General features: G+C 29.7%; 52 protein-coding genes and 1 pseudogene (2 of these 53 only partly in view). 35 read left to right on the forward strand and 18 right to left on the reverse strand.

Going from position 1 to position 57,671, the window contains the following annotated elements; genetic code table 11:
• Nucleotides 1-1,898 carry the 3' portion of a TonB-dependent receptor gene (locus tag H518_RS0113185; protein ID WP_028889500.1) on the forward strand. The gene continues 547 nt to the left of window position 1, outside the view, so only the last 1,898 of its 2,445 coding nucleotides appear in the window; its start codon lies off the left edge, out of view; the stop codon is at nucleotides 1,896-1,898.
• A 53-nt stretch (nucleotides 1,899-1,951) separates the two neighbouring features.
• Here H518_RS0113185 and H518_RS0113190 read toward each other — a convergent pair whose 3' ends face one another.
• Nucleotides 1,952-2,218, reverse strand: coding sequence for a hypothetical protein (locus tag H518_RS0113190; protein WP_237275262.1), 267 nt, complete (start codon nucleotides 2,216-2,218; stop codon nucleotides 1,952-1,954).
• A 267-nt stretch (nucleotides 2,219-2,485) separates the two neighbouring features.
• Here H518_RS0113190 and H518_RS21525 point away from each other — a divergent pair, with 267 nt between their 5' ends.
• From H518_RS21525 to H518_RS0113205, 4 genes are all read left to right on the forward strand, one after another.
• Entirely contained in the window at nucleotides 2,486-3,055 is a 570-nt protein-coding gene (locus tag H518_RS21525; protein ID WP_205618014.1) for a phage integrase N-terminal SAM-like domain-containing protein, read from the forward strand.
• 44 nt (nucleotides 3,056-3,099) lie between these two features.
• Nucleotides 3,100-3,543 (forward strand): tyrosine-type recombinase/integrase, encoded by a 444-nt coding sequence (locus H518_RS21530; protein ID WP_205618015.1) that lies wholly within the window; start codon nucleotides 3,100-3,102, stop codon nucleotides 3,541-3,543.
• Nucleotides 3,544-3,664: 121 nt separating this feature from the next.
• The gene (locus H518_RS0113200; protein WP_028889502.1) at nucleotides 3,665-4,504 is read left to right on the forward strand and encodes a tetratricopeptide repeat protein; all 840 of its coding nucleotides are present in this window, start codon (nucleotides 3,665-3,667) and stop codon (nucleotides 4,502-4,504) included.
• A 145-nt stretch (nucleotides 4,505-4,649) separates the two neighbouring features.
• Nucleotides 4,650-5,234, forward strand: coding sequence for a hypothetical protein (locus H518_RS0113205; protein WP_162143112.1), 585 nt, complete (start codon nucleotides 4,650-4,652; stop codon nucleotides 5,232-5,234).
• Between the two features lie 2 nt (nucleotides 5,235-5,236).
• Here H518_RS0113205 and H518_RS0113210 read toward each other — a convergent pair whose 3' ends face one another.
• Nucleotides 5,237-5,452: a helix-turn-helix domain-containing protein gene (locus H518_RS0113210; protein WP_028889504.1), complete on the reverse strand. Its 216-nt coding sequence runs from the start codon at nucleotides 5,450-5,452 to the stop codon at nucleotides 5,237-5,239.
• 95 nt (nucleotides 5,453-5,547) lie between these two features.
• Between H518_RS0113210 and H518_RS0113215 the strand changes: the two genes are divergently transcribed.
• From H518_RS0113215 to H518_RS0113225, 3 genes are all read left to right on the forward strand, one after another.
• Entirely contained in the window at nucleotides 5,548-5,742 is a 195-nt protein-coding gene (locus tag H518_RS0113215; RefSeq protein ID WP_028889505.1) for a SymE family type I addiction module toxin, read from the forward strand.
• Nucleotides 5,743-6,028: 286 nt separating this feature from the next.
• Nucleotides 6,029-6,637, forward strand: a complete 609-nt coding sequence (locus tag H518_RS0113220) for a hypothetical protein (protein ID WP_028889506.1) — start codon at nucleotides 6,029-6,031, stop codon at nucleotides 6,635-6,637.
• Nucleotides 6,638-6,796: 159 nt separating this feature from the next.
• On the forward strand, nucleotides 6,797-7,393 hold the full coding sequence (locus H518_RS0113225; RefSeq protein WP_028889507.1) for a hypothetical protein: 597 nt from the start codon (nucleotides 6,797-6,799) through the stop codon (nucleotides 7,391-7,393).
• Between the two features lie 283 nt (nucleotides 7,394-7,676).
• Here the strand turns inward: H518_RS0113225 and H518_RS0113230 are convergent, their stop codons facing one another.
• Nucleotides 7,677-7,880 carry a hypothetical protein gene (locus H518_RS0113230; protein WP_028889508.1) on the reverse strand — a complete coding sequence of 68 codons (204 nt, stop codon included), beginning with the start codon at nucleotides 7,878-7,880 and terminating at the stop codon, nucleotides 7,677-7,679.
• 173 nt (nucleotides 7,881-8,053) lie between these two features.
• Here H518_RS0113230 and H518_RS0113235 point away from each other — a divergent pair, with 173 nt between their 5' ends.
• The 8 genes from H518_RS0113235 (at nucleotide 8,054) to H518_RS0113270 (ending at nucleotide 16,730) form a co-directional block, all read left to right on the forward strand.
• Nucleotides 8,054-8,266 (forward strand): helix-turn-helix transcriptional regulator, encoded by a 213-nt coding sequence (locus tag H518_RS0113235; protein ID WP_043706919.1) that lies wholly within the window; start codon nucleotides 8,054-8,056, stop codon nucleotides 8,264-8,266.
• Nucleotides 8,259-9,491 carry a DNA cytosine methyltransferase gene (locus H518_RS0113240; protein WP_028889510.1) on the forward strand — a complete coding sequence of 411 codons (1,233 nt, stop codon included), beginning with the start codon at nucleotides 8,259-8,261 and terminating at the stop codon, nucleotides 9,489-9,491. The genes H518_RS0113235 and H518_RS0113240 overlap by 8 nt, the downstream gene beginning before the upstream one ends.
• Nucleotides 9,488-12,088 (forward strand): sensor histidine kinase, encoded by a 2,601-nt coding sequence (locus H518_RS0113245; RefSeq protein ID WP_028889511.1) that lies wholly within the window; start codon nucleotides 9,488-9,490, stop codon nucleotides 12,086-12,088. Before H518_RS0113240 ends, H518_RS0113245 begins: the two co-directional genes overlap by 4 nt.
• The gene (locus H518_RS0113250; RefSeq protein ID WP_028889512.1) at nucleotides 12,085-12,783 is read left to right on the forward strand and encodes a hypothetical protein; all 699 of its coding nucleotides are present in this window, start codon (nucleotides 12,085-12,087) and stop codon (nucleotides 12,781-12,783) included. The genes H518_RS0113245 and H518_RS0113250 overlap by 4 nt, the downstream gene beginning before the upstream one ends.
• Nucleotides 12,783-13,430 (forward strand): hypothetical protein, encoded by a 648-nt coding sequence (locus H518_RS0113255; RefSeq protein WP_028889513.1) that lies wholly within the window; start codon nucleotides 12,783-12,785, stop codon nucleotides 13,428-13,430. Before H518_RS0113250 ends, H518_RS0113255 begins: the two co-directional genes overlap by 1 nt.
• Nucleotides 13,431-13,888: 458 nt before the next feature.
• Nucleotides 13,889-14,992, forward strand: coding sequence for an SEC-C metal-binding domain-containing protein (locus H518_RS0113260; RefSeq protein ID WP_028889514.1), 1,104 nt, complete (start codon nucleotides 13,889-13,891; stop codon nucleotides 14,990-14,992).
• A 209-nt stretch (nucleotides 14,993-15,201) separates the two neighbouring features.
• A complete protein-coding gene (locus H518_RS0113265; RefSeq protein ID WP_028889515.1) occupies nucleotides 15,202-15,894 on the forward strand; it encodes a hypothetical protein in 693 nt (230 codons plus the stop codon).
• Between the two features lie 161 nt (nucleotides 15,895-16,055).
• Nucleotides 16,056-16,730 (forward strand): hypothetical protein, encoded by a 675-nt coding sequence (locus H518_RS0113270; RefSeq protein ID WP_155995228.1) that lies wholly within the window; start codon nucleotides 16,056-16,058, stop codon nucleotides 16,728-16,730.
• Nucleotides 16,731-16,866: 136 nt separating this feature from the next.
• Here the strand turns inward: H518_RS0113270 and H518_RS19865 are convergent.
• Nucleotides 16,867-17,343: pseudogene (locus H518_RS19865) on the reverse strand (transposase); the annotation flags it as partial.
• A 221-nt stretch (nucleotides 17,344-17,564) separates the two neighbouring features.
• Between H518_RS19865 and H518_RS0113280 the strand changes: the two are divergent.
• Entirely contained in the window at nucleotides 17,565-17,816 is a 252-nt protein-coding gene (locus H518_RS0113280; RefSeq protein ID WP_028889517.1) for a type II toxin-antitoxin system ParD family antitoxin, read from the forward strand.
• On the forward strand, nucleotides 17,809-18,108 hold the full coding sequence (locus H518_RS0113285; RefSeq protein ID WP_028889518.1) for a type II toxin-antitoxin system RelE/ParE family toxin: 300 nt from the start codon (nucleotides 17,809-17,811) through the stop codon (nucleotides 18,106-18,108). The genes H518_RS0113280 and H518_RS0113285 overlap by 8 nt, the downstream gene beginning before the upstream one ends.
• A gap of 185 nt (nucleotides 18,109-18,293) precedes the next feature.
• Here H518_RS0113285 and H518_RS0113290 read toward each other — a convergent pair whose 3' ends face one another.
• A complete protein-coding gene (locus H518_RS0113290) occupies nucleotides 18,294-18,668 on the reverse strand; it encodes a hypothetical protein (protein ID WP_028889519.1) in 375 nt (124 codons plus the stop codon).
• Nucleotides 18,669-19,025: 357 nt separating this feature from the next.
• Here H518_RS0113290 and H518_RS0113295 point away from each other — a divergent pair, with 357 nt between their 5' ends.
• Together H518_RS0113295 and H518_RS0113300 are read left to right on the forward strand one after the other, a co-directional pair.
• The gene (locus H518_RS0113295; RefSeq protein WP_028889520.1) at nucleotides 19,026-19,661 is read left to right on the forward strand and encodes a SanA/YdcF family protein; all 636 of its coding nucleotides are present in this window, start codon (nucleotides 19,026-19,028) and stop codon (nucleotides 19,659-19,661) included.
• A 458-nt stretch (nucleotides 19,662-20,119) separates the two neighbouring features.
• Entirely contained in the window at nucleotides 20,120-20,743 is a 624-nt protein-coding gene (locus H518_RS0113300; RefSeq protein ID WP_028889521.1) for a JAB domain-containing protein, read from the forward strand.
• A gap of 152 nt (nucleotides 20,744-20,895) precedes the next feature.
• On the opposite strand, the gene H518_RS0113305 is transcribed toward H518_RS0113300, so the two are convergent.
• Entirely contained in the window at nucleotides 20,896-21,120 is a 225-nt protein-coding gene (locus H518_RS0113305; protein WP_028889522.1) for a hypothetical protein, read from the reverse strand.
• Nucleotides 21,121-21,140: 20 nt separating this feature from the next.
• The gene (locus H518_RS0113310; RefSeq protein ID WP_028889523.1) at nucleotides 21,141-22,535 is read right to left on the reverse strand and encodes an MATE family efflux transporter; all 1,395 of its coding nucleotides are present in this window, start codon (nucleotides 22,533-22,535) and stop codon (nucleotides 21,141-21,143) included.
• A 112-nt stretch (nucleotides 22,536-22,647) separates the two neighbouring features.
• Between H518_RS0113310 and tpx the strand changes: the two genes are divergently transcribed.
• The 6 genes from tpx to ribB all read left to right on the forward strand — a co-directional run bounded on the left by tpx (nucleotide 22,648) and on the right by ribB (nucleotide 29,376).
• The gene (gene tpx / locus H518_RS0113315) at nucleotides 22,648-23,145 is read left to right on the forward strand and encodes a thiol peroxidase (protein WP_028889524.1); all 498 of its coding nucleotides are present in this window, start codon (nucleotides 22,648-22,650) and stop codon (nucleotides 23,143-23,145) included.
• Nucleotides 23,146-23,151: 6 nt separating this feature from the next.
• Nucleotides 23,152-23,532 (forward strand): diacylglycerol kinase family protein, encoded by a 381-nt coding sequence (locus H518_RS0113320; RefSeq protein WP_028889525.1) that lies wholly within the window; start codon nucleotides 23,152-23,154, stop codon nucleotides 23,530-23,532.
• A gap of 27 nt (nucleotides 23,533-23,559) precedes the next feature.
• Nucleotides 23,560-26,004 carry an FtsK/SpoIIIE family DNA translocase gene (locus H518_RS0113325; RefSeq protein ID WP_028889526.1) on the forward strand — a complete coding sequence of 815 codons (2,445 nt, stop codon included), beginning with the start codon at nucleotides 23,560-23,562 and terminating at the stop codon, nucleotides 26,002-26,004.
• 35 nt (nucleotides 26,005-26,039) lie between these two features.
• Nucleotides 26,040-26,693, forward strand: coding sequence for a LolA family protein (locus tag H518_RS0113330; RefSeq protein ID WP_028889527.1), 654 nt, complete (start codon nucleotides 26,040-26,042; stop codon nucleotides 26,691-26,693).
• An 89-nt stretch (nucleotides 26,694-26,782) separates the two neighbouring features.
• Nucleotides 26,783-28,234 (forward strand): LptF/LptG family permease, encoded by a 1,452-nt coding sequence (locus H518_RS0113335; RefSeq protein ID WP_028889528.1) that lies wholly within the window; start codon nucleotides 26,783-26,785, stop codon nucleotides 28,232-28,234.
• On the forward strand, nucleotides 28,234-29,376 hold the full coding sequence (gene ribB / locus H518_RS0113340) for a 3,4-dihydroxy-2-butanone-4-phosphate synthase (protein ID WP_028889529.1): 1,143 nt from the start codon (nucleotides 28,234-28,236) through the stop codon (nucleotides 29,374-29,376). The genes H518_RS0113335 and ribB overlap by 1 nt, the downstream gene beginning before the upstream one ends.
• Nucleotides 29,377-29,472: 96 nt before the next feature.
• On the opposite strand, the gene H518_RS0113345 is transcribed toward ribB, so the two are convergent.
• The 4 genes from H518_RS0113345 to H518_RS0113360 all read right to left on the reverse strand — a co-directional run bounded on the left by H518_RS0113345 (nucleotide 29,473) and on the right by H518_RS0113360 (nucleotide 33,210).
• A complete protein-coding gene (locus tag H518_RS0113345; protein WP_028889530.1) occupies nucleotides 29,473-30,414 on the reverse strand; it encodes an NAD(P)H-dependent flavin oxidoreductase in 942 nt (313 codons plus the stop codon).
• Nucleotides 30,414-31,214: a toxin-antitoxin system YwqK family antitoxin gene (locus H518_RS0113350; protein ID WP_028889531.1), complete on the reverse strand. Its 801-nt coding sequence runs from the start codon at nucleotides 31,212-31,214 to the stop codon at nucleotides 30,414-30,416. The genes H518_RS0113345 and H518_RS0113350 overlap by 1 nt, the downstream gene beginning before the upstream one ends.
• A gap of 20 nt (nucleotides 31,215-31,234) precedes the next feature.
• On the reverse strand, nucleotides 31,235-32,422 hold the full coding sequence (gene mnmA, locus H518_RS0113355) for a tRNA 2-thiouridine(34) synthase MnmA (protein WP_028889532.1): 1,188 nt from the start codon (nucleotides 32,420-32,422) through the stop codon (nucleotides 31,235-31,237).
• Nucleotides 32,423-32,511: 89 nt separating this feature from the next.
• A complete protein-coding gene (locus H518_RS0113360) occupies nucleotides 32,512-33,210 on the reverse strand; it encodes a toxin-antitoxin system YwqK family antitoxin (protein ID WP_028889533.1) in 699 nt (232 codons plus the stop codon).
• 64 nt (nucleotides 33,211-33,274) lie between these two features.
• On the opposite strand from H518_RS0113360, the gene H518_RS0113365 reads away from it, so the two are divergent.
• Nucleotides 33,275-33,850, forward strand: a complete 576-nt coding sequence (locus H518_RS0113365) for a hypothetical protein (RefSeq protein WP_028889534.1) — start codon at nucleotides 33,275-33,277, stop codon at nucleotides 33,848-33,850.
• A gap of 105 nt (nucleotides 33,851-33,955) precedes the next feature.
• Nucleotides 33,956-34,159, forward strand: a complete 204-nt coding sequence (locus H518_RS0113370; protein ID WP_028889535.1) for a hypothetical protein — start codon at nucleotides 33,956-33,958, stop codon at nucleotides 34,157-34,159.
• Nucleotides 34,160-34,235: 76 nt separating this feature from the next.
• Here H518_RS0113370 and H518_RS0113375 read toward each other — a convergent pair whose 3' ends face one another.
• Nucleotides 34,236-35,075 (reverse strand): sterol desaturase family protein, encoded by an 840-nt coding sequence (locus H518_RS0113375; protein WP_028889536.1) that lies wholly within the window; start codon nucleotides 35,073-35,075, stop codon nucleotides 34,236-34,238.
• A 34-nt stretch (nucleotides 35,076-35,109) separates the two neighbouring features.
• Nucleotides 35,110-35,637, reverse strand: coding sequence for a YkgJ family cysteine cluster protein (locus H518_RS0113380; protein WP_028889537.1), 528 nt, complete (start codon nucleotides 35,635-35,637; stop codon nucleotides 35,110-35,112).
• Between the two features lie 453 nt (nucleotides 35,638-36,090).
• Here H518_RS0113380 and H518_RS0113385 point away from each other — a divergent pair, with 453 nt between their 5' ends.
• From H518_RS0113385 to H518_RS0113405, 5 genes are all read left to right on the forward strand, one after another.
• Nucleotides 36,091-41,751 (forward strand): T9SS type B sorting domain-containing protein, encoded by a 5,661-nt coding sequence (locus H518_RS0113385; protein WP_028889538.1) that lies wholly within the window; start codon nucleotides 36,091-36,093, stop codon nucleotides 41,749-41,751.
• A gap of 174 nt (nucleotides 41,752-41,925) precedes the next feature.
• The gene (gene argS, locus H518_RS0113390) at nucleotides 41,926-43,701 is read left to right on the forward strand and encodes an arginine--tRNA ligase (RefSeq protein WP_028889539.1); all 1,776 of its coding nucleotides are present in this window, start codon (nucleotides 41,926-41,928) and stop codon (nucleotides 43,699-43,701) included.
• A gap of 231 nt (nucleotides 43,702-43,932) precedes the next feature.
• On the forward strand, nucleotides 43,933-45,321 hold the full coding sequence (gene lpdA, locus H518_RS0113395; protein WP_043706928.1) for a dihydrolipoyl dehydrogenase: 1,389 nt from the start codon (nucleotides 43,933-43,935) through the stop codon (nucleotides 45,319-45,321).
• Nucleotides 45,322-45,509: 188 nt separating this feature from the next.
• Entirely contained in the window at nucleotides 45,510-46,106 is a 597-nt protein-coding gene (locus tag H518_RS0113400; RefSeq protein ID WP_028889541.1) for a hypothetical protein, read from the forward strand.
• A gap of 301 nt (nucleotides 46,107-46,407) precedes the next feature.
• Entirely contained in the window at nucleotides 46,408-48,717 is a 2,310-nt protein-coding gene (locus H518_RS0113405; protein ID WP_028889542.1) for a DNA topoisomerase 3, read from the forward strand.
• Nucleotides 48,718-48,827: 110 nt separating this feature from the next.
• Here H518_RS0113405 and H518_RS0113410 read toward each other — a convergent pair whose 3' ends face one another.
• Nucleotides 48,828-49,502: a TrmH family RNA methyltransferase gene (locus tag H518_RS0113410; protein WP_028889543.1), complete on the reverse strand. Its 675-nt coding sequence runs from the start codon at nucleotides 49,500-49,502 to the stop codon at nucleotides 48,828-48,830.
• A gap of 188 nt (nucleotides 49,503-49,690) precedes the next feature.
• Here H518_RS0113410 and H518_RS20575 point away from each other — a divergent pair, with 188 nt between their 5' ends.
• Both H518_RS20575 and H518_RS0113420 read left to right on the forward strand, forming a co-directional pair.
• Entirely contained in the window at nucleotides 49,691-50,740 is a 1,050-nt protein-coding gene (locus H518_RS20575) for a sensor histidine kinase (RefSeq protein WP_051263774.1), read from the forward strand.
• Nucleotides 50,740-51,507: a LytR/AlgR family response regulator transcription factor gene (locus H518_RS0113420; protein WP_028889544.1), complete on the forward strand. Its 768-nt coding sequence runs from the start codon at nucleotides 50,740-50,742 to the stop codon at nucleotides 51,505-51,507. Before H518_RS20575 ends, H518_RS0113420 begins: the two co-directional genes overlap by 1 nt.
• Nucleotides 51,508-51,536: 29 nt before the next feature.
• On the opposite strand, the gene H518_RS20580 is transcribed toward H518_RS0113420, so the two are convergent.
• The 4 genes in view from H518_RS20580 to H518_RS0113440 are tightly spaced (at most 21 nt apart) and all read right to left on the reverse strand, a layout consistent with a single transcriptional unit that may run on beyond the window.
• A complete protein-coding gene (locus H518_RS20580; protein WP_028889545.1) occupies nucleotides 51,537-52,211 on the reverse strand; it encodes an ion channel in 675 nt (224 codons plus the stop codon).
• Nucleotide 52,212: 1 nt separating this feature from the next.
• On the reverse strand, nucleotides 52,213-55,323 hold the full coding sequence (locus H518_RS0113430; RefSeq protein WP_028889546.1) for an efflux RND transporter permease subunit: 3,111 nt from the start codon (nucleotides 55,321-55,323) through the stop codon (nucleotides 52,213-52,215).
• A 21-nt stretch (nucleotides 55,324-55,344) separates the two neighbouring features.
• A complete protein-coding gene (locus H518_RS0113435; protein ID WP_043706930.1) occupies nucleotides 55,345-56,436 on the reverse strand; it encodes an efflux RND transporter periplasmic adaptor subunit in 1,092 nt (363 codons plus the stop codon).
• 11 nt (nucleotides 56,437-56,447) lie between these two features.
• Nucleotides 56,448-57,671: the 3' portion of a TolC family protein gene (locus H518_RS0113440; protein ID WP_028889548.1), read on the reverse strand. It continues 1,113 nt past the right edge of the window; only the last 1,224 of its 2,337 coding nucleotides appear in the window; the start codon falls outside the window, past its right edge; the stop codon is at nucleotides 56,448-56,450.

The following is a 57,671-nucleotide window of genomic DNA, read 5'->3' on the forward strand; positions in this document are numbered from 1 at the left end:
AACAAGAAGGCTTGAGTTTTATTAATCCACACATGGTTCAAAATATTAATTTTTCTGCTGGTGGTTTTCAAGCAAAATATGGCGATAAACTTTCTTCGGTACTAGATATTACTTATAGAAAACCTACTAAATTCGGAGCTAAAATAGATTTAAGCTTACTAGGCGGAAGTTTTGCTATTGAAGATACTTTTTTTAAGAACAAACTAAATGCTATTGTAGGTGTTCGTTACAGAGATAATAGTTTGTTTGTAAATAGTAAACAGGTAGAAGTAAATTTTAGACCAACTTTTACTGATGTACAGAGTTTCTTATCTTATAAAGTAAACGATAAACTTACTTTTAATTTTTTAAGTAATTTTTCTTTAAATAATTACAATTACAAACCATTAACTCGAAAAACTCGCTTCGGTACACTTGCAAATCCATTAGAATTAATTGTTTATTATCAAGGACAAGAGCAAGATAAATTTAAAACACTCTTTGGTGCTTTCTCAACCGATTATAAAGTAAATGATAATTTAAAAATAACAGGAACTGTATCTTCTTTTAATACACAAGAAGAAGAATATTTTGACATTGCCGCATCGTATCACCTAGGTGAAGTTGATAGTAATATTGGTTCTGAAAACTTTGGTGAGGTTGCTTTTTCACAAGGTATTGGTTCGCAAATTAACCATGCCCGTAACGATTTAGATGCCTTAATTAATAACATTCAAGTTAAAGCTACTTTAAAGGATGGTGATAATGAATGGAAAATTGGTGCGAAATATCAGACTGAAAACATTAAAGATCGCATACGTGAATGGGAAGTTATTGACTCTTTAGGGTTTTCTGTCCGCCCGCCACATCATACAGGTAACAATCAACCATACGAACCTTTTACCGGGCCAATCGAACCATTTAAAAATGTTAGGGCTGAAAATGAGGTAGACATAAATCGTTTTTCTAGTTTTTTACAATTCAGTAGAAAAACAGCATGGAACAACCATGAAATATGGATGAATATTGGAGTACGTGCTCATAATTGGAAAGTTACAACTGGACTAGAAAATTCTAAAAATCAATTTACTTTTAGCCCGAGAGCTCAATTTGCAATTAAACCTGACTGGAATAAAGACATGCTTTTTAGAATTTCTGGTGGTTGGTATTCTCAGCCTCCTTTTTATAAAGAGCTACGTGATTTTAACGGACAAGTACATCCGAATGTAAAAGCGCAAAAATCTATTCATTTAGTTGCTGGTAATGATTATAGTTTTACAATATGGGAACGTCCATTTAAACTAACTACCGAGTTATATTATAAAGATTTAACTGATGTAAATTCTTATTCGGTAGATAATGTGCGTGTTCGTTATCGTGCTGATAATGTAACAAATGCTTATGCCTATGGTTTGGATGTTCGCTTAAATGGTGAATTTGTTCCTGGTAACGATAGTTGGGTAAGTTTTGGTTATTTAAAAACTGAAGAAAACATTAATAATCAAGGCTATATCGCAAGACCAACTGATCAACGTTTAAAGTTTGGAGTTTTGTTTCAAGACTATGTTCCGAACATACCCGATTTAAAGGCCTATTTAAATATTGTTTACAATACGGGGCTTCCTGGTGGTGCACCTGCATATTCTGATGTGTATGAATATCAAAGTAGACTAAACGATTATAAACGTGCTGATGTTGGAATATCTTATATTTTTAAAGATGCTAGTAAAAAACATTCAACTGGTTTTTTGCGAAATTTTAAAGAATTAACTGCTGGTTTAGAATTGTTCAACCTTTTTGATATTCGTAACTCGATAACAAATACTTGGGTTCGTGACGCATATAGTAAAAGACAATACGGTATACCAAATTACATGACTGGAAGAGTATTAAACTTTAAAATTAATATGGAATTTTAGGTTTTATATTATTATTTTTAAACACTAAAAAACATAGCATAACCTATATTTCGCTATACTTTGTTTCTTTTTCTAACGATTAATATTTCATCATTTGAAAACATCATCCAACCAAGATCGTATAAATAATAATATGTTTTTCCTTTACTATTCTTATTGGAATGTGTGTGATATTTAAAATTAAATTTTTTCTTTTCCAATTCAATACTATTTACAGTAATTTGAGTTTTATATTTACCCATTAATTCTAATAGAATAGAACGATTTCTATGTAAAATCACATCAATTTCTTTAACAGCAGTTCTTGTAGCGCTTCTCAACTTTAGATGATATGTATTTTTACATTTAATAGAACAAAATATTTTTCCCTTTCTTCCAATAATATTCCCCTTACATATTTTACAAACGACCATACTGTAAATATAACAAAATAAACTACTTACACAATTATTCGTTACTAACGGTTGAGAAACAATTACATAGATTTAACCATTTTTAGTATCCTTTTTTATAATTACATTTACTTAAATGAATAAAAAAACACTAAAATAATTACATTAAAGCATCTTCTCATTCAAAACAAAAAGATGATTGGAGTTCAATTTTATCCTGATAAAATTGTACAATTGGCTGTCAAAAATTTAAATGGAATAAAGTGGAGCGAAAAAGATGGGCTTGCTTATTTAGTAAACAATAAAGATAATATTAATCAGATATTCAATATTTTTAAAGGAATTGCATGGGTTGACACTAACAAATTTCACTTAAACCAACCCTTAAAAAAGGAAAATGAAAATCTATGTTTAGATTGGTACAGAAACAAACCTAATTCTTTAAATAAATTGAAATGCCCTGAAAATTTTCTTCAGAAATTAGAACTAAAACAATACGCTTATAATACCGCTAAAGTTTACATATATATGTTTGAGAAATTTATTAATTTTCATTCAAACACCAATTTGATGGAAATTAACGAAATAAACATTAGAAACTACATATCAATACTATCAAAAGAGAACAAATCGAAATCTTTTCTAAATCAAATGATAAATAGCATTAAATTTTATTATGAAATTGTAGAAAGTATGCCTAATCGATTTTATGAAATAGAAAGACCTATTAAAAAAAATATATTACCTAAAATCATTAGCTTATAAGAAGTTAAAGCCATAATATAAAACACAAATGTATTGTTAGTTTAATGTACTCAGCAGGTTTTAGACGAAGTGAATTATTAAACCTTAAAATAACGGATATAGATAGTAAACGAATGGTTATTAATGTTAAAGACACAAAAGGAAACAAGGAAAGATTAACAATTCTTAGTAAAACTATTTTAACCGATTTACGAGTTTATTTTATCAAATGGAAACCTAAAAAATATCTTTTTGAAGGTACTAATTACACTAAGTACAGTGCTTCAAGTGTTTTGAAAACAGTGAAAAGTGCAGCTTTAAAAGCAAATATAAGAAAAACTGTAACTCCACATATGCTGAGGCATTCTTTTGCCACTCATTTGCTTGAAAACGGAACAGATCTAAGATATATTCAGGTATTATTAGGACACTCTAGCAGTAAAACTACAGAAATTTATACGCATGTTGCAATTAACAATTTGAAAACAATTAAAAGTCCTTTAGATTAAATATATTAGTACCCATAAAACAGAAATAAGAGCACCTTTTACAAGAAAAGGTACACTTATCCAATTGTTGTGCATAATGCAACAAAAAAGACTAACCATAAAATAATTTAATATGAAATCAATGAAGTCAATTTTAATTACATCACTTTTTGTTCTATTTATATACTCTTGCGCAGGAAATCGAGGAACAATTAAATACGGAGAGAATGGAATTGTAGTCGGTGGAACTGGTAAAGCAAGATGTGAAAAACCAAAGAAACCATACACCAAAACAATGGATGCGTCTGTTAAAGCTGAAGTGGAAGAATTAAGTTCAGTACCATCCGCAGAATTAGATGCAAAACTAAAAACGACAGTTGTAAAATTAACTGATTATACATCTCAAGGTTTAGACAGGGATTTATTGCTTTACAGAATTTGTGAAATGAGTATCAATCGTGGTTTTACAAATGAGCAAACTGTTTCATTAATTGAAAAAACTATGGGTATTTGGGATGAAGAATTAAAAAAAAAAGAATTAATCGGAAATCTTCTAATTCAAGCAAATACAGAATTTGACAAGAAAAATTATCCATCAGCAAAAACATATTTCGATCAACTAATCAGTCTTGAAAAGAACAATGTTGATTTTTATGAACGCCGAGGGTTTTGTAATCAGGCAATAGGGAAGTCACAAGATGCAATAATAGATTTTTCTATTGGAATTAAGATAGATAAGAAGAGACCATCTCTATATTTATTTAGAGGAAATAATTACGCAAAATTAGGAGAATTTGAAAAATCAATTTCTGATTATTTAACCACTATTGAATTAAGACCTCAATTAAAAGCTGTTTATAAAAATCTTGGATTAAGTTATTTGAGAGTAAACAAAACAGATAAGGCTTGTGAATCTTTTAAAAAGGCTATAAATATTGGAGATAAAACTGCTGAAAAGCACTATGCACAACATTGTATATAAAAAATAGCGATTTTAGTACTTAAAAAAGGGAAAGATAATAAAATATAAGTCAGTGATAAGCCGAAAAATCGTATCTAACAACTCGCTACTTTTCATATACTAGATCGTTATGCTCAATTAATGTTAACTCGAAATAAAAATGTGCTTGAATAATATAGACTTAACATTGATAAAGGATATAATTTTAATTATTGGTTCTCTGACTGCGACCATCTTCACTTTTAGGAGTTTTAGCAAATGGAAAAAAGAGCACAAAGGAAAATTAAAATATGAATTATCAAGAAATCTTTTAAAATCAATTTATGATTTAAGGGATGACTTTAAAGGAGTTAGAAGCCCAATGATATTAGCCTCTGAATTTTCTTCAGAGCATCATATTTCTAAAACAAAAGAATCAGAAAAATACCAATACATATTTAATAATAGACTAAAATATCTTCAAACGAGCTACAATACGTTTCTTAGTTTCTTACCAGAAGTTGAAATTGATTACGGTTCGGAAATGAATACACTTTGTAAAGAACTTATAAGTCATATAACCAACTATCATTTTAAAATGAATGAATTTATTCAACTTGTTGATAATTGGGATTTACACAAAAACCCTTATCATAAGGAATTAAACAGGGTAATATTTAATAATGGGGAGAATAATCCAACTACTATTTCTTTTAACGAAACCGTTGACAAATTGAAAACACAATTGATGAAAGAAATAAAGAGATATTAAGATTAGAAAGAAACCAAATCTTTTAATTCAACTTCTAAAGCTTTAGCAATTTCCAAAAGTGAATAAATAGTCGGATTGACTTTTCCATTCTCCAACTTTTCAAGTGCTTGTCTATCTTTATTGCAAGCACGAGCCAAATCTGACTGACTCCAGCCCTTCTGACTTCTTAACTCAACAATACGCTGACCGACTTTCTTTTTAAGTTGTTCTTTATCCACAAAACAAATGTCAATTAATTATACGACAATTTTGTCATACAAAAGTTTGACAAGTCAATTTGAATTACTATGTTTGTCATATAAATAGTTGACAATTGAGAAAATTCAGGATTTTAAAAATATACAGTAAGTTCCGTTATCGTAGATGGGGAAACAACTATACTGTACCTGAAATTCGACTCGAAGGAAAATGGCTTGAGCAACTAGGGTTTGAACAAGGAAACGAAGTATTAATCGAACAGAAAAAAAACAAGCTGACAATAACCGTGAAGAAAGAAAAAAGAGCATAACATTATATATAGCAAATAAGGCATTCCGTGATTGCCGAAAGTTTTGTATTTTTAAGCAATCACGCCAAAACAAACGTTTTGACGTTTAACAAAATATAAAAGTAAAAACGTTTGTTTTGGCTTAGTGCATTTCGAAAGTTCATAGCTTTTAACCTGCCTTACTTGCCATATATTTAGCGTTACCCAACATTACCAACATGAGAATATAATTAATTCCTCGAGCTAACGGAAAGAGTTATGAAAATTATTTAAGAATAAAATTTACCGTTAGTAGAGATAAAAAAATATGAAAGAAATAACAATTGAGTTGAATTATTATGACATAGAAAAGTTGGAAAAACTAATTGGACATGATTTTCGTGCAATACGAAGCCCTAGTGTTAATTGGGAACCCTATAAAAACAGATATACTTCAACTTCATTTGAAATTGAAATTGATTTAAGTCCTCCTATTAATCATGACGATTCTTGGGACCATCTAGATCCAGATGATGGAATTCGTAATTTTTTTGAATTTAGTTCATCTCAATATAGTAAACATCTTGTTGATTTTTATTCAATAGAAATTGATATAGAAAGAAAAAAGCACTTGAATTATGGTTATTGGAAACATGAATCTAACCCAAGAATAAATGGATTTATAAATTTTGACGAGGATTTTGTGATTTCTGAAATTAGTGTTTTTTCTCATAAAGAAACTCGTGCTAATTTTGAAGAACTAATTCATATAAATTATGATGCAGGTATATTATTTACTGGTAAAGAAAAAAAAGAATGTTTATTTTTATTATCAGATACAATCATTGGAGATTGTGAAATTATATTTGATAGCAAAAAAATTGAAATTGAAATTAGCAGACTAAAATTAAGAAAAACGTTGGGTAACAAAACCTAAAAAACATTGCTAATGGATTTTTCTACTTGGAAAAATCACGCAGACGACCTAAAGTCTGTCTTTTTCATTAATTTAACGCAAAAAAACACAACGTTTCTTAGCTAAATCGTTGCTAGTAATGGTGGAAACCACTCAAACTTATAAGAAACTTAACAAATTATGAATAGAATTGAGAAAACAGGAATCATTACTCTTCTTTTTTTATTGTTAAATTCTTGTTCTTCTTTTTATGGTAAACGAGATAAATCTGGTAGGTTAAGAGTTAAAGAAAAACATTGGACTTTAAAAGGTATCCCTAATCAAGGATTAAAAAGAATTCTGGATACAAAAGTCTGGTATCGTTCTCAATATTACTTTAGGAATAATGATTTTAGTTTTACAATTCAGAGAGAAAACCTGCACGAAAATAACGATAGTATGTTATGGTTTTTTGATTCTGGTCACGCTTTAAGGTTTATTTCTTATTCTATGAATGAAGAAAAAGTAAAAGAAATTATAAGCGGGAATGATAATTTAGATTTTGGAAATCAAGGTTTTTATACAGTTGGTTCTAAAGAATTTGAAATTGAATTTTTTCAAAAACAACCTACTTCACTATTCGGAAGTATGGATCGTTATTATTCTCAAGCATTAATAAAAGGAAATACATTACATTTAGTGAGAGAAAATAAATTTAAAAAAGGATTATACATTCATTACATCTATAAAAAAGTTGAAATGCCAGAATCTTTAAAAAATCAAATTGCTGATTGGTAGTCTAAAAAACAATTATAAAATTAGTTGAGTGAATGAAAATTGAAAAAATCACTACTAGCAACACCATGTATAATTAATTGCTGGTTTTAGCTCACTTACGAAAATCCTTTCGGATTTTCTTCGTTCGTGTTTTATTTATTAACTTTATTGCTTGAAACACGCAACTAATCATACATAAACACATTACCTGCAAGCTAAAAAGCCAACACACATCAAGCACATTTCATTTTGCTCGTGCCTCACAAAATAAAAAGAGCTTGCCTTTTCCCATCGCCCATAGGATTTACGATTTTGAATTTCTTCTTGTTGGATACATTACTTGTTGCTTTTTGAACTGACCGATTTCTTCTCTTAATGTTTGATTAATATTTTGAATCAAATCATTTTGAATTTTCATAATACTCAATAAATCGTGCATTGCGTTTAGGTTTTCTAATTGCTTATAAACAATCTCTTCTAAATCGCCTTTGGTATATCTTTTGCTCATAGTTCTATATTTATATATTGTAATACAATACAAATATATATTATTTTATCATATTTCACAATACATTTTTATATTGTAATTTCGTATAATAATATAAAGCACTTGAAATATGGTATTTATTTATATTACTAAATTTTATAAAAAAGCTTTACAATGACTTATAAATGGTCAAAATGAATAGAATAAAGGAAGTTTTAAAAGAACAAGGAAGAACGCAAACTTGGTTATCAGAAAAGATAGAAAAAAGTTATGTAATAGTAACAAACTATTGCAATAACAATGCTCAACCAAGTATAGAAGTACTTCGAAAAGTTGCAAATATATTAGACGTTGATGTTAGAGTATTATTAGTTCCTACAAAAGATAATAATCTAGAAGATGAGTGAAAAGAAAACATATATAGACCTATTTGCAGGTTGTGGCGGACTTTCACTCGGACTTTATAATTCTGGCTTATGGAAAGGATTATTTGCAATTGAAAAAAGTCCTGACGCATTTGAAACTTTTAACCATAATTTAATTGAAAATAATAATCATTTCGATTGGCCAAATTGGTTACCAAAATCCAACCACGATATTAATGCAATAATCAAAAACTATCCTAATGAGCTCAAATCATTAAGAGGTAAAATTGATATGGTCGCTGGCGGACCACCTTGTCAAGGTTTTTCTACGGCTGGAAAAAGAAATGAGAATGATTTACGAAATAAATTAATTAAATCATACATAAGATTTATTCGTCAAGTACAACCAAAAGTTATCTTTTTTGAAAATGTAAAAGGTTTTACTCAAAAGTTTGATAAAAATAAAATCCAAGGAAAAGTGTATTCTGAATATGTAAAGAGTGCACTAGAATATACTCCAAAAGACGGAAAATATTTAGGCTACAAGGTAGAAGGTCGTCTAGTTGATTTTTCAGAATATGGTGTTCCGCAAAAAAGAACACGTTTCATTTTAGTAGGAATTAGAAAAGATATCGCAAATAATACAAAACCGACAGATTTTTTTGATTCAATAAGAAGCGAAAGAGAAAAATTCCTAGTAAACAAAGGTATTGGTCTAACAAATAGCTTGGAGGATGCAATATCCGATTTATTAAGAATTAATGAAACAATATCACCTGATACAGCTTCTTTTAAGGCAGGTTTATACAACAAACCTAAATCAGAATATCAAAAATTATTAAAAGGAAACTATTCAGAAAAAATCCCTGATAGCCATAGATTTGCAAAACACAATCCTTCTACAATTGAAAAGTTTGAATATATACTTGAAAATGCAGATAAAAACAAAACACTATCAGACGAAATAAAAGAAAGGTTTAATCTTAAAAAAAGAACTATAATTCCATTATCTGGAACTACTCCTACTCCAACCATTACAACTTTACCAGATGATTATGTGCATTATTGTGAACCTAGAATTTTTACAGTTCGAGAGTATGCAAGAATACAATCATTCAACGATTGGTACGAGTTTAAAGGTAAATACACAACTGGTGGAAAAAGAAGAACACAGGAGGTTCCTCGTTATTCACAAATAGGCAATGCGATACCACCTCTTTTTGGAGAACAAAGCGGATTGGTTTTAAACAAACTAATTAGCAAATGACAAATCCAAACGAATTACATTTTAAAACAAATGTTCAGTTAAAAAGTATAATTGGTAAAGATCTTATCAATGATGACAACATTGCAATTCTTGAATTGGTGAAAAATTCTTTTGATGCAGATGCAAAAAGAGTTAATGTAACTTATTTCAACCTTAAGGATAATGATGATGAACTTATTCAATCATTTTCGGAAAAAACATCAAGATTAGTTATTCAAGATGATGGTTTAGGAATGGATTTAGAGGACATTCAAGATAAATGGTTGAACATAGCTTATTCTGAAAAAAAATCAAACAAGACACAGCATAATAGAAGAATGGCTGGAGCCAAAGGAGTTGGAAGGTTTTCTTGCGATCGTCTTGGCGAATATCTAAATCTATATGCAAAAACAAAAGATGATAAAAAATATGTAAAACTTAGTATAGATTGGAAGCTTTTCGAAATTGAAGATGAAAAAAAGGAAATTCAATCTATACCCTTAAAGTTTGAGTACCTATCAAAAAATGAAATTGAAAATCTTGGTTTCAAAGCCTTTGAAAATGGTGTGCTACTGGAGGTTATAAAACTAAGAAGTTCTTGGGCTTATCCAATTAAAGACAAAAGCGGAAATACCATAAAATGGGATACAGAAAAATTCGTTGATTTAAAAAAATATTTAGAAAAACTAATCAATCCTAATCAAGCATTTCAAGATGATGATTTCGGCATTTATATCAGTACACCTGAGTTTATTAAAGAGAACGACTTAAGAAATGAGTATGAAAAATTCATTGGTAAAGTAGAGAATCGAATTTTCGATAAATTGGACTTCAAGTCAACTAGTATTGAAACTAGAACTCAAGATGGAGGTAAAATTATCTATACAGAACTTAAAGATAAAGGTGATACGATTTTTTGGCTAAAGGAGAGAAATCCGTATTATCCGTCAATTAAGAATGTAAAGATTTCCATCTATTACTTAAATCCATACGCTAAAGCCTTTTTCACAAAACAAACTGGAATACAATCAGTTAACTATGGGTCTATATTTTTGTTTATTAATGGATTTAGAATTTCCCCATATGGAGAGGTAGGTAATGATTGGCTCGGATTAGATCAAAGAAAAGCACAAAAAACAAGAAGCTTTCTGGGTCTTAGAGATATCATTGGTCAAATTGAAATTCTTGATGAGCTAAATGATTTTCAAATCATATCCAGTAGAGAAGGAATTGTAAGAAATGATAATTACAAAGATTTAACTAATTCAGAAAGAAACGATAGTTTCTATTATAAAGCACATAGAAGACTTGAAAGATATGTAGTAGAAGGACTTAATTGGGATAGCTCTATTTATGACAATAAAGATCCTCAGTTTAAAGAAATTGAACAAAAAATCATTTCGGGAAAAGCGAAAGAAAATGAATTGATTTTTCGTGAAGATGACCAGACAAAACAAAAAAGAACATATAGTGCGATACATTCAATTATATCTGCTAGAGTTAATGACGTAATAGAATTATATATTAATGAAAATTTAATTACACAAAAGATTGAAGAAGAAAGGCAAAAGTCCGAAAGAGAATTTCAACAGTTAATTGAAGATTTCGATAATAAAAAAATTGACTCAGAAACTTTGGGTCGAATTTTACAACGTAAAGCTGAACAAAATGCAGAATTAGAAAAACAACTCAAGGAGTTTTCTAGATATTCAACCAATGAAGCTACTACAAAGGCAATTCTAGAGTTACAGAATTACAAAAAAACCGTTGAAGAACAAACTATTCTAATAGAAAAACTTCAATATGAATTAGATGATTTAAAAAATCAAAAACAGAGTGCTGAAAAGACTGCTAAACAATATAAAGATAAAGCTGATAAAGCTGAAGTAGATTTATCAATTGAAAAAGAAAAAAACCTATACCTTCTTGCAACAAGAAGAACTCTAAGTCCAGATGCAGATGGACTAATTCATACCATAAAAATTAATAATATCGAAATAAGAGATGGTATTGAGAATGTAATTGACGATTTAACAGAAGATGATTTCGATATAAACAACCTAATTGAAAGACTAGGTTTTTTAAAACTCAATGCCGAACGCTCATTAAAAATGTCCGAGTTTGTTACTAGATCAGACCTTAAAGAAGATATCGAAAAAAAAGACGTTGATTTAGTATCATATATTCAGGAATATATTTCATTATATGGAGAAACATTTTCTGATAAGATATCATTTGAATTTAAAGTTAATAACTCATATCTAAACAAAAATATTAGTGTTTTGAATTTATCAATCATACTTGATAATCTAATAAGCAATTCTATCAAATGGGGAGCAGAAAATATTCTGATTGAGTTTAACAACACAAGCGATAAACAATTAGAATTTGTTTTTTCGGATGATGGTGATGGTTTATCTAATAAATTTTTAGACAAACACGAACGCATTTTTGAGCTTTCTGTACGTGACATTCCTTCAAACGGTATGAATGGGTCTGGTATAGGATTATTTTACACAAAGAATCTTTTAAATGATATGAATTGTGAAATCGACTTTATAGGTAATAACTTAAAATTATCTGGAGCATCTTTTAAACTTATTTTCAATACAATATGAGTGTAGTACGGTTATTATACATAGATGATAATAAGATAAATTCTCAAATAGATAATCTAAGGAAAAAACTAAAAAATGTTGGTTTTGACCTTGATGAAACTTTTTTGGATTTAAGTAACGATCATTATAAGAAAAGAGATGAATCTACTGGAAAAGTGATATTAGATAAGTCCAAAATTCAATCTTATGTTAATGACAATTATATGAATGATAATTTTGATATAGTTGCTTCAGATTATGATTTTAAAGACCCAAATTTAGATGGATTCGAATTACTTAAATGGATTAAAAACGAATGTACTTCAAAAAAATATAGATTAAGACGAGCAAAGTTTTGTCTTTACTCATCTGAACAGGATAAAGTTGCAAAAACATTTGATACTCCAAAAAAAGTAAAAAGCTTGATAAAGCTAAAAATTGATGAATTTATAGATAGGGATAGGATACCTGAAGAGTTAACAAAACTGACTGTTGCCCCTAAAGAAGTATATAAGCATAAAGATCACCTGATTAAATTTTTAGAAAAATACCCAGACTTAGTTTTTAACAGTGTCTATCCAAAGTTTAAAGGAAAAAAACTTTCAGACATAGCACACGAAATTGATAAAGATTTACCGAACGGCATTGATTTCCAGAAAAATTTGGTTGAACTAACTATAGCTCATTTAGTTGACTTAAATAAATTCGAGGATTGATGATTACAGTTATTATTTCAGTCGACCCTTCAACTAAATTTTTATTTGACATTGTAAAAAGTTTAAAATCTAATTCTATCGAATTTGAATTGATTGAAGTTCATCCTAGAGAAGAATCTTACAATAACTGTCTTGATTCAATAGCTAAAATTCCAGAAAACAGTACCATTTTATTTTTAGGTCACGGTCAAGATAACCAGATTTATGGTGGTGAATCACTTGATGACTTCCCAAAACAACCTTTAGTAAAAAGAAATGAAATGGGCATTTTTAAAAAACAAAATTTATTTTTACTTGCTTGTGATTCAGCTAATTTAATAAAAAGCTCATTCCGAATTGCTAAAACTAATAAAGCTATAGGATTTGGTCCTTTACCAACAGAAATTGAAGAGGTTCAAAATGATAAAAAACTTGCTAAAGAAGGAATTACATTAGACACTATTGAGCTCTTTAAACAAGCGATTAATGAGACTGTTACATTAAGTTTACTAGAATTCTTTAAAGATGAATCTAAAGACTTTATATTTTTAAAGGATTATTTAAACTTACACTTGAATAAAAGAATCAATAAAGCAATTCTTGAAGAAGATAATAGGAATTTAGCCGATTTATTATTCAATATGAAAAATGATATGGTTATATACTGAGCCAACGTTAAAAGCCATACACATTTGCAATTCACACTAGCCAACGCTACACCAGAAATTGCAAAAGAGTATGTCTTTTGCCAACGCTAGCAAGTTTGCGGAAAGAAAAGCCAGCCAGGTAACAATGTATAAAAAACATAGGGCGCTTGTACTAAACCAAAAGGTCTGTGCATTTTAACAAAGTCCGCTAAATATAAAATTTGACGTTTATAGTAGAAAAGATAAAAGCAAAATATTTATATTTAGCTAAGTAATAAACCGAAACAAAAGTGCTTATCACCTGTCCTACGTTTCTTATACTGAACGTTGTAAACAATTAAAACCAAGCATAAATGTCAGTACCTATAATATTAGATAAATCAACTTTTCAAGGTCTAAATTATGGCAACATCATTGAATTACATCGATACTACAAAGTAAATATAACACCACTAATAGTTTAGGAAATTTTAGGGGATTTGTCTAAAGAGGAAAAGGCTGGAAGAAAAACACCTAAAGAAGAAGTAATCAATTTATCTAAAAAGTTGTTTCCATATAACTCTTATGTAAATATGCCTTGCAAACTTATAATAGAAAACTCATTTCTTGGAAAGTTTGTAGATAGCGAAAATAGACCATTCTTAATTGCTAATGAATCGATAAAAACAAAAGGTAAAAAAGGATTAATTTTTAAAGAAACTGAAGAAGAAAAATCCATAAAACGCTGGAAAATAGGAGAATTTGATTCTATTGATGAAATAACTTCAACTTTATGGAGAAAAGAATCTAAAAATGAAAATGTAATTAAAGAGTTTAAAAATAAATTTGAACACTTATCTAATATAAAAGTTACAAATACAAAAGCAACAAATCCTGAAAAACTTGAAGAATTAAAAGAAAAATTTTTTGAGCGAATAAATATTGAAATGGAAGAAGAGGATTCTCTTATCCGAATGCTTGACTATTTTGAAATAGAAGAAAATAAAAAAGCAGAAATTATAGAAAGATATAAGAATGGAAATACATACCAATTAGAAGAATTTGCAAGTTATGCGTATTACTGTTATTCAGTTGTATCAATGTTTTACATTGGAATGAACAATGGTATCTTTGGAGATAGACTAACTAATCTGTTAGACCTTGAATATTTATTTTACGCCCCATTCGCCAAAGTTTTTACATCTAATGATAAATTCTTAATTTCCTTATACAATACAATACAACCAAAAAATGTAGTTTTTATATCACTGGAGTCCTTAAAATCTGATTTAAAAAAGTTTGAAAAAATTAATACACCTGAAAACTTTGCTAAAGTTCCTCCTGATAAAAACACCGAAACTTTTAAAATTTGGGATAGCACATTTGATTTAGAACTAACAGAGCGTCTGAAACCAACTGAAAAAGAATTAAAAAGAGCGAAAAAAGAGTTTAAAGAAATATTAAAAATGGCTGAATCTGGAGAGTCTGGAGAATTTGAAGGAGAACCTGATTTCTTGGTTAAAGAAAGTTTTATGTCTTTAGATGCCCCTTGTGTTTGTGGCAGCGGAAAAACTCTAGGAGAATGCCATTACAAAGGAAAATAACTGCTTACAACAAAGTATAAAATTAATAAGGGTTAAGTGCCAAACCCAAAGTTAGTGCATATTAACAAAGTCCGCCAAATTTACAATTTGACGGCTTAAAGAAAATTAACGGTAAAATTATAAATTTGGCTAAGTGCTAAACCGATAAGTAAGAGTGTTTTAATCCCTTACTATTCTTATACAAACCGTTAGCTAAAATTAAAAACAAGATGAAAAGAGAATTGACAATTATTCTATTAATTGGAATAGTAATTCAAAGTTGTACAAGCAATAAATATTTAAAATCTGAAAATTATCTTAATAAAACTTCTAATATTCCATTTTTTGAACCATCTGTTATTGTTTATTCAGTTGATAATTCATCTCTTAAACTAATTAGTAAATTAAAAAGCAATTATAATGATAGTTTGTCACTTGTATTAAAAAAAAAGATTTACTCTACTATTAATAGAAACAAGAGAAAATATAGAATTAATGACGAGATTATATTAAATAATGAAACTATTGAAGCTAAAGTAAGAAAAGAACTAGCAGATTTGATTTATCAATCTATGACAAAGTTATCTATTAAAAAAATTGAGTTAACTCCTACAATTGACTCAATACTAGAGTCTAAAAATCAAAGATATGCTTTAGGTATTCGAAGTTTAGGCTTCAGTTATAAAAAGGAAAGTTTTCTGAAAAAGACTTTAACTAATACAACTTCTATATTAACTTTAGGAATTGTAACTCCTCCGCCTGTAAAAGATCAACTTTCATTTTATTCAATAATAATGGATTCAAAAACAAATAGAATAACATATGCGAGAAGTACAATAGTAGATGAAAATTCACCAACAGATTTGAATGTTATTAAAAAACAATTGGATCAACTTTTTGAAGATAACACCTATGAAAAATAAAAACTTTTGCTAACACCGTGTAAAATTAATTGCTAGTTTTAGCCAATTTACGAAAGTCCTCGCGGACTTTCTATCTGTGATTTATTTGCTAACTTTAGTGCTTGAAATACGCAACTAATCTTACACAAATACGTTGTACGCAATATGAAAAACCAACGAAAATGAAAAAAATAATCTACCTCTTTCTATTAGTTTCCAATTTCGGATTTGGTCAAAATGGGTTTATTGAAATAGAAATCAAAGACTCTGTAAGAATAAAACCGATCAGTTTTGAATATAACGTTCAAATAAGTGAATCCAAATTCACTAGTTATAATGTAAAAGGAGTGATCGGTAAGGATTCTGTCAAAATAAAAATGCAAGAAAAATATAAGGAACTTGAATTATTTCTTGAAAACAAAAAGTATAAAATCCGACCGTTAAATAACTCTGAATTTCAAATTCACAATTATGCAGGATTTTGGAAATTAGGATTTGCTGTTGAATTGCAAACCTCTAAGAAGTTGGGAAAACTGACTACCGAATTGAAAACGTTGGACTTCATAACAGGTTCGATAGGAGAAATTGAATACGGAGATAGTGAATTGCATGAAAAAAGGTTGTTTTCAAAGGTTTTGGAAAAAGCGAAAAGAAAAGGACAAATGATTGCTGGGCTTACTGGACAAAAATTAGGTAGGATTGTTGAATTGAGAGAAGGAAAAGAAGCTGAAAATATAAGTGTCAATATCAGAGATGTTTATTTAAGCGCTCTTCAACAGAAAAATTGGGACGTTAATAAAAACATTTTATTTGGCCAGCAATGGAAAACAGTAGTGATAAAATTTAGTGCAAAATAATAATACTGGATACAACAAAGAACTGAGATAAAAACCAAACAAATTCTTCATTAAATTAATACAATATTATTCTATGCTCAAAATGCTACTACTTGGTATTTTGAGCTTTTATTTTCTGTATAATTACTACTTATTTTCACAAAACTGAAACATGGGTTTCATCATAAGTTAAACCAGATTTTACAATAGCAAAACTTTGTTTGATTAACTTATTTGAAACAGCTATTAAAGCTAGTTTTTTACTCTTCCCTTTGTTTACAATACGCTCATAAACATCTCTACATGCTTTATTGTGTTTGCATGCATTAAAGGAACATAAAAACAAAAGATTCCGTAACTTTCTATTACCAACTTTACTTATTCTACTTCGACCTCTTACACTACTCCCTGACTCTCGTATTGTAGAGGTTATACCAACATAACTACAAAGTTGTTTCGAGCTTTCAAACTTGGTAAAACCATCGGTGATTATAAGCATAAATAAAGCTGTTTTAAGTCCGATTCCTGGAATACTGGTTAATAATGTTAACTGTACTTGCTGCTCTTTTTTTACTAGAGACAATAATCTTTCTTCAATTCCTTTTAACTCTTTATCTAAATGTTTTTTATCTCTTAAATTTAACCTTTTTATTAAGTTGCTAACTTAAGACGTATATAATTTATTGCAATTTTTAGCTTATTTACGAAAGTCCATGCAGACTTTCTATCTGTGATTTATTTACATAATTGGTTGTTTAAAACACGTAACTAACCTTATACAAATCGTTGTCTACAATTTTAGAAATTTGGCTATTATACCAGTTTTTGGTATATTTGAATTAAATCAGTATTCAAATGAATAAAAACACATCAATATCTCTCGGAAATTATTTTGACCAATTTGTGCAAAGTAGCATAAGTCAAGGAAGGTTTAAAAATGTTAGCGAAGTTATTCGTGCAGGATTAAGGCTTTTAGAAGAAGAAGAAAGCAAAGTGATTGCGTTAAAAAAAGCAATTCAAGAAGGAATTGATAGCGGAATAGCTCACGACTTTGACCCTAAAGAACATCTTGAATCACTAAAAGCGAAAAAGCACTCGAATGGCTGAATATAGGTTAACGAACAAAGCCGTTGAAGACTTATCAAAGATTTGGGATTATACATTTGAGGTTTGGTCGGAAAAACAAGCTGACAAATACTATGATGAACTAATTTCTAACTGCAAAGAAATTGCTAAAAACCCTGACTTAGGAAAAAACTACGAAGGAATATCAAAGCAACTTCTCGGTATTAAAGTAAATCGGCATATAATATTCTTCAGAACGTTAAATCCTGATTATGTAGAAATAACTAGAATATTACACGCAAGAATGTATTTAAAGAAGAGAATAACGGAATAAAAACTGTATAAAATAATTTCTATAATGCATATGCACCCTGCGGGATGCAAACGCACCATACAAGAAACGTTAGGCCCAATAAACAGGGACAACTAATGATAAAGTAAAAACTCTCGTGAACATATTATAAGCTTGTTCACGAAAATTTTTAAAGTGTATTACAATTTTATTAAGTTACCAATAGTTTAAGTAGCTTTTATCGAGTCACCCCATGAAATCACTGTCCCGAGAATGTGAATTGCTAACTGATCACCATCGCATTCTGGGAACCAAGCATGGCTGAATTGATAATAATCGATTGCACTGATAGAATCGAATCCGTGAATCTTGTAGCCAGACGAATTTTGAACACAAAACCCAACCAAACCATTCTCTAATCTAATTAAACAAGAACTCGTGCCAATATCAAACCCTGTATCGAAGGATGGTACATTATCGCTAATCGTTGGGTTCGTACCAAAGAGTCTGGTTACCGTTGTATTATCTGCAATTTTATGCAATTCATTAAAAAGTTGGAGGTAGATATCTCCGTTAGGTTTTCTGTATAGTGATTGTGACATAATTATTAATTTTAAAAACTCCTACTCTATTTAAAATTGGCTTTTCGGATTCCACCTTTAAAATTAAAAATTGACAGCAGCTACTCAATCGAATATTTTTTTTTAATTACACTTCAAAAGTGAGGAAACATTAAATTTATTTTTGAAAAAATGTAATAAAGCTTAGGTTTTTGGTCATAAGAAAGATGATTAATAGTAAAAGAAAAAAAGGATCTAACAAAATATAAACGTAATAGCGATTTTATTACTTTAATCAAAGTTTTGTACATTTATCAAATGTAGTAGTAACTTGAAATATCTAAACTTTTAACCCCGCTACTATACTTATACAAACCGTAAGAGTGTATTACAAAAATTATGAAAAAGAAAAGAGCATACATCATACTATTATTACTTATACTTCCCTTTATTCTAATATTAACATCAAATTACTCTGTAGAAAATAATGCTCAAAATAAAACGTATTCTGACTCTTCTAAAATTAAAAAAAATAAAGTTGGACTTGTATTAGGTACGGCTAAGACTTTAAAAAACGGTAGGATTAATTTATATTTCAAATACAGAATTAATGCCACGGTTGAATTATACAAAAAAAATAAAATAGATTTCGTTTTAATTAGTGGTGATAACGGAAATAAAAACTATGATGAACCAACTGATTTCAAAAATGAATTAATCAAAAAAGGGATACCTGAAAATAAAATTTTCTTAGATTATGCGGGCTTTAGAACGCTTGATTCAGTTGTTAGGTCTAAAGAAATATTTGGACAGGAAAACATCACTATCATATCTCAAAAATTCCACAATGAAAGAGCAATTTATTTGGCTGAAAATAACGGAATTAATGCTATTGGTTTTAATGCCAGAGATGTTTCTGGAAAATATGGACTGAGAGTAAAAGTTCGTGAATACTTAGCTCGTACTAAAGTTTTTGTAGATATTTTGTTTCGTGTAAAACCTAAGTTTTTAGGTAAGAAAATCGAAATAAAGTAAAAACGCATTCTAACAACAACACCTATAAACAATGCAGATTTCGGTGTTTACCCCAAGGGTTTGTCTATTTTTACGAACATCGCCAAATCTTTTAATTTGGCTTTTTTAAAACGACAAAATTAAAATTAAAACAAAAGCTATTAGCTTCTGTAGACACGAAAATCTGCAGATTTTCTACACCATACTATTCATAGCTAAACATTATAAGCCATAAAAAATAAGAATGCTTAAGTTAAATCCTGTCAATTATAAAAAATAATAGTTACTAACCCTACCACTTTGCAAAGTTTTCAATTTAGTGTAAAACTTGCCAACAAATATTTGTAATCTATATCAAGTAAGAGTAAGTAAAACATAAAAATAGCTTTAAGAAACCTAATAAGGTTTGATTAAAAATGTAAAGCTATAAGAGAGAAAAATACATTTATGCTTTTTAAAAAAAGTCTTACATTTACGTTATGGACATAAAATTGGCAGAAGAAGAAAAAATTAAAATATTAAACTCTGAAGACATATACAGAATCATGCAAAAAATTCTGCTTCGAGAAAACAAAATTGATCAAAACAGAGAACATTTTTGGGTTATTGGCTTGGCAAACAATAGCCGAATTCTTTTTATAGAACTTATTAGTTTAGGAAGCATAAATAAAACCATAGCCGAACCCATGGAGGTTTTTAGTTTTGCATTGCAAAAAAGAGCTGTAAAAATAATTTTATGTCATAACCACCCAAGCGGGGAATTACAACCATCAGAAGAAGATAAAAATATTTCTGATCGATTAATTCAAGTAGGAATTATTGTAAATACCAAGGTTCTTGACCATTTAATAATATCTGACAAAAATTATTTAAGTTTTGCTGATACTGGTCTTTTAAATGAATTAAAAAAGAGCACAAAATATGTTCCTAAATATGTATTAGAACAGCAGATTAGAAAAGAAGCTGTTGAGATTGCTAATAACAAAAAAACCGTTGAAATAGCTAAAGAGTTAAAAAGAAATGGAGTTGATAATGAAACAATTGCATTATCAACAGGTCTTTCTCTTATGGAAATTGAAAAATTAAAAGTTTTAAAAAAATAAACTTACTTTAAAAATATATTAAAGCCAAAAACTCAATTGTTTTTACAAAACAAAAATGAGCTTGATTAATTATCAAACTCATTTCTATTAATGTAGTACCTAAAATCATATTTTACTGCATTTACACACCAAAATACATAAGACTAAACAAATTAATCTAAACCTTCCATTTCTTTATCGTAAAACTCCCCTGCTTTATCCATTAAATCAGCCAATTCTGCAGTTATATCCTCTTCTTTCTCACCTGTTAAATCCTCAAACCACTCTACTTCATCATCCTTTAAATTAATTAAAAAACGTGGATATTCAGTATGTAATACAAAAATGTCTTCTGGATGTTCACTATTATCTGCTAATAAAAATTTTGGTAAATTCATGAAAATGTATTTTTTATATTTTATTCTTCTGTAGTAATTACAGAATTTGTTTTAATCAATTTTAAAGTTAATCTATTAAATCTAATAAATAATAAGATAGATGCCGTAGTTAAACCAGCCAATAAACCCAACCAAATACCAAAACTACCATAAGTTTCTTTAGTACCAAGAAAATAACTAATAGGAAAACCAATCATCCAATAAGATATAAAAGTAATAATTGTTGGAATCTTTACATCTTGTAACCCACGTAAAGCTCCTAAAACAACGACTTGAATACTATCTGATATTTGAAAAAATGCTGCTACTATTAATAAATTTGCTGCAATTTTCATTACTTCCATATTATCTGCATAATTTTCAACATCACTTAAATCTACATATAAATTAGGAAGCGATTTATTAAATAAATAAAAAAATGTTGCAAAGCCTACCGCTAAAATAATACCTAATAAAAAAATAGAAAAAGCTATTCTTCTAAGGTCAGAAAACTTTTGTAAACCCTTTTGGTTTCCTACTCTTATCATAGATGCTACGCTTAACCCCATGGCAACCATAAATGTCATTGATGATAAATTTAATGCTATTTGATTAGCTGCTTGTGCATTTTTACCTAATAAACCACTTAACCAAATAGCAGCAGTAAATATACCCACTTCAAAAAACATTTGCATAGCGCTTGGTGCTCCCAAATTAATTATTTTTCGTAGCATTAATTTATCAAGTACAAATAACTTAATATTGGTTACTAATTTTTTAGAGCGTTCTTTTCTTTTTAACATCCACCAAAGGTGTAATACCATAACGAATCGAGAAAGCAATGTTCCGTATGCTGCACCTACAATTCCCATTTCAGGAAAACCAAATTTCCCGAAAATCAACAAATAATTTAAAATAACATTTAAAACATTTGCCAAAATTGTAGCATACATAGGATAACGTGTCATCGACAAACCATCGCTAAACTGTTTAAACGCCTGAAAAATAATCATTGGTATTAAAGAAAAAGCAACTAAATCTAAATACGGAATTGCTAATTCTACAACCTCTAAAGGTTGCTTCATTAAATACATTAAAGGTTTTGAACAAAAAACCAATAAAAACATTAAAATCCCTATAGCAGTACATAAAAAAAGTCCGTGTTTAAATGTAGCTTTAGCTTCCTTAAAGTTATTAGAAGAATCTGCTTCTGCTATTAAAGGTGTAATTGCTGTTGAAAACCCTATTCCTAAAGACATTGCAATAAACATAAAGCTATTCCCCAAAGAAACAGCTGCTAACTCTGCCGTTCCTAATTGCCCTACCATAATATTATCTACAAAACTAACAAAGGTATGTCCTAACATTCCTAACATTACTGGTGCTGCTAGTTTCCAATTGTACTTAAATTCTGATGTATATTGCTGTAAATTCAAAACTTCTATTATTTCGAGATGCGAAGATAACTTTTTTAGTAGTCGACTGCGTTTATCTTCTTCATTTTTTAATTAATTTAATTACCTTTGATTTTTATAAAACAAACAGAAAATGGCTTCAATAACACTACAAGGAAATACAATAGAAACAATAGGTAACTTACCAGAATTAGGTAGTAAAGCAATCGACTTTTCTTTAGTCGCAACCGATTTATCAATTAAAAAACTAGCTGATTTTTCAGGTAGCCGATTAATATTAAACATTTTCCCTAGTGTTGATACTGGTACTTGCGCTACTTCAGTTAGAGAGTTTAACAAAAAAGTTGCTGATTTAGATAATACAAAAGTTTTATGTATTTCTAGAGATTTACCATTCGCGCAAGGGCGTTTTTGTGGAGCTGAAGGTATTGAAAATGTTGTAATGTTATCTGATTTTTCAGCAGGTAAGTTTGGTAAAGATTATGGTTTAGAGGTTAAAAATGGACCTTTAGCAACTTTACATTCACGTTGTATTGTTATAATTAACGAAGAAGGAACTATTACCTATACTGAACAAGTAAATGAAATTGTTGACGAACCAAATTACGAAGCTGCTTTAAAAACTTTATAATACTTTATGAAAAATCCCAATGATGGTTTTATCAGAGGAAGGTTGCGTAGTATAACGTTTGCTTTAAAAGGAATGTGGTTATTAATAACTACTGAAGATAGCATTAAAGCGCAACTTTTTTTTGGTTTAATGGCTACATTTTTAGGTTTTTATTTTAATATTTCAATGACTGAATGGATGATTCAATGTATGCTTATTGGCATGATTTTGGTTGCCGAAGCTTTAAATACCGCAATTGAAAAAGTAGCTGACTTTATACATCCTGATTATCATGAAAAAATAGGTTTCATAAAAGATATAGCTGCTGGAGGCCCTGCCTTTGCAGCCCTAGCATCATTGATTATTGCGGGTATAATTTATATTCCTAAAATAATAGCTATATTGTAACGTTCAATATTTTTCTAATATAAATACATGGCAAAAAAAAAGATAACAACTCAAAAGAAACAACCTATAAATAATTCAATTAAAAAAGTTTCTTCTTTTTTTTCATACAGACATAATCAAACCATTTTAGGAGCATTTTTAGTGCTTTTTTCGATATTTTTAACAATTGCATTTATCTCTTTTTTCTTTTCATGGCAAGAAGATCAAAGTGCATTATCACAATTTTATAATAGAGCAATTCCTACTAAAAATTTACTAGGAAAAATAGGTGCAAAACTAAGTAACTTCTTTATTTTTAAAGGGTTCGGTTTTGGCGCCTTTGTTTTGCCTTTTATCTTATTTTTAACAGGATCTAGAATATTATTACACACAAATTTAAAAAGAATAATAATTTCTTGGAATTGGGGGTTATTAACAATGCTATGGTTTTCTACAGCTTTAGGCTTTATTGAGAAAAAAAATGCCCTTTTATCAGGTATTATTGGTTTTGAACTTAACGAATATCTACAAACTTTTTTAGGAAAAACAGGGTTAATTATTTTATTAGTTTTCTTTTTAATTGCATATCTAATTATTCGATTTAGTATTACTCCTGAAGAAATTAACGAAAAGATAAAAAAATCTAAAGAAAAAGAAGCCGCAGCTAATGCTTCTAAATATGAAGCGATAAAACAAGCTTCTAAAGATACAAATACTGTAAACGACGGTGAAAAAAAATTAGATAATGAAAAAACTAATTTTGAAAAATCTGTTGAAGATTTACAACCAACCATTACAAAACATTCTGAAGTAAGCACTTCTACCGATATTAAAAAAGAAGAAATAACTTTAGAAGTAAGCCAAAAAGAAGAACCTTCTATAAAAATTTCAGAAGAAACAATAAAAGAAGTTGAAATTGCTATTGAAAAAAGTTCGGAAGAAAAAAGTGTTACCGAAAACTTATCGGATCAATTAGTAAAAGATTTTGGAGAGTTTGACCCTACTTTAGATTTAGGCAACTTTAAATTTCCAACATTTAACTTATTAAAAGAATATAACGAAACAATTTCTATAGATCCAGAAGAACTTGAGGCTAATAAAAACCGAATTGTAGAAACTCTTAAAAACTATAAAATTGGTATTGCTCAAATTAAAGCAACTGTAGGGCCAACAATTACATTATATGAAATTGTACCTGAAGCTGGAATTAGAATTTCTAAAATTAAAAACCTAGAAGATGATATTGCCCTATCACTTTCGGCATTAGGTATTCGTATTATTGCCCCTATTCCTGGAAAAGGAACTATTGGTATTGAAGTTCCAAATAAAAAATCGACCATTGTATCAATGCATTCTGTTATTTCTTCTAAGAAATTTCAAGAATCTCAAATGGAATTACCAATTGCTTTAGGTAAAACTATTTCTAACGAAACCTTTGTTGTTGATTTAGCAAAAATGCCTCACTTACTAATGGCAGGTGCAACTGGGCAAGGTAAATCTGTAGGATTAAATGCTGTATTAACATCATTACTGTACAAAAAACACCCTGCCGAAGTTAAATTTGTTTTAGTTGATCCTAAAAAAGTTGAACTTACATTATTTAATAAAATTGAACGCCATTATTTAGCTAAATTACCAGACAGTGAAGATGCTATTATTACAGATACAACCAAAGTTGTAAATACACTAAACTCTTTGTGTATAGAAATGGATAATCGTTACGACATGCTTAAAAACGCAATGGTTCGTAATATTAAAGAATACAACACCAAATTTAAAACAAGAAAATTAAATCCTGAAAACGGGCATAAATTCTTACCCTATATTGTTTTAGTTATTGATGAATTTGCTGATTTAATAATGACAGCAGGTAAAGAAGTAGAAACTCCTATTGCTCGTTTAGCTCAATTAGCACGTGCCATTGGTATTCATTTAATTGTAGCTACTCAAAGACCTTCTGTAAATGTAATTACAGGTATAATCAAGGCGAATTTCCCTGCACGAATTGCCTTTAGGGTAACTTCAAAAATTGATTCTAGAACCATTTTAGATGCTGGTGGAGCAGATCAATTAATTGGTCGTGGAGATATGCTATATACTGCTGGGAATGATTTAGACAGAATTCAATGTGCTTTTGTTGATACTCCTGAAGTAGAAAAAATAACCGATTTTATTGGTTCACAACGTGCTTATCCTGAAGCTCATCTATTACCAGAATATGTTGGTGAAGAAGGTGGCACAAATGTTGATATAGACATTGCAGACAGAGATAAATTGTTTAAAAATGCTGCTGAAGTTATTGTTACTGCACAACAAGGTTCGGCATCGTTATTGCAACGTAAATTAAAGTTAGGCTACAATAGAGCTGGTAGATTAATTGATCAACTAGAAGCTGCAGGTATTGTAGGTCCTTTTGAAGGAAGTAAAGCAAGACAAGTATTAGTTCCTGATTTTGTTGCTCTTGAACAATTATTAGAAAATGAAAAAAAATAACAATCATAAAAATTTCCAAAACGGAAGAAAATAAAATGAAAAAAATAAGATTATTATTTATCGGATTATTTATTAGTTTAAACATGGTAGCTCAAAGTTCTTCTTCTGAAGCTAAAAAATTATTAGACGAAGTATCTAGTAAAATGGGAGCTTATAATAATATGGTTATCGGGTTTAACTCCTCTTTAATCAATAAAGAAGCTGGTATTACAAACGACCCACCAATACGAGGAGAGATTACTCTTTCTGGTGAAAAATACAATTTAGATTACTTAGGTAATAATTTTGTTTTTGATGGAAGTAAACTAGTTATTATTAATCAAGAAGAAAAAGAAGTTACCATTTCAAATGGAGATTTAGAAGAAGAAGATGGGTTTATTTATCCTTCTAAATTATTAACTTTTTATAAAGAGGGTTACATCTTCTCAATGGGAAAGTTAAAAAACAATAATGGTCGCAAAGTTCAATTTGTAGATTTAACACCTATTGATAGTAATTCAGATATTATTAAAGTTCAATTAGGTATTGATGCTAAAACTAAACATATTTATAAATTAGTTCAAATAGGATCTAACGGAGCCGAAACTACTTTTACAATAACTAGATTTAAAAGTAATCAGCCTATATCTAAAAATTTATTTTTATTCGATAAAAGCAAATACACAAAACAAGGCTATTTTATCGATTAATTTTATAAAATCAAGTTTTGTTAATGACTTTTTATATCATTAACAAAACTTTTGTTTTTTTATTCATCTAACCTACTACCTTTGCTTCTGTGAAAACATTAGACAAATATATTTTAAAAAGCTTCTTACGACCTTTTTTTGCGACATTCTTAATTATACTATTCGTTTTAGTAATGCAAGTTTTATGGCTTGCTTTTGATAATTTTGCGGGTAAAGGAATTAGTTTCCTAATTATTCTAAAGTTTCTTTGGTATACAACACTTCTTGTAGTACCACAGGCACTACCTATTGGTGTTTTACTTTCTTCTATTATGACATTAGGAAGTTTATCTGAAAACTATGAATTTGCAGCAACAAAATCAGCAGGTATTTCATTACCTAGAATAGTTAGACCTTTAATCATTTTAACCTTACTTTTTAGTGTTATAAATTTTGTTTTTTTAAACAATGTGTACCCTTATGCAATGTTAAAACAATTAAACATGAAGGTTAACATAAAAAACAAACAACCTGCTATTGCTTTAGTCGCTGGAAGTTTTAATGCTGACATTCCTAATTTTCAAATTAAATTTGATGAAAAATATGGCGAAGATGATAACCTTTTAAAGAGAGTTATTATTTATGATCTATCAGCAAAAAAAGGGAACAACAAAATTATAACGGCAGAAAAAGGAAAAATATTCTCTGAAGAGGGTAGTAAATATATGACCTTAATTTTAGAAGATGGTTATTACTTTGAGCATCATATTAAGAATGGAGTACCATATAAAGAAAAGTTAAAAATGCCAGCTTCCCATGCTTATTTTGATGAATATACTATTAACATCGATATATCTTCAATTAGTGATGATGACTTAGGAAAAGAAAGGTACAAAACACAATACAACATGTTAAGTTTGGGACAGTTAAAAGATACGATACCAACCATGAAAAAAAATTACGATATTTTTCTTTCGAGCAGGGCTAAAAATTTGTTTTTAAATATCGATATACAAAATTTACATTCTTATCCAGATTCATTAATTAACAAAAAACTTTTACCTAATATTCTTGAAAATTTTGACATTTCAGAACAACAAAATATTATGAATGTGGCTAGTTCTAAAATTAAACGTACTATAAATAATAATAAATCAAACAAGGAATCTTTAAAAAGAAAAAGGAAATATCTTAACTTATACGATGTAGAGTTTTTTAACAGAATTGCTTTTTCTTTTTCTTGTTTACTGCTCTTTTTTATAGGTGCACCATTAGGCTCTATCATAAGAAAAGGAGGTATGGGACTGCCAATGATTTTAGCTATTTGTATATATGTACTCTACTTTTTCACGAACACTTTTGGTAAAAACCTAGCAGAACAAAGCTCTGTGACAGCTGTAACAGGCGCTTGGCTAAGTGTATTATTAATGCTACCTTTGGCTCTAACATTAACCTTTAGAGCAAGTAAAGACAAAGGTTTATTTGATATTAAAGGTTTTATTGCTACACTTGGTAATTTATTTAAAAACATATTCTCTAAAAAGAGAAAACAACATAACTAATGACAACACAAACATCAGCTAAAACTCAATTAAACACTATTGAAGAAGCTATACAAGATATTAAGGACGGAAAAGTTATTATTGTAGTAGATGATGAAGATCGTGAAAACGAAGGTGATTTTTTAGCTGCTGCAGAAATGGTTACTCCAGAAATGGTAAACTTTATGGCTACTCATGGTAGAGGTTTAATATGTACACCTCTTACTGAAAACCGTTGTAAAGAACTAGAGTTAAACATGATGGTTAACAATAACACCGACCCTATGGAAACTGCTTTTACGGTTTCTGTAGATTTACGAGGTAAAGGTGTAACCACAGGTATCTCTGCTTCAGATAGATCTAAAACGATTAAGGCCTTAATGGATCCAGAAACAAAACCTTTTGATCTTGCACGTCCTGGACATATCTTTCCTTTAAGAGCAAAAAATGGTGGTGTTTTAAGAAGAACAGGGCATACCGAAGCTGCTATTGATTTTGCTCGTTTAGCTGGCTTACAACCAGCCGGAGTTATCGTAGAGATAATGAACGAAGATGGTACCATGGCTCGTTTACCTCAGTTATTAGAGGTGGCAAAGAAATTTGATTTAAAAATTGTTTCTATTGAAGACTTAGTTGCTTACAGAATGGAACATGATTCTTTAATTGAAAAGAAAGAAGATTTTAATATTGAAACTCGTTTTGGTGACTTTCGATTAAGGGCTTATCAACAAACTACTAATAAACAAATTCATATCGCTTTAACTAAAGGAAGCTGGACAAAGAGTGATCCTATTTTAACTAGAATAAATTCAACCTTAGTTAATAATGATATTCTTGGTACTTTAACTAACAATGCTGATAAAAAACTTGATCAAATGTTTAGCGTTATTAATAAAGAAGGTAAAGGCGCTATTCTTTTTATTAACCAACAAAGTCAAGCTTTAAATTTATTAAACAGATTACGTGGTTTAAAAGAAAACCAAACAAATGGAGAAATGAAAGCTCCCAATGTTATCATGGATAATAAAGATTTTGGTATTGGTGCCCAAATATTACACGACTTACATATACATAAACTTAAATTAGTTTCTAACACCAAACAAACCAAACGTGTTGGTATGATTGGTTATGGTTTGGAAATAGTTGACTATGTAAATTACTAGAATCGTTAATACATCATAAAAAAAGCAAGCTTAGTAAGCTTGCTTTTTTTATGATGTATTATTATACCAATTCGGGCATAATATAATTGGTACTACTTATAAAATACTCATTAATGATTTAACCTCATTAAATTCATTTACAATTTCCGCTACAACGTCTTTGGCTGATTTTATTTCATGAATGATTCCTGCTACCTGTCCTATTTCGAGCTCACCTTCATCTAAATCTCCTTCAAACATTCCCTTTTTAGCTCTTGCACGACCTAATAATTCTTTTATATCTTCTATTGATGGATTTTTTTGATATAATTCCTGAACTTCTTTATAGAATTTATTTTTAACCAAACGAACTGGTGCCAATTCTTTTAAAGTTAAATGAGTATCACCATCTTTAACATTAACAATAGTCTGTTTAAAATTATCATGCGCCGAAGACTCTAATGTAGCAGCAAAACGACTACCTATTTGTACTCCGTCGGCTCCTAAAACCATAGCCGCTAACATTCCTCTACCTGAACCAATACCTCCAGCTGAAATTACAGGAATTTTTACCTGCTCTTTTACCATTGGTATTAAAGTAAGCGTAGTAGACTCTTCACGCCCGTTATGACCTCCTGCTTCAAAACCTTCACAAACTACAGCATCTACCCCAGCTGCTTCTGATTTTAAGGCAAATTTCACAGAGCTTACTACATGTACTACTGTAATTCCTTTTTCCTTTAAAAAACTAGTCCAAGTTTTAGGGTTTCCTGCTGATGTAAAAACAATCTTTACACCTTCTTCAATAATAATATCCATTATTTTTTCAATATCTGGATACAACATTGGTACATTAACTCCAAATGGCTTACTAGTTGCTTTTTTACATTTTTGAATATGGGTACGTAAAACATCAGGGTACATTGATCCTGCACCTATTAATCCTAGTCCACCAGCATTAGAAACAGCAGAAGCTAGTTTCCAACCACTCACCCAAATCATTCCTCCTTGAATAATTGGATATTGAATATTAAATAATTTTGTAATTTTATTTTGCATTATCCTCTAAAATTTAGTGGTTGAGTAAAATTAAATGGTATTATTCTGTTTAAATGTGTGGCAGGAACCCAACCTTCGATATTTTCAAAAAAGGTAATTATTTGTTTCTTTAATTTCTTAGGAAGTTTCTCATCTATAGTAACATCCTTAATTTTCCCATCAACATCTATTACATAATAAACATTTATTTTTCCTTTAACTTTATAATTAATACTTTTTACCAACTTTTTTAATCTATCAACATATTTTTTATTATCTACTTTAAATTTTGGCTTTTTTATTTTAAAGTCATCATATTTGAACTCAATTTTATTTCCTAAAGAATTATAAAAAGAGGTTTTTAATAAAGAGTCCTTTTTAAAAACACCTTTACTTGCTAATTTACCATTATAGTGATATAACTTCCAAACACCTTCTCTCTTCCCTTCTAAATATATTCCCTCTATATTTTTATTCCCATTATCAAACCAAGTTTGTGCTCTACCATGTTTTCTCCCCTCTTTATTATAAAAATTTAGAACGTTCATTTTCCCATGTTTATTAAATGAAACCGATTCTCCTATTTTTATTTTCTTATTTGCAGACAAATAATGCGTATAATTAAAGAGTTTACCATTACGCCTATACTTTCTAACTAACCACAAAGAATCTAATTTCTTTGTAACAATCTCAAAAGACCTTGCTTTTTCTTTATCCTTTGTGATCTTTCCTTTTTTATCTAAGTAATTAACAATAGAATCTTTCTGAGAAAATCCTTGGAAACTAACGAATAGTATAAATAATAGCAATATTTTTTTCATAGATTTTTTAACTTACTTTTTTAAGAGATTACTCCAGAGCCTAACAGTTCTTCATCCTTATACCAGGCAACAAATTGCCCTTCCTGAATGGCTGATTGAGGATTTGTGAATTCTACATACAAACCACTATCAACTTTATAAATCGTTGCTTTTTCTAATTGCTGACGGTAACGAATTCGTGCTTCAACTTGCATTTCTTCACCTGATTTTAACTTTAAATCTTCACGAACCCAGTGTAATTCTTCATTTGTAACAAACAGAACATTTCTATACAAACCTTGGTGAGTTTTTCCTTCACCTGTATAAATTACGTTTTCATTAACGTCCGTTTCAATTACATATAACGCCTCTTTAGTACCACCTACATTTAACCCTTTACGTTGTCCTTTTGTAAAATAATGAGCTCCATCATGTTTACCAACAACTTTACCATCTTCTTTTTTGTAAGAGAATTTTGTTGCATAGTAATTTAACTCGGCTTCTTTATTTTTAAATGTTGGAATTACGCTATTATACTGTTCAAAACTTGTAGGTATTTGAACTATAACTCCCTTTTTAGGTTGTAGCTTTTGTTGTAAAAAATCGGGTAAACGAACTTTACCTATAAAACATAATCCTTGAGAATCTTTTTTATCTGCAGTAATTAGATCAGCTTCTTTTGCAATTTCTCTTACTTCAGGTTTTGTTAACTCACCAATAGGAAACATTGCTTTAGCAAGTTGTTTTTGTGATAACTGGCACAAAAAGTACGACTGATCTTTATTCGTATCTTTTCCTGCTAAAAGTTTATAAACTGATTTTCCTTCGATTACTTCTTCATCTTTTCTACAATAATGACCAGTTGCTACATAATCAGCTCCTAAGCTTAGTGCGATGTCCATAAAAACATCAAACTTAATCTCTCTATTACATAAAATATCAGGATTTGGCGTACGCCCTTTCTCGTATTCATTAAACATATAATCTACAATACGTTCTTTGTATTGCTCACTTAAATCTACAGTCTGGAAAGGTATCCCTAATTTATCAGCAACAATCATTGCATCATTACTGTCTTCTAACCAAGGGCATTCATCTGATATAGTTACTGAATCATCATGCCAGTTTTTCATAAACAGACCAATTACTTCATAACCTTGCTCTTTTAATAAATATGCTGTTACACTACTATCTACACCTCCTGAAAGTCCTACTATTACTCTTTTCATTCTTTATTATTGAAGCTGCAAATTTACGAATAAGTTTCTATTTTTATAATGATTAAAACTAATAGCTTTATCAATTAAATTGATATCTATTAATCATCATTCTTAAAATCTGATAATTTCTCTTTTTTCTTTTTATCAACTATTTCACCGTCCATATAAAAATCCCACTTCCCTACTCTTTTTCCGTTTTTATACATTCCTTTTTCCTTTATACCTCCTTTTAAGTCGTAATACTTAGCTTCACCTTCTAACTTACCTTTAGCATAAATTACTTGTTCAATTAAAATAGCTGAATCAGTAAATGTTTTAGAAACTCCATTTTTTACTCCTCCTACATATACAGATTCTTGAGTTACATTTCCGTTAGGATAATAATTTTTAAGAACCCCATCTAACTTACCTTCTTTATATTCTTCTTCAGAAAAAATCTTACCATTTGTAAAATAATAAAACCATTTGCCTATACGGTTTTTACCAACCATTGCTCCTTCACTCTTCAACCTACCTGATTCATTGTAAAACTTAACAGAAGCGGTATCGTTAGAAAAAACTTTTACAATTACTGGTTGTGAAGATGATTTTTTAGAATAAAACTTAAAACTTCCTATTTCTTTTCCGTTTTTAAACACTCCTGAATAACGAATTTTTCCATTATCATAAAATTTCTTCCACACACCCGTTCTTTTTCCATTAGCATCAAACTTATTAAATTTCTGAGCATTTACAGAAACCATAAAATAAACTGATAATAAAAGTGCTATTGAAAATTTCCTTTTTATATTTAACATTGATAATTATTTTTTACTTAGTAAAATAACTTATTGAGTTCAAAAATACACAAACCGTACCAATATGAGTATTGATTTTTTAATTTCTGTTTTAAACGACATGAAAACCGCTGCAAAAGTAAACAGAGACAAAGCTTCAAATATTGTATTAGAACACCCAAAATTACTTAAACATTTAGTAACTTTAACCTTTGATGTTGATAACAAGCTTTCAATAAAAGCAGCTTGGATATTAGAATGGATTTGCACACATCATGGAATCAAACACATTCATCCTTATATTGATTATTTTGTTAAAAATATTTCAACACTTCATTTTGATAGTGCTATTAGACCATGCGCCAAAATTTGTGAACACTTAGCAGTTGCTTATACAGCTAAAAAAGAAAATGAAACACAATCCGTATTAACTCAAGATCATATCGATTTAATTATTGAAACTGGTTTTGATTGGTTAATTACTGATCAAAAAATAGCAGTACGCGCTTACACCATGACAGCTTTATATTTATTTGGATTACAAAAAGAGTGGGTTCACAATGAATTAAAACATTTAATTAGTACTAAAATTGTTCACGAGAGCAAAGGTTGTAAAGCTCGCGGAAAATATATTTTAGAAATGATTGAAAAAACCAATTAAATATTTCATTCGGAAAGTTATTTACTTACTTCGAAAAATTTTACTCTTCACTTTCTAAAAAGCTTTATACATTGATCTCAATATTAATAATTAAATTTATAGATTATGTTAAAAAAAATTGGTGATTTAGGAAAAGCCTTAGACAAAACTGAACAAAAGGCTATTAATGGTGGAACTTTAAATGATTTTGCTGCAAAATGTTGCCATACTGTCTTTGGATGTACATATGTTAGAACACACGCAACAGCAAGTTTGCTTCAAAATCAAGGATACTTCTGTAAAGTACTATCTGTTCGAGGAAGCATGTAAGTTAAGTTTACTCATGTAAAAATCTAAAATTATTTTAAGAGATTAAATAAAAAACGTGAATTAAAACTCACGTTTCTTATTTAATTTCTTTCAAATTCGTTGGCTTTCTATAACCAACGAAAGGTTGTTTTAGTAATTCTTTTAAACTTGAATTCTTTTCTTCGTCAGGAAAGGTATCTACTCCATACACAATTTTCTCTCTATCCAATTCCATATAAGTCCCTAATAAACGATCCCAAATAGAAAATATATTACCATAATTAGAATCGGTATATGGTAACATATTATGATGATGAACTTTATGCATGTCTGGTGATACAATTACATAACTCAATAATTTATCAAGTTTTTTTGGAATTTTAATATTTGCATGTGTTAATTGTGTAAATAGTAATGACATTGATTGATACAACATTATAATTGCTACTGGAGTACCTACTAAAAAAACACCTAATAATGTAAATATAAAACGTATCATACTTTCTAAAGGATGATGCCTGTTAGCTGTGGTAGTATCTACTTCATGATCGGTGTGATGTACTAAATGCACCATCCAAAGTACTTTTACTTTATGTTCGGTAAGGTGTGCTAAATAAGCACCAAAGAAATCTAAGAATAATACACCTAAAACTACATACAACCATAAAGGTATTTCAGGTAACCAATTAATTAATCCAAAATTATTTATTTGTACCCAATCTGCTGTTTCTATTAATAAAAAAGCCAATGTAAAGTTTATTATAATTGTTGTTACTGTAAAAAACAAATTTGGAAAAGCATGTTTCCATTTGTTATATTTAAACTTAAATAAAGGAACAGCACTTTCTAACAACCAAAAAAAGGTAATTCCGCCAATTAAAATAAAACTTCGATGTTTAGACGGAATCGTCTCAAAATAATGAATAAGGACTTCCAATTTAAAATATTTTCTTAAAAATAAGAAAAAAAAATCAACCTAATCTTTTTACCTTCTCATTTGATCTAACTGGTAAACGTTTTTTTAGTTCTTCAACAATTCTATATGTTGCAGGACAGATAGCTGTATTTGCTATCGTTAAATCTGAAATCTGAATAAATTTCTTACGGTTTGTATGAGGGTATTCTGAACATGCTTTTGGTCTCACATCATATATAAAGCACGAATTATCACTTTCATCTAAAAATGAACATGGAGCTGTTTTTAACACCATAAAATCGTCGTTATCACGCTCTAAATATTGGCTTTCAAAATCACGAACCTTCATTTTTAAATGTTTAGAAATTCGCTCAGTATCTTTATCTGTAAAAATAGGACTCGTTGTTTTACAACAGTTACCGCAATCTAAACAATCTGTTTTTGCAAATTCCTTTTCATGTATATCTTGTACTACAACATCAAAATTTTTAGGTACTCGCTTTTTTATGGTTGCAAAGTATTTTTTATTCTGCTTCTCTACGTCTGCAGCTAATTTTTCTAAATTCTCTAAATCTTTATCCATACTGCAAAAATAGACATATAAACCGTTAGAATCAGTTTAAATATAACCTTCTAAGTTTTAAAATAATTTATCATAAACATCTCTACTTACCTCTGATTCTTAATTTAAAAAATACAATACGTTTTTAACAATAAATAAACTATTTCGAAAGTTAAGAACACTTTAAAAATGTTTTTTATAAAAAACTTACTAGTTGTTTTTTTTACAGAAAGCAAACATACGAGAACACCTAAAAGTATACTATATTAACAAAAACTTAGATTATATTACGAATAAATAGAGTAAAACTCATAAAATAATGAATACAAATTAATTTTAACGTACATTAATTGACTTTAACACAAATTAACATTTAATAATACTTTATTACCATGTTAACCTTATTTTTAAGTTAATTTAATCTAAGAGATTCAAGGCAATAAATTATTGTAAAGACTAAAACAGATTACCTTTATGTTTTTTAAGAAATTTTCCTTTTTTCTATTTTTTTCCCTTATTTTAATTACTCCCCTTGCGGCTCAACAAAATGACCCTGCCACTTGTATCAGTTTAAAACGCCCTGAGGCTCCAACGTTACAAGAATTTAATCAACAAAGAAAATCTTTATCAAAAAATACTGTTGCATTAAGAGCAGCCGGTACAACTGCCATAGTACAAAGTGTCCATAATACGATTGCTAAATGGGAGTCGGGTTCTTATTATCGTTATGATATTGGTACAACCCCAGGTGATAACAATATAAATAGAGGTAGTTTATTAGGTGTTAATGCTAAAAATACACGAGGACATTCTTATGAAGAACTAAGAAGATCTGCAATAATAGAAGGTACACCTAATTTTAATTTAGGAGACACTTTTTATATTAATCTATACAATTTTAGTGGTGATACCAATCCTTGGGTTTCACAACCAATGTCTTTTAACGTAGAAACTTTAGGGGCTGCTGCCAATGAAGTTATCATTAATATTGAAATGGGATATGGTGTGAATGGTTTAGGCCCATTTGCTACTTGGCAAAGAGATAAAATGCAAGCTTTTTACAGTAGAGTTAATCCTATTATAAAAGAAGTATATGGTGCACCATCTCGAAATCATATTGTTAACATTGTAAACGATGGACTTGCTGTTGGGACTAATACCTATTATAATGGTCCAAATCAAATAAGTACAACCTATAGTGAAAATAATGGCGATTTATCGCAACCTCGTTTAATGATTCATGAATTGTTACATGGCTATAGAGATAATGTTGTTATAAGTAGCGATGATGAATGGCATTACACCCCTGTGCTTAGTGGATTTGAAGAAGGCATGGCTGAAGCTGTTGCTCTTATTGTTATGGATATTTTTATTGAAAGATACCCTAATTTTTTTAATGCTGATGAATTTAAAGTTCATTGGGGACACTCTCGAGGAATGCCTTTTGATTGGGATTACGATTTTCAAAATCACGAACAATTAACCACAACCGATTTCTTTTCAAGTGACATTGGTACAGGTGCCCATTGGGAAAGGTATGGAGCAGCTCAAACTGCTATGCAAAAAATATATATTGAAGACAAAGACGTCTTTAAAAAATTTAATGCAGAATATTACAGAAGATTAACTGCTGACTACACATTATTACCTACCAGAAATTTAGTAATAAATATTTTTGAAACTATTTTACCTGAAGTTGAAAGAACGCCAATAACAGATTGGATAAATAAACAACGTGTTTTAGACTGTAAAGTAGTACCTGGTAAAAAAGTACACTTATTAACTTTTCAAAAGGCAGATCAAGGGAGGATTCAAACAACTGATAATAGATTACACATATATGATACCCAAAATAATGTAAATGGTAGTGAATGGTCTTGGAACATTATTAAACCACGCATTGATGCCAACAATGACCCGTCTGAAAGATGGTATGTTCAAAGTAATAATATTAATGGTCAGTTACAAATTTATAATTACGACGGCACACTACATCAGCCACCTATAGCTATAAAAAATGATAAAGCTGCTAGAAAACAAGGTGTTCCCGCTTATTTAGGGCCATATCAAGGGCCAAATGTTTATGAATACAATGGTACTTTTACAGCTAACGATGGTAAAGGCATAGGGCCGCAACCTGGTGGAGGAAAACGACCTATAGGTATTGAAAATCATAATTTTACAGCAACAAACACCCCTAACAGAACTCATGGAGATTTATTTAATGCTAACAATCAACCAGATCCTGCTACTCAACTTATAAGCGGCTTAGAAGATTTCGGTTTATATAGATATGATATTACTTTTGAAGGAGGTAATTATGCAGGCACTTACTATAGATTACACGGTACAGACCTTGTTGGAAAAGATGGACTTATTGGTGGTATAAAATCAGAAGATGACACCAATCAAATTAAAGGAAAACTAATTATTGAGCATGAAAATTTTGGTGAAGAACCTGAAATAATTATAGATAACGGAGCATTTATAAAAGATCGTTTATGGACTAGTATTCCTGCTACATCTCAAAGACAAGGAGGAAGAACAGATAGAAGGTATTCTGAAAAAGGTAAAGTACATGCCATATATATTAGTGAAGATTGTACACAACAAAAAATTGATTTCAGAAACATTACCTATGGTGATGGTTTAGCAGGAAGTCAGTTATTTTTATTTACCGTAGAAAATTTTCAAGATATAGAGTACAAAACACTTCCTGAAATAACGGTATGTAAAGACGATGATTTCACGTTAAATGTTACAAATAACTTTGAAGATATACTTGATGGTGATACCAGAATATCCTACCAGTGGGTAAACCCAATGGGTACAGAAATAGCTACTACAAAATCACATGTATTTACTAATGCTCAAAAAGCTGATGAAGGTATTTATACCCTAAAAATTGATTTCTTTGGATGTGAAATAATTAAAACCACAAACATAATTGTAACAGACGATACATTTACTGTTACAACGCCAACAACCCTAGAGCTATGTGAAAGTACTACTTTAAATATAGCCGCTAATGATATTCCTGGAGCTACTTACGCTTGGACAGGGCCAAATTCATTTACAGCAACAACTAAAGACATAGAAATATTAAATACTCCGTTAGCTGCGGCAGGAGATTATATTGTTTCAGCAACAATAGTAAACTGTTCTGGTATTAATGAAACTTTAACTAGCACAACAACTGTAACTGTAAATTCAACTGTAACTCCAACATTTACTTTTACAACTACTTATTGTTTAGGAGCAACAGCAGATATACTACCTACAACATCTGATAATGGAATTACGGGTACTTGGAATACAACAACTATTGACACAAACATAACTGGAACTACAAATTATATATTTACACCCGATAACTCAAATCAATGTGGAGAAGCAGTAACTATTCCAGTAACTATTAATACAAATAGTAATATCACCCCTACATTTACTTTTACGACTACTTATTGTGAAGGAGCAACTGCAAATGTATTACCTACAATATCTGATAATGGAATTACGGGTACCTGGAACACAACAACTGTTGATACAAACATAACTGGAGCTACAAATTATATATTTACTCCAAATAACCCCAATCAATGCGGTGAGATAGTAACCATTCCTATAACAATTAATACAACAGTAATACCTGTATTTAGTTTTTCAACTACCTATTGTGAAGGTGCGACTGCAAATACATTACCTACAACATCTGATAATGGAATTACAGGTACCTGGAATACAACAACTATTGACACAAACATAATTGGTACTACAAATTATATATTTACCCCAAATACTCCCACTCAGTGTGGAGAAGCAGTAACTATATCTGTAACGATTAATGCAACGATAACACCAACATTTAGTTTTTTAACTACCTATTGTGAAGGTGCGACTGCAAATGCATTACCTACAACATCTGATAATAGAATTACAGGTACTTGGAATATAGCAACTATTGATACAAGCATAATTGGAGCTACAAATTATGTATTTACTCCAAATGACGCCAATCAGTGTGGAGAAGCAGTAACTATATCTGTAACGATTAATGCAACGACAACACCAACATTTACTTTTACAACTACCTATTGTGAAGGTGCAACTACAACTGCATTACCAACGACATCTGATAATGGAATTACGGGTACTTGGAATACAACAACTATTGACACAAACATAATTGGAGCTACAAATTATATATTTACACCAAATGACGCCAATCAGTGTGGAGCACTTACAACCATTTCAGTAACTGTTAATGCAACAGAAACACCAACATTTAGTTTTTTAACTACCTATTGTGAAGGTGCCACTGCAAATGTATTACCTACAATATCTGACAATGGAATTACAGGTACATGGAATATAGCAACAATTGATACAAGTATAACTGGAGTTACAAATTATGTATTTACTCCAAATAACTCCAATCAGTGTGGAGCACTTACAACCATTTCAGTAACAATTAATGCAACAGTAGTACCAACATTTAGTTTTTTAACTAGCTATTGTGAAGGTGCTACTGCAAATGCATTACCTACAACATCTGATAATGGAATTACGGGTACTTGGAATACAACATCTATTGACACAAATATAACTGGAGCTACAAATTATGTATTTACTCCAAATAACCCCAATCAATGTGGAGAAGCAGTAACTATATCTGTAACGATTAATGCAACGATAACACCAACATTTAGTTTTTTAACTACCTATTGTGAAGGTGCTACTGCAAATGCATTACCAACAATATCTGATAATGGAATTACAGGTACTTGGAATACAACATCTATTGACACAAATATAACTGGAGCTACGAATTATGTATTTACTCCAAATGACGCCAATCAGTGTGGAGCACTTACAACCATTTCAGTAACTGTTAATGCAACAGAAACACCAACATTTAGTTTTTTAACTACCTATTGTGAAGGTGCCACTGCAAATGTATTACCTACAATATCTGATAATGGAATTACAGGTACTTGGAATACAACAACTATTGATACTAATATAATTGGAACTACAAATTATACTTTTACACCTAGTGTAGTAAATCAATGCGGGGAAGTGTTAATTATTTCTGTAAAAACAAATCAAAATTCTTTTACACTAGCCTCTGTGCCCCCTATAACTATTTGTGAAACACAAACACTAAACATAAGTGCCGAAAGTATTACCGGAGCAACTTATAGTTGGACAGGACCAAACGGGTTTACAGCAATTACAAAAGATATTCAAATACCTAATATAACGACTAATGCAAGCGGTAATTATACTGTTTCTGTTACTAAAACAAATTGCTTAGGTATTATCGAAACTAAAAAAGTTATAGCAACTGTTACTGTAAACGAAAACACATTCACCATTAACCAAAACCCTACTCCTATTGAGATTTGCGAAACAGAATTGTTATTTATTAGCACCGATCTTATTACTGGAGCAGATTATAATTGGTCAGGTCCAAATGGTTTTACTGCAAATACTAGAGAAATTAACATACCTAATATTTCTATAACTAATGCAGGTAACTATACCGTTTCTGTGAACGCTATTAACTGTACAGGTATCTTAGAAACCAAAACAAGTACAACAAACGTTATTGTAAACGAAAGTTTTAAAGTAGCAACACCTACTACATTAATTACGTGTTTTACCAAAGAAATAGCTATTGATATTAATGATATTATTGGGGCAACATATAGTTGGTCAGGACCAAATGGTTTTACTGCTAATACTAAAGATATGCTAATATCAAACGCTACTCTTGCAATGGAAGGTGATTACACTATTTCGGTAACTGCTCCTAACTGTATGGGAGCTATGATTACAAAAACGAGTACAACAAAAGTAACCGTTAATGTTTGTGCAAAAATACCATCATATTTCACACCAAACGAAGATGGAAAAAATGATACTTGGGAAATAGATAGCGCATTAATTCCTTTTTCTTTCATTAATATATATGACAGATATGGGAAATTAATTAACAAACTTACCCCTCAAAATAATAATTGGAATGGTTATTATAATGGTCAAAAAATGCCTTCTACTGATTATTGGTACCTAATAGAGTATGTTAACCAAAAACAAGATACGGGTAACTTTAGTTTGTTGAGAAAATAAAAAACATGCTGATTAACAAACTGCTACCCAATAATTTCATCTTAAATTATTGGGTAGTTTTTTTTATGCCTGATAAAAAAAACAAATAACTAAACCCTTTTATAAATTGTTAGTTTCACTTTTAATATCATCCAAATAAATTATGTAATTTTGTTGCTCAATTTTCAACAACTAATGAGCGTACAAACCTTAATAGAAGCCAAAGTAAAAGAAGGATTTTTAACCTTATATAATATAGAAATTCCTATAGTAGAATTTCAAGCAACTCGTAAAGATTTTGAAGGAGATATCACCGTGGTGGTTTTTCCTCTTTTAAGGTATAAAAAAGGAAACCCTGTTCAAATTGGTGAAGATTTAGGGAAGTTTTTAGTTGAAAACGTAACAGAAATCACCAACTACAACGTGGTAAAAGGATTCTTAAACTTAGTAATTGACAATAGTTTTTACACTAACTTTTTTAATCAAATTACCAAAGATTCTTCTTACGGATTTATTACCCCTTCTGCAGATGATTCTTCTCGTATGGTTGAATACTCATCTCCTAACACAAACAAACCTTTACATTTAGGTCATGTACGTAATGTATTATTAGGGTATTCTGTTGCTGAAATTTTAAAAGCTTCAGGTAAAAAAGTATACAAAACACAGATTATTAACGATCGTGGTATTCATATTTGTAAATCGATGTTGGCTTGGCAACGTTTTGGTAATGGAGAAACTCCAGAATCAACAGGTTTAAAAGGTGATAAGTTGGTTGGTAACTATTATGTAAAATTCGATCAAGAATATAAAAAAGAAATTGCTGAATTAGTCGCTTCAGGTATTTCTGAAGACGATGCTAAAAAGCAAGCGCCTTTATTTATTGAAGCACAACAAATGTTACGTAAATGGGAAGCTGGAAACGAACAAGTTGTTGCTCTTTGGGAAACAATGAACTCTTGGGTTTATAAAGGGTTTGATGTTACTTATAAAAGTATTGGAGTAGATTTTGATAAATTATACTACGAAAGTAATACTTATTTGTTAGGTAAAGATGTTATTGATGACGGACTAAAAAATGGTGTTTTCTATAAAAAAGAAGACGGTTCTGTTTGGTGCGATTTAACGGATGATGGTTTAGATGAAAAATTGGTATTACGTTCAGACGGAACAGCAGTTTACATGACACAAGATATTGGTACTGCTATACAACGTTCTAAAGACATGCCTGATGTTGGCGGAATGGTATACACGGTTGGTAACGAACAAGATTATCACTTTAAAGTATTATTTTTAATCTTAAAAAAATTAGGATATTCTTGGGCAGAGCAACTGCATCATTTAAGTTACGGAATGGTAGATTTACCTTCTGGAAAAATGAAATCTCGTGAAGGAACAGTTGTTGATGCTGATGACTTAATGGATGAAATGACAAATACAGCTCGTACAATTTCACAAGAATTAGGGAAATTAGAAGGATATTCTAACGAAGAAAAAGAAGAGTTATATAGAATTATAGGTTTAGGAGCTTTAAAATATTTTATTTTAAAAGTAGACCCTAAAAAGAGAATTTTGTTCGACCCAAAAGCATCGGTAGATTTTCAAGGAAACACAGGGCCTTTTATTCAATATACCTATGCTAGAATTCAATCAATCTTAAGAAAAGCAAATTTCGATTATTCGAAAGAAGTTACTATTGATTTACATGAAAAGGAAAAAGAGTTAATAAAACAATTAGAATTATATCCTGAAATAATTCAGCAAGCAGCTAAAAATTATTCACCGGCAGTAATTGCTAATTACACCTATGAATTAGTAAAAGAGTTCAATTCTTTTTACCAAAACGTACACATTTTAGGAGAAGAAAATCAAGATAAAAAAGTATTTAGAGTTCAGTTATCTAAAAAGGTAGCCGATACTATAAAATCAGCATTTAATTTATTAGGAATTCAGGTTCCTGAGAGAATGTAGATAATTAACAAGTACATGCGTTAGGGATTGAACGGTGTGTTTGAGCTCTTTTTAGTTGTCAGTTCGAGTAAATTTATGAAGAATGAATAAATTTGTATCGAGAACAAAACTAAAAAAGCGAGTAGTGAAAGCCCGCTCGAACGCCAAAATTCTCGATATAATTTTGAGAAAACAATTAAAGTGAAGTGACATAAATAAAAATAATAAACAAACAACAATAAAGACATACACATGAAATACGACGTATTAATAATAGGAAGTGGTCCTGGAGGATATGTAACTGCAATTAGAGCATCTCAATTAGGATTTAAGGTTGGAGTAATTGAAAAAGAAAATTTAGGTGGAATTTGCTTAAACTGGGGATGTATTCCTACAAAAGCATTATTAAAATCTGCTCAAGTTTACGATTACTTAAAACATGTTGATCAATATGGTTTAAAGGCAGAAGCAATCGATAAAGATTTCGAAGCTGTTATTAAACGTAGTCGTGGTGTTGCTGAAGGAATGAGTAAAGGTGTTTCTTTTTTAATGAAGAAAAACAAAATTGATATTATTAACGGTTTTGGTAAAATTAAAACAGGTAAAAAAGTTGATGTTACTGCTGAAGATGGATCTGTAACTGAATATAGCGCTGATAATATTATTATCGCTACTGGTGCTCGCTCTAGAATATTACCTAATTTACCACAAGATGGTAAAAAAGTAATTGGATATCGTGAAGCAATGAGCTTACCAAGCCAACCAAAATCTATGATAGTTGTAGGTTCTGGTGCTATTGGTGTTGAATTTGCGCATTTTTACAACTCAATGGGAACTGAGGTTACTGTTGTAGAGTTTATGCCGAATATTGTTCCTGTTGAAGATAAAGATGTTTCTAAGCAAATGGAGCGTTCTTTCAAAAAAGCTGGAATTAAAGTAATGACTAGTTCTTCTGTAGAGTCTGTTGATACTTCTGGTGATGGTGTAAAAGCTATTGTAAAAACCAAAAAAGGAGAAGTAACTTTAGAAGCAGATATTTTATTATCGGCTGTTGGAATTAAAACGAATATTGAAAACATCGGTTTAGAAGATGTTGGAATTATAACTGATAGAGATAAAATTTTAGTAAACGACTGGTATCAAACTAACATTCCTGGTTATTATGCTATTGGAGATGTTACTCCTGGACCTGCATTAGCACACGTTGCTTCTGCCGAAGGAATTACTTTGGTTGAAAAATTAGCTGGTGTACATACTGAAGCTATCGATTACGGAAACATTCCTGGTTGTACATACGCTACTCCAGAAATTGCTTCTGTTGGTTTAACTGAAGAAAAAGCAAAAGAAGCTGGTTACGAATTAAAAGTTGGTAAATTTCCTTTCTCTGCTTCTGGTAAAGCTACTGCATCTGGAACTCCTGATGGTTTTGTAAAAGTAATTTTTGATGCTAAATACGGTGAATGGTTAGGTTGCCATATGATTGGTGCTGGTGTTACCGATATGATTGCTGAAGCTGTTTTAGGTCGTAAATTAGAAACTACAGGTCATGAAGTATTAAAAACTATCCACCCTCACCCAACAATGAGTGAAGCAGTTATGGAAGCTGTTGCTGATGCTTATGATGAGGTAATTCATTTATAGTATTTATATAAATAAAAACAAAAAACCTTACCTTAATTGGTAAGGTTTTTTGTTTTATAAAATTATCTAAAACCTAACAATCATATTTTACTAACGAATAGTAAAAGAAAATTAAAAACTCCTGATTATGGCATTAAATTTGTGACGCTCTTTCACTTAAAATTTAAATTAATTTAAACTAAATTACTATGAAAAATTTCACTTTAAGTGTATTATTTTTATTTGCTATGTTAAACATGTCATTTGCTCAAGAAAAAAGACAAGAGGTTGGTATTAATTTCACATCCTTAAACAACTTCGGAGTTACCTATAAAGTAGGTACTTCTAAAAACCTATGGCGTTTTAATATTTTAGCTATAAATTTTAACAACAGCAAAGACGAAGAAACAAACATACAACAACAAGTTCACGAAAATTATAATCGAGGAGCAGGAATCAGTATTGGTAAAGAATTTAGGAAAGTTATTACTAAAAACTTAGAATTTCGTTATGGTTTTGATGTTGCTTTTAATTATAACTGGTATAAAAATATTAATAAAAATAATAATGACTACTATGAGAGTGAAAGAACAATATACACTCCTTCTTTAATTGGTGTTATTGGTGCTAACTATGTTTTTAGCGAAAACTTAGCTTTTGGAGTAGAGTTACTACCTCGCTTTAGTTATAGAACTGGAAAAAATAGAATAGTAAATGGTGGTATAGAAACTAAAGGGGATGTTTCTGGGTTTGGCTTTAACCTAAACAATGATGTTGCACGATTATCTTTATCATACAGGTTTTAAATTAACTGTCATGACAAATACTTAATAATAAAAAACACAAAGGATTTATTTATAAAAAAATATAATCTTAAGTTAAAGCCTCACATTTTATGAGGCTTTTCTTTTACCCTTATTTTAAATGTAGACAATTGCTTCTACCTTCTTTTTATTATATTGTTTTGTATACTTAATCAGTAAATAAGTTTACAACATAAGCTAAATTATAAACGTTTATTTAAAACTAAGCATACCAAAAACAAATTAAAATGATTTTTCAACATTCATAAATATTTTAGTAATTTCGAACTTCTAAATAGAGATAATGAAAGTCTGTATCGCAGAGAAACCAAGTGTAGCACGAGAAATTGCTAATATATTAGGAGCCAATACCAAACGAGATGGATATTTCGAAGGTAATGGTTATGCAGTTACCTATACTTTTGGTCATTTATGTACTCTTTTAGAGCCTAAAGATTATAAAGCGCACTGGAAAAGTTGGGATTTAAATAATTTACCAATGCTTCCTGAACGTTTTAATACCAAAGTAACAAACGATGGAGGTATTCAAAAACAATTTAACATCGTTAAATCTTTATTTGAAAGAGCTGATGTTGTTATTAATTGTGGGGATGCAGGAACAGAAGGAGAATTAATACAACGTTGGGTAATAAACCAAGCTAATTATAAAGGAGAAGTACAACGCTTATGGATTTCTTCCTTAACCGAAGAAGCTATTAGAGATGGTTTTAACAACCTAAAACCTGCTGAACAATATGATAATCTTTATTATGCTGGTTTTTCACGTGCTATTGGTGATTGGTTACTAGGTTTAAACGCTACTCGATTATATACCGTTAAATTTGGCGGTTACAAACAAGTATTATCTGTAGGTAGAGTACAAACTCCTACCCTAGCCATGTTGGTTAATCGATTTAAAGAAATTGAAAATTTTAAACCACAACCTTATTGGGAATTGCAAACTTTATATCGTGAAACCTTATTTAGTTATGAAGAAGGTCGTTTTCTAAAAAAAGAAGAAGGTCAGGTTTTTGCAGATAAAGTAAAAGAAAGTGATTTTGAGATTACTTCAGTTACCAAAAAGAAAGGAAAAGAATACGCACCTAAATTATTCGATTTAACGGGTTTACAAGTATATTGTAATAATAAGTTTGGGTTTTCTGCTGACGAAACATTAAAAATGGTTCAAAAGCTTTATGAAATGAAAGTAGTAACCTACCCAAGGGTTGATACTACCTTTTTACCAAATGATGTGTATCCGAAAATAGCAGGTATTTTAAGTAAACTAACGAATTATAGTCAATTAACAAAACCACTATTAGGTCAGAAAATAAAGAAATCAAAAAAGGTTTTTGATGATAAAAAAGTAACCGATCACCACGCTATTATTCCTACTGGAATTCAAAATAATTTACAATACAATCAGCAACAAGTGTATGATATTATTACACGTCGTTTTATTGCTGTTTTTTATCCAGAAAGTGAAGTTGCCAATACCGCTGTAATTGGTGAAGTTGATAAAATTTCATTTAAAACAAGTGGTAAAGAAATTTTATCAAAAGGATGGCGCATTGTTTTTGAAAACGGAAATGACACTAAAAAAACAGAAGCAAATACACTTCCTACTTTTGTAAAAGGAGAAAAAGGACCTCATGAGCCTAGCTTTTTAGAAAAAGAAACCAAACCGCCTCGTAATTATACAGAGGCAAGTTTACTACGTGCTATGGAAACGGCAGGTAAACAGGTTGATGATGATGAAATGCGTGAATTAATGAAAGAAAACGGTATTGGTCGTCCTTCTACTCGTGCAAGTATTATTGAAACATTGTTTAGAAGAAGATATATTGAGCGTCAAAAAAAATTAGTAATTCCTACACAAACAGGTATCGATTTAATTGATTTAATTGATAACGAATTATTAAAGTCAGCTGAATTAACTGGTCGCTGGGAAAAACGTTTAAAAGAAATTGAGCGAGGAGATTTTAATGCTGGTACTTTTATTAATAACATGAAAAAAATGGTGGACGAATTAGTATATGAAGTCCGCTCTAGCACAAAAACAAAACGCCTTTCTTCAGAAAGTGAAACTAAAAAAGTAAAACCTAAAAAAACACCACCTAAGAAAAAGGCTGTTGTTGGTAAAGAGTGCCCAAAATGTAAAAAAGGGCAATTACTAAAAGGAAGTTCTGCATACGGTTGTTCAGCTTATAAAACTGGTTGTAATTTTAAATTACCTTTTGATTTTATGGCTAAGAAAATTTCTGAAAACCAATTAATTCGTTTAATTGATAAAGGCTGTACTACTAACTTAAAAGGCTTTAAACAAGGAGAAACAAAAATTGAAGGTTTGGTTCGTTTTGATGACGCTTTCAATTTAAAATTAGAACCTAAACAAGTGTCAGTTCGAGCGGAGTCGAGAACAACTGAAACTCCAGATACCATTACATGTCCAAAATGTAAAAAAGGAACTGTTTTAAAAGGTAAATCGGCTTATGGATGTTCTAATTATAAAAATGGATGTAAGTTTGTTTTTACTTTTGATAACATCAAAAAAATAGCCAACGGACAACCATTAACAAAAGAATTGGTGTTAAAAATTATAAGTTCTAATTAAATTATCGTCATCACGAGTGAAGAATGAACGAAATAATCCTTCTATTTAGAATAGAATTGCTTCATTTCATTCGCAATGACGTTCCTAATATTCTGTTTACATCTAAATATTTACTTATTAAGCTCATTATGGTAATGTTCAATTAATTTATCAGGGTTTTTAATTGTATTTTTTATCCATTCAAAATATAACACTCTTTTTTCTTCTGCTGATAATTCCCAGTTCACTGCTGTTTTTCTTAAACGAGAAGTTACATCGTTTAAAGTTATCGCAGCTGCAACCGATATATTTAAACTCTCAGTAAAACCAACCATTGGTATTTTTAAAAAACCATCAGCTTCCTGTTTTATATAATCAGAAATTCCGTCTTTTTCAGCACCAAATACAAAAGCAGATTTCTTTGTTACATCAAAATCAGCTAACACACAAGAATCAGTATGTGGTGTTGTACCAATAATTTGATATCCTTTTGCTCGTAAATCTTCTAAACAAGCTTTGGTATTATCACCGTCTTCTTTGTATCTATTAATGTTTAACCATTTCTGACTTCCTTTTGCAACATGCCTAGATACTTTATTTGTAAACCTATTCTCAATCGCATAAACATCTTGAACCCCAAAAATATCACAGCTCCTTACAACAGCGCTTGCATTATGTGGTTGAAAAATATCTTCTAACACAACCGAAAAATGGCGTGTTCTCTTACTTAACACTCTGTTAAATGTATCTTTTCGTTTATCTGTAATAAAACCTTCTAAATACGCTAATAATCCTTCATCAATCATACAACAAACATACTAAAATTTCATTCTTTAATTTCATAAAAACTTATAATGGATAGTTTAAAAAACTGATCGTTTTTATAAAACTTATACGCTACTCCATTAGTTAAATAACTTTCTTAATCTTTCTGATTAAAATTTATTTCAAGTTAATATATACATACTTTAAATTAGTGTAATTTTGAATTTATATGAATACTCTTTTAAATAACAATAATTGGCAATCTCAAAAAGTTAATCAAGCAATTATAATAATGATTGCTATATTAGATTCAATACTATTTAACTTACATAAAGCATTATCAGTATTTAATAATTTTTCATCAGAAACTAACAACACTTTGAATATACCTTTATTAGATATTATATTTAGATTGATATTTCTGTTTTCAGTTTCGTGGTTCATACTTCAACTAAATACTAATTGGTATAAACATTTAAAGAATAAAAATTTCTATATAGAAATAGGCATCTATATAATTGTTCATGTAGTCTTATTTTTTATTGTCATTAAATTTTTTCTTCTTATTTCACCATTTATTACAAAACAAGAAGCTTCAAAATCTGAAATTGAGCTGCTATATTTTGGTTATACTATAATTTTTTTAACCTTAATTTTTATAGCTAAATTGTTACGTTATCAAGTTATTCACAAAAATGATTTAATTGAAAAAGAAGCACTTAAAATACATAGTTTACAAAATGAATTAATGGCTTTGAAGAATCAGGTAAATCCTCATTTTTTATTCAATTCTTTAAACTCCTTGAGTGCTTTAGTTAGAGATAATGAAGAAGCAACAACATTTATTAGTAAATTATCTTATCTATACCGATACATATTACAAAGTGGAGAAAAAGATGTAGTTACTTTAGAAGAAGAATTAGATTTTTTAAAAAACTATGTTCATTTAATAAAAGCAAGATATAAGGATAGAGTTTCAGTAAATGTGAATATTCAAGAACATTTATTAAACTATAAAATTCCTGTTTTATCTTTACAATTACTTGTTGAAAACGCAGTAAAGCATAACGAAACGTCAAAAGAAAACCCTTTAATTGTTAAAGTATTTAATCAAGAAAATACATTAATAGTTCAAAACGAAATAAAGCCAAGAATTACATTCGGTCCGACTACAGGAAAAGGATTAAAAAATATACAAAAACGTTTTTCATTATTAATGAAAGACACTATAACTATTGACAAGGCAAATAATAATTTTAAAGTTAAACTACCATTATAATGAAAGTTGTAATTATAGAAGATGAAATAACAGCAAGTGAACAGTTAGAGTTTTTATTAAATAAAATAGATCAGAATATAGAGGTTTTAAAAGTTTTAGATTCTGTAAAATCTAGTATTTCTTATTTGTCTGAACCCAATGATGCAGATTTACTTTTTATGGATATTCACTTATCTGATGGTATTTCATTTGAAATATTTAAGAAAGTAAACATAACTACTCCTATAATTTTTACTACAGCTTATGATCAATATGCTATTAAAGCTTTTAAAGTAAATAGTGTAGATTATTTATTAAAACCCATTAATAAAGAAGAATTAGAAAAAGCTATTGGTAAGTTTAAACAATTAAACAATACACCTGAAGTAGCAAAACCTCAAACACAAATTCAAGGACTTTTAGAGCTCCTTAAAAAAGAAACCTCAACATATAAAACAACGTATCTCGTTCAAAAACAAGATACGCTACTACCTCTAAAAATAAATGACATTGCTTTTTTTACTATTGATACTGGTATAATTAAGGCTGTTACTTTTAATAATAAATCATTTATAATTAATGAAAAATTAGAAGATATTGAAGAAGAAATTAATCCAATGCAATTTTACAGAGTAAATAGACAGTTTATAATTAACAGAGATTCTATAGTAAACATAAAACCCTATTTTACAGGTAAGTTAATATTAAATATAAATCCTATTAACAAAGAAAAAATTGTAATTAGCAGAGCAAAATCTAAAGATTTTAAAGACTGGATTAATTCTTAATATTAATTTTTGTCTTTTAATTTCCTTTGTCAATCTTTTTTGTTTGCAACTGCAGATTGGTTAATGTACTTACCAACAACAATAGCTGTAATAACAACTAAATACATTTGTCCCATTAAACCAATTAATATAGTTGCTTTTTGAGCTAAAGTAGTAACTGGTAATATATCACCATAACCAATAGTTAACAAGGTTATATAGCTAAAATACATCAATTGTTCTGTTAAAGCATCAGTATTTGAAGCTATCACTTTTAAGCCTTCGAAAGAACCAGGATTTGAAATTTCTATTGCTAGGCAAATAAAAAAACCAATTAAACCTAATGAGATATAACCACTAATTAAACCAAAAATAACATTTCTATCTACAATTTTAGCTTGCCAAACTTGTTTAATTAATTGCGTGGCTACAAAACCATAAAACAAAAAATAGCCTGCCATTTTTATGTATCTAAATAGCAATTGTTTTTCTTCTAGCTTAAAAATAAAGTTTGATAATAGTATGCATAAAAGCCCTATAAAGAACCATAAAAAACCCTTGCTTTTTGATACTAAAACAATACCTGCAACAATATTTATTAGAAAAAATATAGATAGTACTAAACTTTCAAAAACACCTGAAGGAATTAGTAATGAGCCAAATAATATTACTATTTGACTAATAAAAAAAATACTAAATCGATGTGAGTATAATCTTTCTAACATTTTAATTTAGCAAATCTTCATTAAACTCATAATCTTTATAATCTACTTTATACATTACGCTATAAAATGCTGGTATAAATAACAACGTAATTACAGTACCAAATAATAAACCAACCATAATAGTTACCGCCATTGGCTCCCACATTTCACCTCCACCAAGATATAATGGTATTAAACCTAACACCGTAGTAAACGTTGCTAATAATATTGGTCTAAATCGTTGTAAACAAGCTGCTATAATAGCATCTTGTGGTTTTCTTTTTAATTCGTTTTCTTCTATTTCAATTCTATCAACTAGTACGATAGCATTATTAATAACAATTCCGGCTAATGAAATTACACCTAGAAATGCCATAAATCCAAATGGTACACCAAATAATAACAAACCTAAAACCATACCTATAACACCTAAAGGAATTGTACAAACTATCATTATCATTTTTCTAAAAGAATTAAATTGAATGATTAATAACATAACAATTATAAATGCTGATAAAGGTAAATAGTTAGCAACAGCTCCCATGTTCTCTGCTGAACTTTTAGCATCACCACCTAACTCGTAATTATAACCTTTACCCCAAATTTCTTTTTGTTCTTCTAGCCAAGGTGTAATATTTTGTGCTACTTCTGAAGCATTACCCGTAATTGTTAATTCACTCGATACTTTAATTGTTCTAGTTAAATTAACTCGTTTAATTTTTGAGTATTGCCACTCAGGAACTATAGAAGCTACTTGTAATAAAGGAACACTCTTTCCTGAATTTTGTGCGTAAATATTTAAAGTTTCTAATGACGATAATGATTGCTGTTTCTTTTGATCACTCTTCATTACAATAGGAATAGATTTATCTCCTTCTCTATACTCACCTGCTTGAAAACCGTCTAAAACAGTTTGCAAAGATGTTGCAATATCTTTATTTGTAACTCCAGCAGTTTGTGCCTTATTAGCATCAATATCAATAACGAATTTTTTACCTTTTGGTCCCCAATCGTCTTTAATATTTTTAGTTCCTGAAATCGTAAATAATTTTGCCTTTATCACTTCAGAAATACTTGCTAGTTTATCTGGATTATCACCAGACACTTCAATTTCTACAGGCGTTCCACCTCCTCCAGAACCAAGTAGCCCTACTTTAATGTCAGCATTCGGAAAGTTTTCAAATCCAAAAGCATCTAGTTTTTCAACCATTAGGTTATTAACTAAAAAAGATGATGTATTTATTAAAATATGAGCATAATTAGAATTCGCTTCATCTGCATTATAACCTAAATCATAAGCAGCCGGTCCTTCTCCGATATAAGCTGACCAATCTACAATTCCATCAATTTTACTGTCTGTTATTTTTAAATCAGATAGCATATAACTTTCAAGTGCGTTAACAACTGCAGTCGTACTTTCTATTTTTGTACCTTCTGGTAAATTAATGTCAACAGTAATCATATTACGATCACTATCTGGAAAAAAAACAAAGCTTAAAAATCCAAATCCGAAAATAGATAAAAAAAACATGAATACAATTAATACTAAGACCGATTTTTTCCAAGATAAGGCTAACAAAATTAAATCTTTGTATTTACTTTTAAGTCCATTTATAAGCCTATCCAAAAAGCTAACTTTACCATCTTCTTTCGGTTTTACTTTTAAAAAGAACACACAAAATAACGTTACAATACTTAATGCAATTACCCAAGAAGACAGCAATGCTATAGTAATAACAACAAAAATAGGCCCCATAATATCACCCATTACAGATTCTGCCATAAAAAAAGCTAAGAATGCTGCAGAGGTTGTTAATGTTGAAATTAATAAAGGGGTAAACAATTCTGAACAAGATTCTATTGCTGCTCTTTTAACAGAAATACCTTCTTCCATTTTTACCATAACCGATTCTGCAACCACAATAGCATTATCAACCATCATACCCAATGCCATAATTAATGCAGCTAGTGAAATTTGATTTAACCCTATATCAATTAACCCCATTATCATTAAAGTTGTAATAGTTACGATAGGTATTAAACTCGCAATAACCAACCCTGTTCTTATACCTAAAAAGAAAAGCATTACAGCTAGTACAATAGCTATAGCTTGTAAAAGATTACCTATAAAATCACTAATTTTTAAATCAATATAAGTATCTATTGATGCTAAACGAGACACTTCTAAACCAACTGGTAATTTATCCTTCCATTCTGCCAATACAACATCTAATTCCTTACCTAATTTTATAATATTAGCTCCTTTTTTAAGTGATACATGAAGTGAAATAGCATCTTTACCATTAATACGTACTTTTTGCTTTGGTGGGTTTATATATCCTTTTTTTACAATAGTAATATCTTTTAAAGCTAATACTTGACCATTTTGACCAACTGGAATTAGCATATTACGAATAGATGCGATATCATTAAAATTTCCTGTAGGTTCTAAAATAATACGTTCTGATTCTACGTTAATCGTTCCTCCAGAACTTAAAATATTAGTCCCAGCAATAATATTCTGCAATTTATTAGCTGTTAATCCATATGTTTTTAAGCGTGTATTTTCAAACTCAACAAATACACGTTCATCTTGTACACCTTTTAATTCTACTTTTGCAGCATCATCTAATTTAATTAAGTCATCTCTAAGATCATCTGCATAATCTTTCATTTCTGCATATGCAAAACCATCGGAAATTAACCCAACCGCAATACCAAAAACCTCACCAATACCATCATCTTTTAACTGTGGGTGTACATTGTTTGGTAAACCTTTAACGGTACTTAACTTACGTCGTAATCTATCCCAAACAGGTTGTAATTCTTCAGGTTTAACCTCCATCTTTAACTCTACATTAACAACTGAAAGCCCAGTACGAGATGTACTTTTAACAGATTTTAATTCTGGTAATTCCTGTGCTATTTTTTCAATTTTATCACTAACCAATTCCTCTACTCGCTCAGGGCTTGCTCCTGGAAAAGAGGATACAATTGAGGCTACACGAATAGTATATGGCGGCATACTATCTCTTGATAATGTTGTGTAAAAAAGCACTCCCATAACCATTACAACTGCCAATATACTTAAAACAACACGGTTACGATTTATTGAAAACTCGGTAAGATTCATAGTTTATTTTTAAGTTGATTATTATTTTAGTCTTACTTGCTGACCATTAAGTAAAGTTTGTAAGCCTGCTGTAGCAATTCTATCACCATTTTTTAAACCGCTTTTTACCTTAAAGCCATCCGTTGTCAATTCCCCTAATTCTATATGATGTTTATTAACTTTACCCTTTTTACCATCTTTTGATGATATAACAAATACAAAACGACCTTTACCATCTTCTCCAACAGCTTTTACTGGGATAATTAATGATTTATTAGCTATTTCATTAACTTCTGAAAAATCAAAAGTTACGCTTGATGCCATTCCTGGTTTTATTTCCTCTAAAGGCGTGTCTATACCAATTGATGCTTTATAAGTTGCTGCGTCGGTATCTATAATTGGAGATACTTCTATAACAGTTCCTGACAACCCTTTACCTTCTAATGCTGAAAATTCTAATTTAGTTACCATACCAATAGTTACTTTATTCACCACTGTTTCAGGTAAACCAACTTCAATCTTCATTTCTTTACCAGCATTTAAAATTGCAAATTGATGTCCAGCTCCAACACGCTCACCTACTCTACCTTTAGTATCTGCTATCAATCCGTCTTTAGGTGCTTTTATAACGCCATAACTTAATTGTGTTGCTTGAATACTTTTGTTTCGTTTTGCACTTTCAAATTGATCTAAAGCTGTTTGATATGAGTTTTTAGCTTGCTCGTAATCACTCAACGAATTACTTCCCTTTTCATATAAAGATTTTACACGATTAAGGTTAGATTTTGAGGTATTCATTGAAGATTTAGCACTTTTTAAAGCCGACACACTTTGCTCGTAAGCTAAACTTGCTTCTACATTATCAAGCTTTGCAATTACATCTCCTTTTTTTACTTTTTGACCTTTACTTACATTCACTTTAGTAATAATTCCACTACCTCTAAAACTTAACTCTATTTCGTCACCTGCTTTAGCAACTCCACTAAAGGTTCTTATCTTTTGTGTATTAACATCTCCAACAACTGTGTACTTTACAGGCCTTAAAACAGTTTCCTTAGTCTTTTTTTCTTCTTTACAGGATACAAAAGCAATTAAAGTTGATAAGATTATTGTTATATATAGTTTAATTTTCATGATGGTAGCTGTTAGTTTTTACTTAAAAAATAAGTGTTAACACTTTGAATGAATTCTTGATTTTCTACTTCAGTATGGGCTAAAAAGAAATACCCAATAGTACGTTCTAATTTCATTGACGTTAGTAAATAGTTATAATTTGCTGTAGCACTTCCTAATTGCGATTGTAAATAATTGTTTTGTGCATCAATTAATTGAATCACTGGTACCGCTCCTTGTTTATATGCATTTTGTGTTAAATCTAAACTTTCTTTAGCTGTATTTTCTGCTACCTTAGAAATTTCAATATTGGCTATCTGACTAATTAAATCTAGAATAATATCATTAACATTCTTTTCGATACTTAATTCAATATTCTGTTTTTCAAAACCTAATTGTTCTTCTTGTATTTTAGCTGTTTGACGTTTAATATTACGTTGATTTTGATTAAAAATAGGAAGTGACACATTCAATCCAAAATTATACGTTCCATCTGGAGCACTTGGAAAACCTGCTGGAATAGTAGTTCCTTGTCCAGATCTTGAGATAGCTAAATTATACTGTCCTTGTAATGCTACTGTTGGTATAAAACGCCCTGTATCATTTAATTTATATGTACGTTTTGTGACGTTTAAATTATAATCTAAACTCTTTAATTCTGGTGCATTTTTCTTAGCTTCTTCAACTAAAAAATCAATTAATGCTGGTTGCAATTTTGGATTATCTAAAATCGTATAAAAATCTTCGTACTTATAATTTTTAAAAACACCTTCTGATAATACTGCGTCAGCAATATCTATGTCTTTATTTATAGTTGTATTTCTTAATTGATTAATCGTAAAAAATGCTTGTTTAAGTTGGTTTCCAGCATCAATAAGGTGTTGTGTATTTTGTGCTAATTGACTTTTAAAACGTAATACATCTGATTTTCCTGAAGCTCCACCTTCAAAATTTTGCGTTGCTAATTCTAAATTTCGTTTTGTTAACTGCAAATTTTGGTTCTGAATAGTAGTATTTGTTTTTAATATTAAAGCATTAAAATAAGCAACAGATGCATTCAATAAAGCATCTAACTCACTAGCGTTGTATTTTGCCTTTTCAGCCTTTTGTAATTCTTTTTGAATATCAACATTTGCTGATGCACTTTCAGAATAAATAAGTTGTTCGGCAACAATAGCTCCTGAAGTTGAAAACTCAGGGTTTGTTCCATTAGATATTTTAGCAACCTTTGGATCTAAATAAACACCATTAACACT

Source organism: Tenacibaculum ovolyticum DSM 18103 (genome assembly GCF_000430545.1).
In the GTDB taxonomy this organism is placed as follows: domain Bacteria; phylum Bacteroidota; class Bacteroidia; order Flavobacteriales; family Flavobacteriaceae; genus Polaribacter; species Polaribacter ovolyticus.

Bases quoted from the DNA above. Each gene is read 5' to 3' on its own strand.
- H518_RS0113360 (WP_028889533.1), bottom strand. From the start codon at position 33,210: ATGTTAAATATAAAAAGGAAATTTTCAATAGCACTTTTATTATCAGTT.
- H518_RS0113385 (WP_028889538.1), top strand. From the start codon at position 36,091: ATGTTTTTTAAGAAATTTTCCTTTTTTCTATTTTTTTCCCTTATTTTA.
- H518_RS0113225 (WP_028889507.1), top strand. From the start codon at position 6,797: ATGAATAGAATTGAGAAAACAGGAATCATTACTCTTCTTTTTTTATTG.
- ribB (WP_028889529.1), top strand. From the start codon at position 28,234: ATGACAACACAAACATCAGCTAAAACTCAATTAAACACTATTGAAGAA.
- H518_RS0113410 (WP_028889543.1), bottom strand. From the start codon at position 49,502: ATGATTGATGAAGGATTATTAGCGTATTTAGAAGGTTTTATTACAGAT.
- H518_RS0113330 (WP_028889527.1), top strand. From the start codon at position 26,040: ATGAAAAAAATAAGATTATTATTTATCGGATTATTTATTAGTTTAAAC.
- H518_RS0113255 (WP_028889513.1), top strand. From the start codon at position 12,783: ATGATTACAGTTATTATTTCAGTCGACCCTTCAACTAAATTTTTATTT.
- H518_RS0113430 (WP_028889546.1), bottom strand. From the start codon at position 55,323: ATGAATCTTACCGAGTTTTCAATAAATCGTAACCGTGTTGTTTTAAGT.
- H518_RS0113435 (WP_043706930.1), bottom strand. From the start codon at position 56,436: ATGAAAATTAAACTATATATAACAATAATCTTATCAACTTTAATTGCT.
- H518_RS21530 (WP_205618015.1), top strand. From the start codon at position 3,100: ATGTACTCAGCAGGTTTTAGACGAAGTGAATTATTAAACCTTAAAATA.
- H518_RS0113220 (WP_028889506.1), top strand. From the start codon at position 6,029: ATGAAAGAAATAACAATTGAGTTGAATTATTATGACATAGAAAAGTTG.
- H518_RS20575 (WP_051263774.1), top strand. From the start codon at position 49,691: ATGAATACTCTTTTAAATAACAATAATTGGCAATCTCAAAAAGTTAAT.
- H518_RS0113305 (WP_028889522.1), bottom strand. From the start codon at position 21,120: ATGAATTTACCAAAATTTTTATTAGCAGATAATAGTGAACATCCAGAA.
- H518_RS21525 (WP_205618014.1), top strand. From the start codon at position 2,486: ATGATTGGAGTTCAATTTTATCCTGATAAAATTGTACAATTGGCTGTC.
- H518_RS0113370 (WP_028889535.1), top strand. From the start codon at position 33,956: ATGTTAAAAAAAATTGGTGATTTAGGAAAAGCCTTAGACAAAACTGAA.
- H518_RS0113345 (WP_028889530.1), bottom strand. From the start codon at position 30,414: ATGCAAAATAAAATTACAAAATTATTTAATATTCAATATCCAATTATT.
- H518_RS0113320 (WP_028889525.1), top strand. From the start codon at position 23,152: ATGAAAAATCCCAATGATGGTTTTATCAGAGGAAGGTTGCGTAGTATA.
- H518_RS0113200 (WP_028889502.1), top strand. From the start codon at position 3,665: ATGAAGTCAATTTTAATTACATCACTTTTTGTTCTATTTATATACTCT.
- H518_RS0113285 (WP_028889518.1), top strand. From the start codon at position 17,809: ATGGCTGAATATAGGTTAACGAACAAAGCCGTTGAAGACTTATCAAAG.
- H518_RS0113380 (WP_028889537.1), bottom strand. From the start codon at position 35,637: ATGGATAAAGATTTAGAGAATTTAGAAAAATTAGCTGCAGACGTAGAG.
- tpx (WP_028889524.1), top strand. From the start codon at position 22,648: ATGGCTTCAATAACACTACAAGGAAATACAATAGAAACAATAGGTAAC.
- H518_RS0113350 (WP_028889531.1), bottom strand. From the start codon at position 31,214: ATGAAAAAAATATTGCTATTATTTATACTATTCGTTAGTTTCCAAGGA.
- H518_RS0113290 (WP_028889519.1), bottom strand. From the start codon at position 18,668: ATGTCACAATCACTATACAGAAAACCTAACGGAGATATCTACCTCCAA.
- H518_RS0113295 (WP_028889520.1), top strand. From the start codon at position 19,026: ATGAAAAAGAAAAGAGCATACATCATACTATTATTACTTATACTTCCC.
- H518_RS0113235 (WP_043706919.1), top strand. From the start codon at position 8,054: ATGAATAGAATAAAGGAAGTTTTAAAAGAACAAGGAAGAACGCAAACT.
- H518_RS0113280 (WP_028889517.1), top strand. From the start codon at position 17,565: ATGAATAAAAACACATCAATATCTCTCGGAAATTATTTTGACCAATTT.
- H518_RS0113265 (WP_028889515.1), top strand. From the start codon at position 15,202: ATGAAAAGAGAATTGACAATTATTCTATTAATTGGAATAGTAATTCAA.
- H518_RS0113420 (WP_028889544.1), top strand. From the start codon at position 50,740: ATGAAAGTTGTAATTATAGAAGATGAAATAACAGCAAGTGAACAGTTA.
- H518_RS0113325 (WP_028889526.1), top strand. From the start codon at position 23,560: ATGGCAAAAAAAAAGATAACAACTCAAAAGAAACAACCTATAAATAAT.
- H518_RS0113300 (WP_028889521.1), top strand. From the start codon at position 20,120: ATGGACATAAAATTGGCAGAAGAAGAAAAAATTAAAATATTAAACTCT.
- H518_RS20580 (WP_028889545.1), bottom strand. From the start codon at position 52,211: ATGTTAGAAAGATTATACTCACATCGATTTAGTATTTTTTTTATTAGT.
- H518_RS0113250 (WP_028889512.1), top strand. From the start codon at position 12,085: ATGAGTGTAGTACGGTTATTATACATAGATGATAATAAGATAAATTCT.
- argS (WP_028889539.1), top strand. From the start codon at position 41,926: ATGAGCGTACAAACCTTAATAGAAGCCAAAGTAAAAGAAGGATTTTTA.
- H518_RS0113245 (WP_028889511.1), top strand. From the start codon at position 9,488: ATGACAAATCCAAACGAATTACATTTTAAAACAAATGTTCAGTTAAAA.
- lpdA (WP_043706928.1), top strand. From the start codon at position 43,933: ATGAAATACGACGTATTAATAATAGGAAGTGGTCCTGGAGGATATGTA.
- mnmA (WP_028889532.1), bottom strand. From the start codon at position 32,422: ATGAAAAGAGTAATAGTAGGACTTTCAGGAGGTGTAGATAGTAGTGTA.
- H518_RS0113400 (WP_028889541.1), top strand. From the start codon at position 45,510: ATGAAAAATTTCACTTTAAGTGTATTATTTTTATTTGCTATGTTAAAC.
- H518_RS0113270 (WP_155995228.1), top strand. From the start codon at position 16,056: ATGAAAAAAATAATCTACCTCTTTCTATTAGTTTCCAATTTCGGATTT.
- H518_RS0113230 (WP_028889508.1), bottom strand. From the start codon at position 7,880: ATGAGCAAAAGATATACCAAAGGCGATTTAGAAGAGATTGTTTATAAG.
- H518_RS0113240 (WP_028889510.1), top strand. From the start codon at position 8,259: ATGAGTGAAAAGAAAACATATATAGACCTATTTGCAGGTTGTGGCGGA.
- H518_RS0113365 (WP_028889534.1), top strand. From the start codon at position 33,275: ATGAGTATTGATTTTTTAATTTCTGTTTTAAACGACATGAAAACCGCT.
- H518_RS0113405 (WP_028889542.1), top strand. From the start codon at position 46,408: ATGAAAGTCTGTATCGCAGAGAAACCAAGTGTAGCACGAGAAATTGCT.